Origin of the sequence: Aminivibrio sp. (assembly GCF_016756745.1) — a bacterium.
In the GTDB taxonomy this organism is placed as follows: Bacteria; Synergistota; Synergistia; order Synergistales; family Aminobacteriaceae; genus Aminivibrio.
This window is the reverse complement of sequence record NZ_JAESIH010000055.1, coordinates 1-56750: the sequence shown is the minus strand read 5'-3', so window position 1 is coordinate 56750 and position 56750 is coordinate 1. Positions and strand designations below refer to the sequence as shown.

The window sequence follows — 56750 nt, the reverse complement described above, 5'->3', positions numbered from 1 at the left end:
CGCCGCGGCGAATGCGGCCGCTTTTTTCAAAGGGGAAAATTTCGGTGGGCTGATCCGCCGCGAAGACTATATGGAATGAGAGGGAGACTGTTATGGCTCGCTTCACCATTGCAACCTTCAATGTAAACTCTGTTCGCAGTAGGATGCCCATTCTGCAGAAGTGGCTTTCGGATCATCCCGTGGATGCCCTGTGCCTCCAGGAGACCAAGGTGGCGGACGACGACTTCCCCGAGGCCGAATTCAGCGCTATGGGGCTGCGGAGCCTCTACAGGGGAGAAAAATCCTACAACGGTGTCGCTATCCTCACGAAGGCCCCCCTTGACGGATTTGCCGTCGGATTCGGCGACGGAGAGGAACCCGAGGAGGGAACCCGCCTCCTGAGGGCCCGGATCGGCGACTTCTGCATAGTGAACACCTATATCCCCCAGGGAAAAGCCATCGACCACCCTGATTACACGTACAAGCACCGTTTCCTCGACCGGATGAAGGCTCTTTTCGAGAGGGAGTATCTCGTGTCCGAGAAGATCGTCTGGGTGGGAGACATGAACGTGGCCCCCACCGATATCGACGTGACCAGCCCAGAGAAGAAACGGGACCATCCCTGCTTCGCCCCGGACATCCAGGAGCACTTCGAGGACGTGAAAAGCTGGGGCTTCACCGACCTTTTCCGCAGGTACAGGCCCGGCCCCGGAGAGTTCTCCTTCTTCGATTACAGGGTGAAGAACTCCCTTGAGAAGAATATCGGCTGGAGAATCGACCACATCCTCGTCACGCCGGCCCTGGAAAAGCTGGCCGTGGACTGCTGGATCGACAGGGAACCCAGGAGCTGGGAGAAACCCTCGGACCACACGCCCGTCGTGGCGGTGTTTGACCTGTAGGCCCGCCATGTTCCGGGACTGCATCTTTTCGGATCCCCCGGTGGAAGACCGGTACTTTCCTCCCTCCTGGAGCGCCCTGACCCTCCGCTCCGAGGGGTGCGATCTCTACGGCGTCATGTACCACCCGGCGGGAAAGGGCCCCCACCCCACCATGGTGCTCTTCCACGGCTTCCCGGGAACGGAGAAGAACGGCGACCTCGCCCAGGTATTCCGCAGGGCGGGCTTCAACACGATAGTCTTCTCCTACCGGGGAGCGTGGGGCAGCCAGGGGAGCTTCTCCTTCTCCCATGTCATCGAGGACGGGCGGAACGTCCTCCGCTTTCTCCGCGGTCAGGAGGCGCGGGAAACCTATGCCGTGGACGGGGAGCGCATCATCGCGGCAGGGCACAGCATGGGGGGCTTCGCCGCCGTCAAGGCGGCGGAGGATTGCTCCTTCGTGAAGGACATTCTCTTTCTCTCAGGCTGGAACGTAGGGCTTGACGGAAAACGGGCCTCCGCCGACCCGTCCCTCGGACAGAAACTGAGGGGGCTCCTGGAGAAGTGCGCTCCGCCCCTGGCGGGAACCGATGCCGATACCCTGTGGGGCGAGATAATGGACAAAAGGGAGGACTTCGACCTTCTCAATTCTGCGGGTGCCTTTGCAGGACGAAACTTCCTCCTCGTCGGCGCCTCGAGGGATGCCATCACTCCCCCCGATGTGCACCATACGTCTCTGCTGGACGCCCTGCGTAAAAACGGCAGAGCCTCCGTCCGTGAAGTCATGATGGACGACGACCACGGCTATTCCGCCTCCAGGGTGGCCCTGGCGGAAGCTTTGCTGGACCACCTTGAGAAGAGAGGGTACTGACAGAACGAAAAGAGGGCTCCTCAGGGAGCCCTCTTCGATATACTACTGTTTCCTCTTCAGCAGTTCCTTCACTGCCGTCCGGATGTCTGAGGGCTCCCTCCCCAGGGACGTTCCCGCCTCCTTGAGGGAGATGTTCCGGGGGGTATCGGCGGGCCAGCCCGCCTCCTTCAGAATCTCGGCACCGTTCAGGCCGTATCCTGCGGCCACCTCCTCGAGGGTGAAGCTGCCCTTCAGTTCGTCGGGGTTCGCCGGGACTTCTTTGACCGGTTCCGGAGCTTCCGCGGGGTTCGCGGCGAAATAGGCCTTCAGGTCTTCCTTCAGGATTTCATCGTTCGCCCCGTCGATTTTCTTGATGGGCACGTCCCTTGCCGTGTCGGAAGGAAGCTTCGCGATTTCCAGCACCTTTTCAGGGGAGAGCTTCACCTGTTTCGCCACCTGGTCGATGTTCATCCACCCGAAAACCCCGTCCACCGGGTCCTTCAGGGCTTCCGCGGACGTGGAGGCGAAGGTCTGCCAGTATCCCGTGAGCTTTGCAGTGCCGTAGGCGCCGAAGAAAAGGAGCACGCCCATGAGCCCTACCGCCAGGGCGGAAAGCACCTTCCGGCCGCCGAAGGAAAAGACCAGGGTCTTCTCCACGGGGCAGCTCTCTGTGCACCGGCCGCAGGCGATGCAGTCCGCATCGGTGACCTTTTCGGCCGCCATCGGGGCGATCCCCATGGGACAGGAGCGGTCGCACTTGCCGCAGGTGATGCACGTTTCCCTGTTTCGGACCACCTTCGTGAAACTCAGTTTCTGGAAAACGGCCAGAGCCGCCCCGAGAGGGCAGAGATAACGGCACCAGAATCGTTCGATGAAGAGTCCCGCCCCGATGACCAGGCCGAAGAGAACGGCGAAGGGCCATGGGGTGGCGACTATCTCGTCCCAGCCTGCCGCCAGGTGCATCCAGGCTGCCCAGGGATCATAGTCCCGCCAAGCGAGGGTGCCGAGGCTCCACGTGTAGTAGAGAATAACGGCAAGGATAACGTACTTCAGCATCTTCAGGGCGCCGTCAAGAGACGGGGGAAGCCCCTTGCGCCTGATCCCGAGCTTCCGGGCCAGCCCTGCGGACATCTCGCCGATGGTCCCCAGGGGACAGATCCACCCGCAGAACACCCGGCCAAAGAGCAGCGTCATGGCAATTACAGTGCCGAACAGGATGAGTGCGCTCGGAGCCACCCTGCGGAGCCATGTCCCGGAACTGAGATAGCTGTAGATACTCTCCAGTCCGCCCAGGGGGCAGAGGGCATCCACCGTCGGGACCCCCGCAGGCCCTCCTCCAAGAACCTGGTGCCTGTACCCCACCCAGGTGATGAACGCCAGAAAACCGAGCATGACCGCATAGCGGACCCGCTTCCACGTGAACATCGTTATCCCCTCCTCTTCATGAGTGGTGAAAGAATAGCATTGAAAATTTCGGAATACTATTGGAAAGCCATACCTCTCAGGAGTACGTAGTTCTACCGATTCTCATTCAGCCTAAATCCGCAGGTTTTCAGGCAGAGGGAGTGTCGCCGGGCATAAGGTGAATTCGCCCCGCCAGGGGCGAAGAGATTATCCCCTGGGGAAGGGCGCCGGGGGAGAGAAACCGACATGGATGTCGGTTTCAGGTGCAGTTGTCAAGGACGACAATCTGTACCCCCCGCCCAAGCGAGCACCGGTGACGCTCCCCGCTGCCTGCGGATTTAGGTTCAGGCAGGCCTGTCCTTGACGTATGTCCTTTCATTGAATAATATAACGTAGTAAAGAGATAAGGCGGTGTTCATTGAAAATTGAGAATATGCTGGTTCCGACAAAGATCGTTTCCGGCCGCAGAACCGTCGACGGCGCAGGAGTCAGCCTGGTGTGCATCTTCGGGCAGCGCGATGTGAGGGACTTCGATCCCTTCCTGCTGCCGGGTGACTTGATTCGAAAGACCCTGCCGACTACGTGAAGGGATTTTCATGGCATCCCCACAGGGGTATCGAGACGATCGCCTACCTTATCACAGCGGAGAAATGGAAGTACAATGATATTGTCAGCGCGAACATTCCCCGGATAATCGACGAGACCGTGGAAGTTCGGTTGCTGTCCGGGTATCTCGGCGTTTCCGTCCGGGGTGGCGGGCGGTGGACGGAGGAAACGCCACCTGGGGCCTCAGTTGTTCGTGTATGTCCTGGAGGGCATGCCCGTGGGCGAACGTGCGGCCTGGGGCGGCCCCCATAGTTATGAACACAGTGATGAACACGAAGGAGGAACTTGAACAAACCTTCCGGGACCTGGACAACGGAACGTTTCTCAGGAAGTGAAACGGATACCGGGAGTACACTTTCAAAAAAAGAGAGGGTGGATACCGTGATACAGGCAGGAATACTTGTTTTTCCCGACGTGGAGGAGCTGGATTTTGTCGGCCCCTTTGAGACGCTTTCGGCGGCGAACGCCGTGAAGCCGGACAGCATGGACGTGAAAATTCTCGCCTTCCAGGACGGACCCATCAAGGCAGCCAACGGTCTGCGTTTCCTGCCCGACGGAGGGGCCGATCTCTGCCCACGGCTGGACGTGCTCATCCTTCCGGGAGGGCAGGGACGGCGGATCGCCGTCAGGGACAAACGGGTGATCAACTTCGTGAAGGAGCGGTACGAGCAGGTGCGCTTCCTGGGCACGGTGTGCACCGGAGCCTTCATAGCCGCCGAGGCGGGGCTTCTAGAGGGAAGGGCTGCCACCACCCACCACGGCTATTTCGAGGAGCTCGATTCCTACCCCGGCGTCAAGGTCATGGAGAAGAAGGTGGTGAAGGACGGCCGGATTCTCACAGCCGGAGGCGTCAGTTCCGGGATCGACCTTTCCCTGTGGATTCTTGCCCTCCTCTTCGACTCTGATTTCGCCGCCGAGGCGGCGGGCTACATCGAGTACCCCTTCCGTCCCGACGGATTTTTCGAGAAATAGGAGGTCCCTCATGACGATTTCTTCTCTTGCGGGTCATCGGCCGCCCCATACTATGCTCGTCTCCATTCCCGGCCTGGTGTCGGCCTACTACACCGACCAGCCCGACCCGGAGAATCCCCTCCTGCTCGTCTCCTTCGGCACGTCGGGGCACAGGGGATCTTCCCTGAAAGGATCCTTCAACGAAGCGCACATCCTTGCCATCTCCCAGGCCATAGCGGAATACAGGGCCGGAAAGGGGATCACTGGCCCCCTCTTCGTGGGGAAAGATACCCATGCCCTCTCCGAACCGGCCTTCAGGACTGCAGTGGAGGTTTTTGCCGCCAACGGCGTCGAAACGGTGGTCCAGGAGGGAGGAGGATACACCCCCACGCCCGTGATTTCCCACGCCATCCTGGAATGGAACAGGGGCCGGACATCCGGACTCGCCGACGGCGTGGTTATCACCCCGTCCCACAACCCTCCGGAGGACGGGGGCTTCAAGTACAACCCCCCTTCGGGAGGCCCTGCCGCCCCGGAGATAACCGATGCGATCCAGGCACGGGCCAACGAAATCCTGACGACCGGCGGGAAAGGGGTCAGAAGGCTCTCCTTTTCCTCCGCACTGAAGTCGGATTCCGTCAGGGCGACGGATTTTGTGGTTCCCTATGTAAACGACCTCGGGGCCATTCTGGACCTCCAGGCCATCGCCCGGTCGGGAGTCTCCATCGGCGCCGATCCCATGGGCGGCTCCGGCGTGGCCTACTGGGACGTGATCGCTTCGAGATACGGCCTGAAGCTGGAAGTGGTCAATCCGGCGGTGGACCCAACATTTTCCTTCATGACCGTGGACTGGGACGGCAAGATCCGCATGGACTGCTCATCCCCCTATGCCATGGCAGGCCTGGTCAACCTGAAGGACAGGTACGACATCGCCTTCGGCAACGACACGGACTTCGACCGTCACGGAATCGTGGTACCCGACCGGGGGCTTCTTCCCCCGAACAGCTACCTGGCCGTGGCGGTGGAATACCTTTTCACTCACAGGCCCGGATGGAGGGAGGACGCCGCCGTGGGAAAGACCCTTGTCTCCAGTTCGCTTATCGACAAGGTTGCCCGCTCGGTGGGGCGGAAATGCATCGAGGTCCCGGTGGGATTCAAGTGGTTCGTGGAGGGGCTGCTCGAAGGCTCCATGGGATTCGCCGGCGAGGAAAGCGCCGGGGCGTCCTTCCTCAGGAAGGATGGCACGGTGTGGTCCACCGACAAGGACGGCATCATCCTCACCCTCCTGGCAGCGGAGATCCTGGCGGTCATGGGAGAGCACCCCGGCATACGGTATGACAGGATCACGGCGAGGCTCGGCGTTCCCTACTACGCGAGGATCGATGCCGCCGCCGGACCGGAACGGAAAAAGCTGCTCAAAAAGCTCACTCCCGAGGCAGTAGAGGGAGATACCCTGGCGGGCGAGCCCATTCTCGCCAAGCTGACGGCGGCACCCGGAAACGGGGCCCCCATCGGCGGCCTGAAGGTGACTTCCGAAAACGGGTGGTTTGCCGCTCGGCCCTCCGGCACCGAGGACGTGTATAAGATATATGCCGAGAGCTTCATCAGCGAGGACCATCTCAGGAGAATCCAGGAAGAGGCCCGGGAAATGGTGGACGGGGTCTTTGCCAGGGCAGGCGTCTGACGCCCGGGAGAATAACGGGGGCCGCTCATGACGGGCGGCCCCGTTATTCTCCCGGTAAGACCGGCTGTCACGCAAATCTATCAAGCCGTTCTTCCCTTCCCTCTTCCGACCGTTCGCCCCCGGAAGGGTGAAGAAACTCTCTGAAGCGCTTTTTGTTCTGTTTCGGCCGTTCTTTCGCCGGTTTTCCGACGACTCGCCCCGCCTGGGCCGGGTTAACGGAAGACACGGGAGATACCCGTGCGGTCTTCATTTTTTCCATGGAGCTCCCCCCTTTGATGTTGTATCGGTGTTTTTTGAAAAATGCATTAACTTTGGGGGGGTAAAAACGCCCCCGAGAGGGGGCGGAAAAAAGGGTGTCAGTCTTCGTCCTTTGCGCTCATTTTCTTTTTCATGACGATCATGACGATGCCGATGACGGCCATAATTCCAAGCCAAACCATGGTGATGGTATTCATCCATTTCACCTCCTTACATCCCGGAGCACGGCTGATTCGAGCTGCATGGCGCGGCAAAAGCTGAAAAGAAAAAACGTAAAACGAAGTTCTGAGAAAATGGAGAACGAATTGAAAGAAGATCGAAATTATTGAGCTGAAATTAACCTACCATAATTGCACGCTTAATTCAACCTAAAAGTAAAAAAACAGGCAATTTACTATTTCCTAAATTCAGGCCTATTTCAATATGGAATATACGTAGGCGTTTTTCTACGTTCCGCTGTTTTCCCGGATTTTCAGCGCCTCAGGAGAGTCTTCGCTCTCAGGGCCGCATCCTCCAGGGAGGTTTTCTACCAATGGAATGTGGCTTATTCCTTTCCTGCAGGGGATGCAGGGGGCCGTGCTCGATGTTGAAGCGGTGTGCAACCGCGCTGGAAATCCGAAAAAGTCCCTCACCGTGGAAGAGGAAAAGAAAAAGAGGACGCCCTGCTCTGCCAAGGCGCCCTCTTTTCATTCATGTAGGAAAATGGGGCATTTTCACGCCGTCAGGGAAATTTCCCCGTCCCGTCGGCCGTAAACACTGTTTTCTGTTCCGGAGTAGGCACGGGATGCGTCTCCTTTCGCCATTTCCGTCCGGGCGCGCATCTGGGCCGCGGAAGCTGCCGCCGCCACCTGGATGTCCTGCGGTGAAGGCGAACCGGGGGCAAGGGCCGCCCGTTTCACCTGTTCCATGATCCGGATGGTCTCCTCGGGTGTTTTGCCCTCCGGAGCCGAGATGGACACTTCTCCCCCGACAATGTACCGGGTACCGTCGGGTGCTGTGGCGTAGCTGTAGGAGACCGGCCCGGCATACTGGCCGCCCGCGGCCCTATGGGCCGCCTCATGGGCTATGACGTCCCGCTCGATGTTTTTTAGCTTCGCTGCCGTCGTCTCATCTTCTCCTGAGGCGTTCGTCTTTCCCTTTTCATCCGGAGGGGTTTTATCCCGTTTTGTCCGCCCGGCCCCTTCACCGGGGGCCGGAACTTTGCCGCCGGATTCTTCCTCCGCCGTCGTGCGGACCGTCACCGTCGCACCGGTGATATACGTCTTCCCGTCCGGTCCCACGGAGAAACGGTAGACCGTGGACGTCACATCTCCGGAGTTCCGCAAGGCCATTTCCTGGCGAAGGACCTCCTGCTCGGCACGCCGAATGCCTTCCCGTCTCGGTTGGCCGGCGACGGGGGCAGCGATCTGTATGCTGTTCACAGGAGCAACTGCGTCTATGCCCGGCATTGGTGCCTCCTTGCAAAAAGAGCAGTAAATTTAGTTTATTTATTATATCAGATTTTCACCGTCGTTCTACAGTTTTCCCCAGACCTGGTGCTTGAAGGAGTACCCCTCGTCTTCAACAAGTTTGCGGACAGCGTCACGGATCTGCTGGAACCTGAAGGTAAAACCGTACTTTCTGTCGAGCATTTCCGACCGCTCCTCCAGCACCCCGTCAAGCCCGCTCGGCCCTGCGGTTATTTTCCACTTCCTGAAACCGAACCCGAAAATTCCCTCGCCGTTTCCGGCTCCGAGGCCGCTCTTTTTTTCCACGAGAGTCTCGTTGTAAATTACTTCCTGGGTTTCCTCATTCACTCTGAACCGTGCGGTGAAAGTGAGCGTTCTCCTGGAAAAAAAGCCCTTTTTTTCCGCAATGATGGATGTGAGCGAGTGAAGCCCGTCATCGGACCGGAAATTGCCGGGAAGTCCCGTAATGACGCTCAGGATGGTTTTCATGATTTTTTCTTCAATCACGACATTTCCCCCCATTCGAAAGCTCCCTGACAATTTTATTTTACTCTAGCGGAGCGAAAAGCACACGCGGAAATAAAGGAATTTTCCGCAGACGATCACGAAAAAGCACGGTGTTCTGAATAAAATATGAATAAAAAGAATGCAATATAGTACGAAAACACAATTTTTCTCATGAAGGGGATCCGGCGATAAAGGCGCTAAACCCTGAATCCGCAGCCTTTTCAGGCGGAGGACTGGACGGGGGGAAATGAAAAGGGGCAGGGGTTCGGACGCCCTTGGGGACCAGTGGAAGGGCGCCCAAGGGCTGGTGAAAAAATGGTTGAACAGGGCTGGACCATGGAGATGTACTCCCGCGGGAGCCCCGGGGAAACCCGCTCCCCGGAAAGCCGGGGGTTCCTGCCTGCCGCTATGACGCCGGCGGCCTGGGCGCTATCGAGTTCGCTGTAAACCGGAAGGACTCCGGGGCGTTCCCCCTGCTGAAGGGAGAAACGCCCCGAACCATTACGGTTTATTTGTTCATTTTCAGAACCTGGTCCACCATTTGAACGAAGAAACCGTTCAGATCCTTTGTCACGTCCTCGCCCTTCCTGACTCTCTCTCTGATGTCATAGATGAACGCCCTCCAAAGGTCGTTGATTCCTGCCTCGTAGAACTCGCTGTACCTGAAGCTGTCCTTTTGCACGGAGTACACGGTCCCGTCGGCAAGGGCTTTCGGTGTCGCATTCGCCCCCATGAAGAAGGGGATGGAGTAGCTGTAGGCCGGAAGAGTCACGAAGATGGTGGTCAGCGTTTCGGGAAACTCGGGGTCGATGACGATGGTCGCGCCGGACTGCGCCCTCGGGAAATTCCACATGGCAGGGTGTTTTGCCGCCTTGGGCGAGTTTACCAGCTCCACGGTGATTTTTCCGTAATTTGCGACGAGGGCGTCCTCGGGGGTACCATAGTCGTTCTCCCTGTGGACGGTGAAGTAAATTCCCTTCCACGACTTTCCGTCCTTTTCCAGCGCCGGGTTTGTCTGCTCTTCGATGATTTTGTAGCAGTCGTCCGCTATCTGCAGTATTTTGCCCCTTGCGTCGACGAACAGGTAATTGGTTCCCCACTTTCCGCTGGCCAGGTATCCTTTCTCCGCGAAGGAGTGAAGGGCTTCCCTGGCTTCATCCACGTCCTTGCAGTGCTCGGCGATGTAGCGGGGAACATAGTGGTTCATGAACCCGTCGTATTTCGGCGGCGTGACGAAGGGGAGGTTCCCCTTGTAGGGGCCGACATAACACTCCCTGTTCTGCCATTGGGAGGGAACATCCGCCCCTCCGGCAAGCCCTTTTTCATTGACGAAGAATGAGATGCCCGTATCCGCGGTACCCATCTCCCCGAAGAACTTGTAGGGCTGCCTGTCAGTGCCCTGGACTCCGGTTATCCGCTTGAGGTACCCTGACTGCAGGTCGGAGGCCGTCTCCCGGGTTTTGTGGAAGATGATCTGTCCGTTTTTCGTTGCCGGAGAGGTGACGGCGAAGGTGGTACACCCGACGCCTTTGTACAGGAGGGCCAGGTCCCTGTATCTGCCGAACGTGAATGCGATGTAGAGTTCCCTGTCGATGCCGGCGGTGTCGGCGATGGCGTTCAGCTCGTCGATCCAGTACGAACAGCCGATTTTTTTCGAGAGATCGATGGAAAGCTTTGCGAAGCTCCGAAGCTGTTCGTCCTTGCCCTCTGCCCGGGAAAGGAACGCGTTGAAGGCCTTGATGATGGATTCCTTGTTCGTCTCACCCCAGCGTCTGCCCACTTCCTCAGCGCTTCCTTCAAGGACGAGAACGTCCCCTTCCGCGGCAGGCGCGAGCCCGGAAATACCCACGAGAAGCAGAATCACGATACCCCACGCAACACAGCGCTTCATTATTCTTACACCTCCCTTTGCACTGAATCTGAAAAGCTTTGCCGCTGCCCAGGGAATTCTCCGGAGCCCTATTCCACAAATCGGGGAAGATACTCCTTCTCCAGTTCCCTGAACATTTCGAATCCCACGAGGTCCTTGAAATCGGAAAACGGCGCCACAAGCTCCGTTCTTCCTTCCGCGATCCTGTCGCCCCTTATCGCGTCGAGGTAGTCAGTCATTCCCTTTACGGCGGCGAACAGGGGGCCCACGGGAATGCTGACCCTTCCCACCCCTATTTCCCTCAGCCTGTCGATGGAGACCAGGGGCGTTTTGCCTCCTGAAACGGCGTCCATGAGATTGATGCTCACCGGTGCCCTGATCTCCCGTACCGCCTGTTCAATCTGCTCCACGGAACGGGGTGCCTCCACAAAAATCAGGTCCGCCCCGGCTTCCGCATAGGCATTCGCCCGGCGTACGGCTTCATCTATTCCCGCCACGGCTATGGCGTCGGTCCGGGCGTTGAGAACGAAATCCTGATCGAGCTCGTCTTTCACGGCCCTGCAGGCTTTGATCTTCAGCACCATTTCCTCCAGGGGAATGATCTGCTTTCCCTCGAGGTGCCCGCAGCGCTTCGGGAACACCTGGTCCTCGATGTTCATCCCCGCCGCCCCTGCCCCGATAAACTCCCTCGTCACGTACATGGCGTTGATGCTGTTGCCGTACCCCGTATCGGCGTCGGCCATGACGGGCACTTTCACTGCCTCCACGATATTCTTCGTGAAGTGGACCACGTCGCTGAAGCCGATGAAAGCCATGTCCGGCAGGCCGAGGTAGGTGGCCGAAAGCCCGAAGCCGCTCACCTGGAGAGCCTTGAAGCCCGCTTTTTCGATGAGCTTCGCCGAGATGGCGTCATGGGCTCCGGGACACACAAGGGCCTTCCGTTCGAGAATCATATTTTTGAGCATGGTTGTTTTCTTCACTTCGAGACCTCCTCCCCGGAGTGGTTCTGATTGTGTCCAGGCCCGGCGCCTGTTTCCCGTGACAGGATCTTCCTGTCGATAACGAATGCCGTTCCCACCACGACAAGACCGATGAGCGAATGAACCGTCCCCGGGAAGAGAAGAAGCAGCCCCCCGACGATGAAGGCGGCGCACCGGAGGGGATTCAGCAGGCATTCCTTGTGGCTGAACATGCCGTAGGCAATGGAAATGGCCCCGATAAAACCGGTTGCTCCGTGGCTCAGGATGCTCATCCACGGAGCCCTCCCGACAAGCGCCGGGTTGAGGGCGAAGAAGTAGGGCAGGATGAAGGCCACCGCTCCGAGCCTGACGGCGAAGAATCCTGTCTTGACCCAGTTGGCCTTTGCGATTCCCGCCGCCGCCACGGCAGCGGTGCACGTGGGGGGAGTCACACCCCCGAGGATTGCCCAGTAAATGAAGAAGAGGTGGGCCGCCACCGGATCGATCCCCAGTTTGAGCAGGGGGGGCACCAGGATGGATACGGAGAGCACGTAGGTGGGGACCACCGGCAGGGATGTGCCCAGGAGAAAGGGAACCACCGTGGCGATGAGCAGGGAGAAATAGATGTTCGTGCCGCCGACCTGGAGGATGACGCCGCTGATCTTCGGCGCAATGCCCGTAATGCCTATGAGGTTCACGAGCATGCTCACCGATACGAGGATGGGCACGATCCGGGCCACGTCCTGTCCTCCTTCGGAGAGGGCCGAGATGATGAGATTTATCGTATCCTTTATCTTATGCTTCAGTATGCCTACCAGGAGGAAGACCGTCAAAGCCGATACGCACGCGTAAAAACCTGCCAGCTGAAGGGGCTGGCCGATAGCGATGAGATACAGCAGCACTCCGGTGGGGACGAGAAGCCCGGCGATTCTCTCGAGGGTGAGGATGTCCCGCCATTTGGGGATTTCCTCCGGAGGAAGCTTGTCGATTCCCATGCGAACAGTTCTGAAGTGGACGCCGCTGAAGACCCCGGTGTAGTAGAGAAGACAGGGGAGAAGGGCGTATCCGATGATGCGAAAATAGGAGATGTTAAGAAACTCGGCCATCATGAAGGCGCTGATGCTCATGATCGGCGGGGTGATTCCCCCTCCCGACGAGGCGATGGCCTCCACGGCGGCGGCGAACTCGGGCCTGTAGCCCAGCCGCTTCATTAACGGAATCGTGTAGCTTCCCGTGACCATGACGTTTGCCACCGAACTTCCCGAAATGCTCCCGAAAAGGGCGCTCGAGACTACTGCTGCCTTTGCCGGCCCTCCGGTATATTTCCCCGTTATGGCGAGGGCGATGTCGATGAACGTTCGGCCTCCTCCGGTGGCCGAAAGCAGGGAACCGAAGATGATGAACATGGAGATGAACGTGGCCGACATACCCGTGACGCTTCCGTATATTCCGAGAGGAGAGTAGTAGAGAGAGTTGATCACGAACTCAAGATTGATTCCCTTTAATTTCCACATTCCGGGGAAGGAATTTCCCGTAAAAATATAGCCCAGCAGGAGAACGACCATCAGGGGAATGGCTAGCCCAACCGATCTCCTGGCCGCTTCAAGGACGAGGAGCATGAGCGCTGCCCCCAGTACCAGGTCCAGGGTTGATGCCCCTGTGGTGCCCATGTAGATGTCCAAGGCCTTGAAGAACGCATTGAGATTTGCGGCGAGAAGAACTGTGATCAGGAAGATGTCAAAAAGGGAAATGCCCTCTTCGGGAGGCTTATCCTCTCCCCGGGAGCGGAAGGGAAAGTAGAGAAATCCGATGGAGAGGCCGAAGGCGACATGGATCGCCCTGAACTGGATGTCCAGGAGATCCGTAAGGTATATGGGGGCAAGGAGCTGAAAGACGGCGAGAAAGAAGCCGAGGGTAAAGATGACCTTTGTTTTGATCCGACCGAATGAAAAAAGGCTCACAGTGCATCCCTCCTGCGGGTGGCCGGGCCGCGCGGAGAATACGCGGCCCGGTGGGATAAGGTGCAGGCGGCGCTATTTTTTGTACTCCGGAGGAATGAACCGCTCCGGAACCTCTATTCCCTTTTCCTTCGCATAGCGGATGAGCCCCGCATGGGCCGGCACTACGTCGTCACCGGCATTTCTGAAGTAGTCCCCCACGGGGTCGAAGCCCTTTACAGGCCCGTAGGCCGCGGCAATTTCGTCAAAGCCCTCCACATAAGCCTTCACGATCTGGTAGCCCACTTCCTCGGGCATGGCGGCGGTGGCCACTGCCCCGGCGATGGGGCATTCCTCCCAGATCGGTCCAACCTCAGGGAACTCCTTGATGCTGCCCTTTTCACGCTTCAGGAATGTCATGTAGGGAATCTTTTCCTGGATCTTCCTGACGTCCTCCTCGGAATACCCGACCACCGTCAGGGGAGTGGTCAGGTTGACCTCTATCAAGGAAGCGTCTATGTTGTTGAGGCCGCTTGATTTCTGAAGCCCCACGATCCGGTTCTCCTTCAGCGCGGTAATGGCGTCCCCAAGCGCCGAGGGCACAAGCTGGATATTGTGGCCGAGTATTTTGTCGTACTGCATCACGTAGGCTGCAGAGGCCGACCCAGGAATGCCGGGGCAAAACTTCTTGCCCTTCAGGTCGCCGAAGGTCGTCACACCGGAATCCTTGCGGACGTACAGGCGGTCGGCGAAGATGTTTCTCAGGAAGAGCCAGCGGACATCCTTGAACTGCTTGCCCTCGAAGCCCTCGATTCCCTTGTAGAGCTGCAGCGAGCCAGGCAGGTCGATGGCCATGGCGAAGTCGAACACCCCGGAGCTGATCTTTCTGAGATTGTCCATTCCGGCGCCGCTCTCCACCACCGTGACCTGGATGCCGTTGTCGGCTTTGTTGATCACGTTGGCGGCGGCCACGCACCAGGCGTACACCCCCGAGGTGGACGAGGTGCTCCCCATGTTCAGGTGAACTTCTCCGTTCGCTGTGCCGGCGGCGAACAGCATCATCGCCATGAATGCCGCGACCAGCCGGATAACAATGTCTTTTCGAAATTTCATTGCAGAATCCCTCCTGTCTGTTTTTTTCTCGAAAAACACCTGAGAAAACCCTGCGCAGGGGTACTCTTTTTTCTGCCTGCGACCACGCCCCTTCCTTCCGTTCCTCCGGATTCACCGAGGAAGAATGAATGTCCCGTTCTTTTTCAGGTACTCCACCAGTCCGCCTTCTCTCAGGATGTCAAGCATCACCGGCGAGAGGGGGACGAGGGGGATTCTCTTTCCCTTCTCCGGCAGTTCGACGGAGTTCTCCCCGATATTGACGGTGACCGTGTCGTCCTGGCCGATGCAGGACGTGTCGCAGAGAAAGGCGGGGATGCCCTGGTTGACGGCATTGCGAAAGAAGATCCTGGAGTATGACTGGGCCAGGATGACGGATATTCCGGCGTACTTGATGGCGATGGGAGCCTGCTCCCGGGACGATCCGCACCCGAAATTGCGGCCTGCCGCAACGATGTCCCCCGGCCGGACTCTCCGGGAGAATCCCGGGGCTATGTCCTCGAAGACATGCTCCGCCAGGGTGGTGAAGTCGAGAGTCTTCGTGTATTTCCCCGCGATGATGTAGTCGGTGTTGATGTTGTCCCCGAACCTGTGGGCCCTTCCGGTCAGAATGTTCTCCATGGCTCTCCTCCTCACTTTTTTCCCGTGAGAAACGGCCTCGGGTCGGCAATCCGTCCCTCGAGGGCGCCGGCGGCGCACGTGGCCGGGGATGCAAGGTAGACCCCCGCCTTGTTGTTCCCCATCCTGCCCTTGAAATTGCGGTTGGCGGTGGAAAGGACGTTTTCACCGTCTCCCGGTACACCCAGATGCGTGCCCGGGCAGGGTCCGCACCCGGGGGGAAGTATTGTCGCCCCTGCTTCCACCAGCTGCAGCAGAATCCCCTCGGCCATGGCGTCGGCCAGGATCTTTCTCGAAGGAGGACAGACAAGAAGCCGGCAGTTGGGCGACACTTTTTTTCCTGCCAGTATCCGCGCCGCGATCCTGAGATCGTCAAGTCTCCCGTTGGTGCAGGTGCCGATATAGACCTGGCTGATCTCCGTCCCGGCGGCCTCCGTAACGGGAACGGCCGTGTCCACGGAATGGGGCGGGCTCACCTGGGGAGGAACCCGGGAGGCGTCGATGTCGATCATCGATGCGAACTCCGCGTCCCCGTCGTCGAAGGCGGGCAGCCCTTCACTCTTCCCGAGCGCCCGGAGATGGGCCAGGCACTTTTCATCCGCCTCCATGAGCCCTGCCTTCGCCCCGCACTCGATGGCCATGTTGCTCAGGGTCATCCGCTCCGAAAGGGACATGGCCTGAACGGTATCTCCGCAGAAGGAGAGGGCGAGGTAGTCCGCCCCGTCGGAGCCGATTCTCCCGATGAGATGGAGCATAAGATCCTTGGCGCAGGTTCCTTCGGCCATCGACCCCCGGATATGGACTTTCATCGTTCCGGGAACGCGGAGCCAGAGCTTTCCTGTCAGCATGACGCCGCTCATGTCCGTGGACCCTATGCCGAAGGCGAACACGTTGAGGGCCCCGTAGGTGCATGTGTGCGAGTCGGCCCCCACCGCGAGCCCCCCGGGAGAGACGAGTCCCTTTTCCACCACGAGCTGGTGGCAGACTCCCTCCCCGACGTCGAAGAGGGGAATTCCCTGGGCGGAGGCAAAATTTCTTAAAAGAACGTGAAGGTTGCTGATCCGCTCGTTGGGGCTCGGCGCGGCATGGTCGAGGACCACGACCATTTTAGAAGGGGCCCGGACCCGCTCCTTTCCGTATTCCTCGAAAGCCTTTATGGCGATCGGGCCCGTGGTGTCGTGGATCATGGCCAGGTCGACATCGGCTACGACGAAGTCCCCCGCCACGGCGTCACAGCCTGAGTGCGCGGAAACGATCTTCTCGGCTGCAGTCCTGCCCACCCGTTCTTCACCCCCGTTTCAGCTTTTCACGGAAAGGAGCCCCGTGAGTTCCCCGACGTTGTCCAGGTCTTCGAGGTGGAGTACCGATTCAATGATCCGCTCCACCTGCTGCTCGTCGCTGATGGCCTTTCCTGCGAGGGTGCGGAATTTCCAGAGCAGTTCGTCGGAAGAGAAGGGATTCTTCGGGTGTCCCTTGGGGAAGGTCTCCTGGAGATTGAAGACCTGCCCGTTCTTCAGGTGAACGTCGACCTTTACGGTGTAGCGGAGGTGCCTGGGCAGCTTCTCGATCTCCTCGTCGTGGACCACTTCCACCTTCTTCGCGAACTCCAGGATTTTCGGGTCCCTGATCTTTTCCTCGGTGAACTGGTCGATGAAGGCGTTCCCCTCGAGAAGGGTGACGGCGCACACGTAGGGGTGGCTGAGCTGGGCCGACACCACGCTGGTTATGGCGTCGGCGTCGACGGAGTACTTGTGGGTGATGGACGTGGTGTGGACAACGACCTTCGCGATATCGTCAGGCTTAATGTCGGGGTGGTCCTCCCGGAATTTCCGGAGCGCACCGATGGTGGTGTGCTTACTGCGGCAGGTGGAGTAGAACTTGAGACCGATTCCCATCAGTTCCCACCGGGTACCCAGTTCGCCGCTGGTCCGTTCCACATCGTACACGTCGTCGGTGAAACAGTTGTAAAAGCCGCCGAATTTGTTCTCGAAGACGTCTTCTATGCCGGTGAAGCCTTTCTGCGCCAGGAGCGCGCCGATGATCGCCCCTTCAGAGGACTTGGACGGTACGATCCGCTTGGCCATGGAGGCGAACTGGACCGCCTGCAGCCCCCCTGCCCAGTTTCCAGCGATGCCCATGGCGTGCCCCATCTGCTCCGGCGTCAGGCCGAGCATGTTGCCCACCCCGGCAGTGGAGCCGAAGGGGCAGCAGGTTCCCGTGTTGTTCCAGCCCTGGTGGGCGATTTCCATGCCCACGGGGGCGGCCACCCGGCAGGAGACCTCGTAGGCCAGCGTGGCCGCGGTGAGGAAATCTTTGCCGCTCATGGTTCCGAGCATCTCGGCGAAGGCGGTGATGCAGCCGAGCACGCCGGTGGAGACGTGGATGATGCCGTCCGTGTGGGTGTCGTCCAGCTCGAAGGAATTGATGGCGGAGCCGTTGATCATCATGGCGTTGACGACGGACGTCTTCCTGTCCGTGCCCCAGAGGGACGCCTCCTGCCGGTCGTTCATGCTCTCGAGGACATCCCGGTAGATCTTCATCCACGGAGTGGTGGAGCCGAAAAGGCCGCAGCCGTAGCAATCGAGCATCACTCTTTTCAGGTGATCGAGCACATCGGTCGGTATGTCTTCGAACCGAAGCTCCGAGGAAAACTTGGAAAGCCTTTCGTTAATGGTATCCATCATGATTTATTCCCCCTTCTCAAATGTGGAGCATCTCCGTGAAGGAGGCGATCTCCTCACGGGTATGGATTGCCATGGCCGCCGTTATGATCCGTTCCGCCCTTTCGGAAGGGATCACTCCGCCGGTGACATCCCGGAATTTTTCGAAAAGCTCCCCGTCGGACATGGGGTTTTCCGCGTCCCCCTTCGCATGGTCGATTCTCGCGGACGCCATGTTCCCTTTTTTGTCCGTGATCTCCACGATCATGGAGCGGGGGTTCGGGTAGAGTTTCTGGATCTCTTCGTCCACCTCGATCCGCACAAGGTCCGAGACTCTTCTCACTTCCGGATCGGCGATGGCCTCCTCCTCGTACTCCCGTATGCCCGCCTTCCCGCGGACCAGGATGGACGCGATGCCGTACTGGATGCTGAGCCTGGCATGGAGGGGCGAGCGATAGTCCGGAATGTCCGAGCCCTGTTTCGCGTTCCGGTGGGTGCGCACCACGATGGACCCGATCTCCTCCGGAGGGAAGGGGTGCTGCTCCAGGTCTTTCAGCGTGGCCTCGATGGCGTAGTGCACATACCTGCAGGAGCAGTAGGGCTTGAAGTAGATGCGCAGGAAATGCCAGTCCTCCCCCAGTTCCCTGTCCACGAGGGCCGTATCGGCGCTGTCGGCGAAGCAGTGAAAGAAGCCGAGCTTTCCCTCGAGAATTTCCGCAGGGCCGGTCATGCCGTCCCGGGCGAGCATGGCGGAGAGAATTCCGTTCCTGGCGGCGTTTCCAGGGTGAACATGCTTCGAAACTGTGCCGTCGATCTCGTACTGGTTGATGCCCGAGGCCAGACTTCCGGCGATTCCCATGGCCTGGACCGTCAGCTCCGGGGAGAGACCGAGGATTTTCGACGCAGCGGCCGTTGTGCCGAAGGAGGCGATGGTCCCCGTAGGGTGGAATCCCCTGAGGTAATGGCCCGGGTTGATGGCGGTCCCTACACGGAGCGACACCTCGTAGCCGGCGGCGATGGCTTCCACAAGCTGTTTCCCGGAAATCCCCTCCGCCTCCCCGAGGGCGAGGCAGGCCGGGATGATTGAGGCGCCGGGGTGACAGGTGGCGTATTTTGAACCGTCATCCAGCTCGAGGGCGTGAGCGGCCATTCCGTTGACGAAGGCAGCGGTCATGGGTGATTTTCGGAAAGAACTTCCCGCCACGACCGCCTGTCCCTGTTCCACGAGCCGTTCGGCGAATTTTCTCCCCGCCTGCCCGCTCAGGGACAGGCGGCTCCCGGCGAGGAGGGCTCCCACGGTGTCAAGGAGGCAGCGCCGTGCCTGGGAAACCACGTTCTCAGGCAGCCGGTCACAGGCAAGGGAGGCTGAGAAAGCGGCAAGCTTTTCGGTGAGGCCGGCCATGGACTGCCTCAGTCCTCCCAGGGGACTTCAATGGAGAAGAGAGGAGCGTACTGCTGGCAGCCGTACACATCCGTCTCACCGGGGCCGCCGCTGGGAGTCTTTCGCTTGATGTTCGCCTTGATCCCCATACCGGGGTCGAAGAAGATGAAGTCCAGGATATTGTCCTCGGGAAGCCCGTAGGCGTCGGCTACGGTTTTCTGCGTCACGGCTCCCGACTGTTTCACCCTCTCGTAGACCTGCCGGTCGGCGAAGATTATCTCGAGGGTGATCATGAAGCTGCCCGCGTTCTTGCTCCTGATCGTTCTGGCCAGATTGCAGATGTTCATGGTCTTCATGGCGTATGAAACCTCCCGAAATGGTCGAGTATTCGTCCGAACCCGGCATCACCGGGTTCGGACCCTATGCATATCTCCCAGAGACCCGATACGAATTCTTCCGGGTAGTAGGGGGCCAGCATGGCCGTCAGCTTTTCCCTGAGGTCCCCGTCCGTGACCGGGTTCTCCGGTTCGCCCTTCGCCACGGGGATTCCCTTCTCGAAGCTCCTGCCGTCCTTCAGTACGAGGCGCAGCCATGCGCCCCGCTCCTCGGGATACAGGGCGTTCATTCGGTCGTCCTCGCTGATCGTCACGGCGGATGCGACCCGCCTCAGTTCCCCGTCGGCAAGGAGTTCGGGCGTGTAGTCCTGGAGGGTGACGTTCCCCTTCCTGAGGGCCACGGCGAGGGAGAAGGGCATGCTGAACATGGCCTCCTCGAAGGTGGCGGGCAGGAAGATCTGCCCCACTTCCACGATGCCGAGCCGGTAGGTCTTCACGTGGATGGATTCCACGTCCCGTTCCGTGCAGCCCAGCTCTCTCCTGGCCTCCCTCACCAGGTCAATGGCCGCGTGGCAGTGCCTGCACGTGGGGTAGAGCTTGGTGTAGGTCAGCAGGATTTCCCACCGCTTCCCGAGGTCTCCTGTGAGGGCTTCTTCAGAATATTCCCCGGCGCACATGGCCTTGAACCAGCCGTGTTGCCCCTCGAAGAGGGTGCGGGGGGACCGGGCCCCCCGAAGGGCGAATTCCGCCGAAAGCACTCCTGCCATGGCTGATTTGCCGGGCTGCAGGGGCTTGATCCCCGGGTGGTCGTGGAGCATCTCCTGGAGCCCCGCGCTCTGAAGCCCTCCCATGGACATGGCGTAGGCGAACTGTTTGCCCGCCAGTCCCAGGATGGAGGCGCACCCGGCGGCGGCCCCGATGGAGCCGCAGGTCCCGGTGGAGTGGAAGCCCCGCTTCAGGTGGGAAGGGTTGATGGACCGTGCCGCCCTGAGCATGACGTCGTACCCGATGGCGATTCCCTTCAGAATGTCGTGAAAGGAAGAATTCATCTTCTCCCCCATGGCCAGTACGGCGGGAATGACCACCACGGCGGGGTGGGACGTACCCCACCGGTGCCCGTCGTCCAGCTCGATAGAGTGGGCCATGATCCCCGTGGCCAGGGCCGCCCAGGGCGCAGGAACCCTGCTTCCGTCGCAGAGAATGGTGGCTTCCTCCCTGCCGCCGGTCTCCCTGGCGTACTCTATGGCGATCGCCGCCAGTTCCCCTTCGTGAAAACCGGCGGCAGTTTCGCAGAGGAAATCCATGAGCACCCTCCGGGCCTTCTCCAGGACGTTTCCGGGTATGTCCCTGCGGCCGAGGGAGGCGTAGAAGTCCGCCAGTTCCGTGAGGAGCGTCTTCGTTCCCTGCGCTTCCATGGCCTACGTTCCTGAAACGGTTTCGAAAGTGTACCGGAAGATGCCGGGGTCCAGGGGATCCTTCAGGGTGAGAAGATGGTCCACCGTCCACTGGTAACACTTGTTCTTCGGGAAGAGGGGCTCGTCTGTTATCAGGGCCACCGATCCTCCCGAGGAGTTCATCTGGCCCGGGTAGCTCATGTAGAAGAACCGGAACTTGGCGCACTTGGCGACGGAGGTGGCCAGCTCGAGATCCTTCGAAATGACCTCGATGACGATGGCGACCTCGTGGGATTGGGTGACCTCCACAGGCTCGTTCTCCTTCATGATGGCGTTCTTTCCGTAGGGGTGGAAAAAAAGTTCGTACTGGTCGTCCCGTGCCGGTCCGATGATGTCGGAAACCTTCTTTCGTGTGTCGGAGAGTATCTGGTCGAGGTGAGCGATGGCCCGCGTGTCCCGGATGCCCACGAGATGGTATACTCGGTGTCCCGCTTCTCCGGCCCCTTCAAGCTTCACCTTGTAGCTGCCGTCGGGGGAGGGGATGAAAAGGCTTCCCGACACTTTGCAGATCCGGTCCGTCTGGGCCTCGTATTTACTGGCGTGCATGTCGAGGATGCCTCCCGGAAGGGCCTGGATGAAGGGATTGGTCCGCTCGTACATGGAGTGGGCGGCCACGCTGTGGGGGGTTGCCTGCTGGTCCGGGTGGATGGGCTCGATGGTGAAGTAGTCGTCGTACACGGTTCCGATGATGGATTCCTTGACCTTCTGGGGCCAGCAGACAAGGGAGGCGCATTCGGCGGCCTTTCCCATGTGGAGGCTCACGCCCCTGTCGAAGCCCCTGAAGATGGGGTAGGCGGCAAGCACGGCGTCGTCGCAGGCCCGCCCGGCTATGATCACGTCCGCCCCCTTTTCCAGGGCGTGCATGATCTGCTCCACTCCCATGCTGGCCGTGACGTTGGTGGTGTTGTCCAGGACCTCGTCCGTCAAGGGAAAGGACGCCCCCAGGGGTTCCGTCTCGCCTTTCCTGACACGCTCCCGGAGGGCCTCCAAGGGTATCTGGGAGTAGATGAGGGCCATGGTGAAGGGTTCCATCTTCCGTTCCTTTGCGACTGTGCGGATGATGTCCCCGTAGAGGTTGACCCCTCTGTCCGTACCGGTGGTGCTGCAGGAGCCCACGATCATGGGCACCTTCTTTTTCCTGGCCTCCACGAGGGTGATCTCGAGGTCGTGGCGCTCCCACTCGATGGGATTATGGGGCATATCCGCCCCCAAAAACGTGGGGCCGGCATCGGCAGTTCCAGCGTCGGCCCCAAAGCAGTCGATGTCTCTCTTGACGCCTTCGTAGAAGGTCCCCTTCTCGATGATGTTGTCTCCGAGGTTGCCTGTCGAAACCAGCAGAGAAACTTTCCTCATGGATATGTCTCCTTCCGTGGTTTTATTGTGTGCATCCCGGAAATATTATAAAACGGAAATCTATTTCCTTGTTCTTCGAGAGTATGATAAGCATTAAGGGAGCCTATTGTCAATGGGGAGTTGGGATGGTATAAATTAAATACCTCTACTTGCAATGATTTTTGCTTTTTTGATCGAATGCTTCCTGGTTGCTGCCGAGAATCGGCAGGAAGGCTTAAAGAGGAATCGCATTTCCGAAGTAAGAAAAATGAATTAAAGTTCCGGCAAGGAGGACGCACTCATGTTCGAAATCGACGAATACCCGGAAACTGTCATTGAAATATTCAGGATCCTCTATTTTTCGGGAAAACTCCAGACCACGGGGGAGCTTCGTTCCGCCCTCAAAAGGAGAAGCGTGGATGTGGAAGCCAGGACCATAAGGTACCACCTCACGAACCTTGAGAAAAACGGCCTTGTGCGCCGCTATGGAAACAGGGGCGTCATGCTCACGGCGGAGGGGGTGGAGGAGGCAAAAACACTCCTTGTTTTCGACAGGGTGGGAGGCCTCGCCATGGAGACGGAGCGCCTCTCCCTTGACTGCGATTATGATCCCCGGACCGGAAAGGGGAGCATCATGGTCAACACGATCCTCGTGGACCGGAGGAAGACCGCGGAAGCCATTGAAATCCTGTCGGGGGTTTCCGAAAGCAGGGTCATCCTCTCTTCCAGGCTCGCTGTGCTCCATGCCGGGGAAAGGATGTGGAACTGCGAGGTGCCCGAGGGCAAAAACGCCCTCATCGGGGTATCGGGAAGAAACTACGACATCATGCTCCAGCAGGCCCGGATTCCCACCGAGACGAGTGCCACCTTCCTGTACAGAATCGAGGGCGGCCGACCCAGGGGCATCGCCGACATCATCTCCCATTCGGGAACGACCCTCAGTCCCGGAGAGCTTCTTATACGGGGAAAATACACGTCGGTCTCCGGCGTCGTCGCGACAGGGTGCGGGCTGGTCACGGCCGCGATCAAGACCTTTCCGTCTGTTTTTTTCGATGAAGTGAAATCGATCCTTGAGAACCTCGACGAAAGTTTGTTCTCGGGCCTCGTGGAGGTTCGGGCACAGATTCCCCAATCCTACAGGGTGTCCTACAAGGACCGGAACAGGGGCTACATGCTCGTGTACGGCGGGGCGAACTTCTTTGCCCCGCTGGTGGAACAGGATATTGCGGAGCACCTTTCAATCAGCCACAGCATCTACCGAAGTGAACGGATGCTGCCCGTGAAGGAAGCTGCAGCGTCTTTTCCCGGCTGAGGACCTGCCGGCCGGGCCCGGGACCCGTGGGAGGCCCCGGACCCGGTGTCATTTTCCCGCAAGTCTGTCCAGGGCTTCTCCGGTCAGGCGGAACACCGTCCACCCGTCCAGGGGTTCGGCACCGAGAGATCGGTAAAACTCGATGGAAGTCGTGTTCCAGTCCAGGACCGCCCATTCGAAGCGGGCGCATCCCCTTTCTTTCGCCAGGCAGGCCAGATATGAGAGGATGGCCTTGCCCATCCCTCTCCCCCGCATTTCGGGCTTCACGTACACGTCTTCGAGGTAGAGTCCGAGCCTGCCTGCAAAGGTGGAGAAATTGTGGAAGTAGACGGCGTAGGCCACCGGCTCCCCCCGCCACTCTCCCAGAAGGGCCGTTGCCCCCGGCCGGATGCCGAACAGGCTTGTTTCCAGGCTCTCCTCCGTGGCCGTCACCTGGTCTTCGAGCTTTTCGTACACCGCAAGTTCCCGTATCAGGGAGAGAAGGGTCGATACGTCCTGTTTCACAGCCTGCCGGAGGGTGAAGCCATCAATTTTCGTTACTATCGTCATGTCCATCAGCCTTTCTTTTGTTATTCGTCCTCGACGGGGTCTTTGCTCAGTAGATTCCATTGTAATATACGGGGGAGTGTCAGGCAAAGGAAGATCGGGGGCCAGCCGGTGAAATGTCCGTTTTCCCTCTTTTCACCCGGTGTGGTATAAAGAAAGAGGTTGCTTACAGCCCATCTCTCATCGAAGGAGGCCTTTCCGTGATCAGCCTGACAAAGCTGCTGCTGGACCGGGAGCATTTCGGAGACAGGCTCAGGTACCACGGAGGCGCCCCGGCTCCTGCGGGTGCCGTCGTCGGCCTGGGACCGGTGGTGGTATGGAATTGCACCAGGGCATGCAACCTGGCGTGCCGCCACTGCTACGCCTCGGCGACGCCCGGCAGGTCTGGAAAGGAGCTTTCCACGGAAGAAGGCAGGGCATTTCTGGAGTCGCTGGCGGACTTCCGGGTCCCGGCCGTCCTTCTTTCCGGCGGGGAGCCCCTCATGAGGGAGGACGTCTTCCAGCTTCTGGAGTACGGCGCTTCCCTCGGGCTCCGAATTGTCCTATCCACCAATGGCACCCTTATCGACAGCGGCACGGCGCAGGGCCTCCGTTCAGCGGGCGTGAGCTACGCCGGCATCAGCCTCGACGGGCTGGAAGAGGTGAACGACGCCTTCCGGGGAACGGAGGGCGCCTTCGAAAAAACCCTCGCGGCCTTCCGGCACTGCCGGGCCGCAGGGCAGAAGGCGGGCCTCCGGCTCTCCCTTACCCGGACCACGGTGCGGGAGCTTCCCGCCATCTTCCGCCTCGTGGAAGAGGAGGGGATCTCCCGGGTCTGCCTCTACCACTTGGTGTCTGCCGGAAGGGGCAGCGAGCTGCAGGGTGAGGCCCTCTCCGCCGAAGAAACCCGGGACGCTATGGACTTCCTCATCGAAAAGACCCTTGATTTCGGCAACCGGGGAGTGGACACGGAAATCCTCACGGTGGACAACCATTGTGACGGTCTCTACGTTTTCCTGAAGATGAGGGAAAGGGACCCCGAACGGGCGGAAAGGATCTTCGGTCTGCTTGGCCGGAGCGGAGGCAACCGTTCAGGCATGGCCATCGGGGCCGTGGACTGGGAGGGCAACGTGACCATCGACCAGTTTACACGGTCCGTCGTTCTCGGAAACATCCGCGAGAAGGGATTTGCCGCTGTCTGGAGAGGGGAAGGGGACGCCTTCCTCGCCATGGTGCGGGACAGGAAGCCCCACCTCAGGGGACGGTGCGGCGCCTGCCGCCGGCTGGAGCAGTGCAACGGAAACCTCAGGGCCAGGGCCCAGGCTGCGGGAGACTTCTGGGGACCGGATCCGGCCTGTTATCTCACCGACGGGGAAATCGGACTGTAGGAGGGGCGGAATGCTCATTTCATGGAATACCACAAGCCGCTGCAATCTGTTCTGCCGCCACTGCTACCGGGAGTCCGGGCCTGAAAACGACCGGTCCGGGGAGCTGACTACAGCGGAAGGCAGGGAGCTCATCGCCTCCATCCGGAGGGCGGGGTTCCGTCTCCTCATCTTCAGCGGGGGAGAGCCCCTCCTCCGGGAGGACATCTTTGACCTTGTCGCCGCCGCCCGCCAGGTCGGGCTCATACCTGCCATGGGGACCAACGGCACCCTCCTCACCGGAGAGACGGCCGCCCGGCTGGCGGAGTGCGGCCTTCGGGGAGTGGCCGTGAGCGTGGACAGCCTGGACCGGGAATACCACGACACCTTCCGGGGAACCCCCGGGGCCTTCGACAGTGCCCGGCAGGGGATCCGGAACGCCGTGGATGCGGGGCTCCGGGTGCAGATCAACCTCACTCTCACCGACAGGAACCTGGACCAGTTCGACCGCATGGCCGATTACTACGGCGAGATGGGCGTCCACGCAGTCCATCCCTTCTTCCTCGTTCCCACCGGAAGGGCCCTCTCCATGGCCGAGGATGAGCTTACCTCGGGGGCCTACTTTTCCATGATCCGCACGGTTCTCGAAAAGCAGGTCTCCGCCTCGCTGGAAATCAAGCCCACCTGCGCCCCCCAGTTCATGCCCATGGCGAAGGAGATGGGCATTCCCCAGAGATTCACCCGGGGATGCCTGGCCGGAACGGGCTACTGCTGCGTCCTCCCGAACGGGGAGGTCCACGTCTGCCCCTACCTGCCCGTCAGGGCCGGAAGCGTAAGAGAGATGCCTTTCGAGGACATCTGGAAGGACAGCGATGTGTTCCTGAAGCTGCGGGACAGGTCGGCCTACGAGGGAAGCTGCGGGGAGTGCGAGCACTGGCAGATCTGCGGGGGGTGCAGGGCCAGGGCCTACTGTTATACAGGAAACTACCTGGCGGAGGAGCCATGGTGCTTCCGGAGATGACCCTGGACCCCGTGGGTCGGAAGCTCGTCAACCTTCTCCAGGAGGGGCTTCCCCTTGAGAAGGACCCTTACGGGATTCTTGCCGGAAAGCTGGGCGTTCCCAGGTCAGAAGTGGCAGAGAGAATACGGGATCTCACAGACTCAGGGTATATCCGGAGGGTGGGCGGCATTTTTGCCCCGGTGGCCATGGGGTATTCAAGCACCCTTGTCGGGATGAGGGTCCCGGAAGACAGGTTCTGCGACGTGGCGGCCTTCGTGAACTCCTTCGGGGGCGTGACCCACAACTATCGCAGGGAAGGATTCCTGAACATGTGGTTTACCCTGACGGTGGCCGAAGATTCGGAAAAAGAGACCTTTATTCAAGACATCAGGAACAGGTTCGTCCTCGAACACGTGTACGAGTTTCCCCGGGCGAGACATTTCAAACTTCGGGTGTTCTTCGACATGGAGCGGGAGTGAATGTTCATGGACGAACTGGACAAAAGACTCGTCATGGAGTTGCAGGGCAGCCTTCCGCAGGCGGAAAATCCTTACCTGGAGCTTGGCCGTCACCTCGGCATTTCCGAGGATGAAGTGGTGGTGCGGCTGAAGGCACTGAAGAAGTCAGGCAGGCTGAAACGAATCGCTGCAATCCTCCGTCATCAGAAATCCGGATACGCCGCCAATGCCATGGCGGTTTTCCTTGTGCCGGAAGCTTCCATGGATGCGCTTGGGAGAAAGCTTGCCGAGAGTACCCTGGTGAGCCACTGTTACGAAAGGGTCGGGAATGAATGCTGGCCTTACAACCTCTACGCCATGGTTCACGGAAAGACTGACGGCGAGGTCTTTTCCTTCATCCGCAGCTTTGCGGAAGAAAACGGCATTGACCGCTTCGAGATCCTCCCGAGCGCCGGGGAGCTTAAAAAAACGAGCATGGTCTACTTCGGCGAAATCAGCGAAGATACGGCCTCATGACCTTCGCGATCCTCCCGGCCATGATCCTGTAGCCCTCCCCGTTCGGGTGGATCCCGTCGGACATGAGGGACTCGTTCCCGAGAATGTCCCTGAGGATATCGGGGACCAGCACCGCACCGGTTGTCTTCGCCGCCTCGAAATACCGTTTTTCCACCGGCGCGAGGAGGGGAAGCCCCTCGATGCCTACAAGGAACACGAGCGTACCGCCAGACTGTATCCGCTTCACCATTTCTCGAAGCGCTGCGAAACTCTCATTCAGGTTTGCCCGGCGAAGAAAGTCGTTTCCGCCAAGGAAGAGGATCACCATGGAGGGAGAGAGAGCCTCGAGTTCCCCTATCCTTTCGAATGCTTTTGCCACGGTGTCGCCGTTGACGCCCAGATTGACAACCTCGCGCCCGATAAGGCTCGAGAGCACTGCAGGGTAGTCTCGGCCCGGGCCTCCCGATCCGAACCCTGCCGTCAGACTGTCCCCGAAGGCCACCACCGGCCCCGCCGCCCGGGGCGGATTGTTCACTATCTTCCACGAATTGACCGAAGGCTCGCTGAAAAACCAGTATCCTGCAATGCAGAGAACGGCCGGCAGGATAAATGCCGCGGGTTTGGACCGGATCACTGTTTCCGCCTCCTTTCAAGCTGCCGGAGGATAGTATAGAGAACACCGCCGGAAGGAAACAAGGGAGTATTGCCGGTTTTTCCGGCGCTGGGTGAAAGGCCTTGACAGGAAGATAACTAATATATTAGTATTACTAATATATGGAAAACGCTGAAACATTCCCTTCCCAAGGGAAGTTTTCGGCGAGTCTGCCTGAAGCTGCGGCCAGGCGGTACAAGGAGGAGTAGATATGGAAATCCTTGAGCGCCGGAACGGCGAATCATCCAGGGAATGGGTGAAGCGCGTGCTGACCGAAAACATCGTTCATCTGAACCTTCTCCCCGGCGCCCCCCTCTCGGATAAGGAGATTGCCTCGTCCCTCTCCCTGAGCAGAACCCCCGTACGGGAAGCCCTGGTGCTTCTCGAGGAAATGGGTTTCGTGGACGTCTACCCCCAGAAAGGTACCTTCGTCTCCCTTCTCAATATCGACGACATTGAGGAAGGCCGCTACATCCGCAAATGCCTCGAAGCCGATACCCTCATCCAGGCCTGCAGGTCCTTCTCCTCCGACGGAGAAATCAGGCTTGAGGCCAACCTAAAGATGCAGAAGAACGCCATCGCGAGTCTGGACCGGAAACGGTTCCTCTTCCTGGACCAGGATTTTCACCGCATCCTCTGCGAGGGGTGCGGCCGGGCAAGGGTCTGGTCCGTGATCAGCAAGAACTCCCTGCACTTTTTCCGGGTCCGCAGGCTCAAGGTCAGCAAAGGCGCGCCGGGGCAGGAATTCTATTACGGCCAGCATGAAGAGATTCTGGAGGCAATCCGGGCCCAAGACGCCGACCGTGCTCTCGACATCCTCAACCGGCACCTGAGCTGGGACGTGGAGGTCGTCCGGGAGGCGTACCCGGAGTTTTTCACCAGCGAATCCCGGTCGAAAAAAATGTATATGTTCACCACCGAGCTGGCGCCGGCTGACGCAGGTTATCGGGCCGAACATCTCATCTAGAGGAAGGGGCGGCCGGGATGTTTCCTCATCCGTCCGAAACCCTTGCCGGAAAGGAAAGGCGAGATGAAAAAGATTGCCGCACCGGTAGTCGCAAAAATGAAGGTTATCCCCGTCGCGGGACGGGACAGCATGCTCCTGAACCTCAGCGGCGCCCACGGGCCCTTCTTCACCCGGAACGTGGTGATCCTCACCGACAGCGACGGAAATACGGGAGTAGGCGAGGTGCCAGGCGGCCGGAAGATCACCTCCGGCCTTGAACAGGCCAAGCCCCTCGTAGTAGGCTCGAAGGTGGGGGATTACAGGAACACCCTTCTTGCAGTGAAAAAGCAATTTGAAGGCAGGGAGGACGATGTCCGGGGGCAGCAGACCTTCGACCTCAGGACCGGGGTGCATGTCCTCACCGGTCTCGAAGCCCCCCTCCTCGACCTGCTCGGAAAACATTTCGGAGTGCCGGTTGCTTCGCTCCTGGGCGAAGGCCAGGTCCGAGACAGGGTCCCCGTCCTGGGGTACCTGTTCTACGTGGCTGACCGAAAGAAGACCGACCTGCCCTACATTGCGGAGGACGATTCTCCTGTGGACTGGTACCGCCTGCGCCGGCAGGAAGCCATGACCCCGGAGGCCGTAGTCGCCCTCGCGAAGGCCTGCCGGGATCTCTACGGCTTCTCCGACTTCAAGCTCAAGGGGGGTGTTCTCCCCGGAGAAGAGGAGATCGAAGCGGTCCGGGCACTGAAAAAGGCCTTTCCGGACGGGCGCGTCACCATAGACCCCAACGGCGGATGGCTTCTAAGGGACGCGGTGCGGCTATGCTCCGGACTCGGCGGCGTTCTGTCCTACTGCGAGGATCCCTGCGGCGCGGAAGGAGCCTTCTCCGGCCGGGAGATCATGGCGGAATTCCGCCGTGCCACCGGCCTGCCCACCGCCACCAACATGATCGCCACAGACTGGCGGCAGATGGCCCATTCAGTGGCTCTCCAGTCTGTGGACATTCCCCTTGCCGACCCCCATTTCTGGACCATGAGCGGATCGGTCAGGGTGGGGCAGCTCTGCGACGCCTTCGGCCTCACCTGGGGATCCCACTCCAACAACCACTTCGACATCTCCCTGGCCATGTTCAGCCATACCGCCGCAGCGGTGCCGGGAAGGATCACGTCCATAGACACCCACTGGATCTGGCAGGAGGGCACCGAGCGGCTCACGAAGAATCCCCTGCGGATACGGGAGGGATTCATTGACATCCCCGATACGCCGGGACTGGGCATCGAGCCGGACATGGACGCCATCGAGTCCGCTCACAGGCTGTACCTCGACTCCTGCCTGGGAGCGAGGAATGACGCAGCAGCCATGCAGTACCTCATCCCCGGCTGGACATTTGATCCGAAACGCCCCTGCCTCGTGAGGTAGGGGCGTTTGGAGCAATACACACCGGGGACGGCGTCCCCGGATACAAAGGAGGAAGAGAAATGAAGCTGAGCAGAAACATCCTTGCGGCACTCCTGGTAATCGCGGCATTTGCCGCCCCCGTATTCGCCAATCCCTTCCAGGGGCAGAACGTCCGGGTTGTGATCGGGTCCACGTCCACGGCGGGAGACTCCTATCTCATCGCCGAAACCGTGTCCCGCCATCTCGGCAAGGCCCTCGGGGCAAACATGAAGGTGGACGCCGTGGGGGCCGCCGTTGCCCTCGATACCATGCAGAAGGCCCGGCCCGACGGGAAGACCATCATGATATTCCATGACATGACTTACCTCGGCGTCTCCTTCAAGGCCTACGACGAGATCTACAGGCTCGAGAACATGGAGATCGGTCCCCGGGTCGCCCAAAACCCCGGTGCAGCTTGGGCAGCCCGCAAGGACGCTCCCTACAACACCATGGCTGAGATTCCCGGATATCTGAAGGCCAACCCCGACGCAAAGGTTCGGATGGCCTGTGAAGCAGGCGGCGTGTCCCACATCGGGTTCATCGCCTTCTGGAAGTGGGTCGAGAACAAGTACGGCAAGGACATTGCCGACAGGATCGTCGTCATCGTGGGCGGCTCCACCTCCGACAAGATCCAACTTCTCATTGACGGCAACGCAGACGTGATCTTCGCCGACTACACCTCTCTCCTCGACTATACCAAGGTCGATGACAAGAAGATCGCCATGAAGTTCGTCGGCCTCCTTGACAACGTCGAAGGCATCGATGTCCCCTCCTATGCCGACCAGGGCATCACCCTCACCGACGGCAGCGAATTCCGTTTCTCCAAGGATTTCCTCATTTACCTCCCCAAAAATTTCCCGGCGGAGATGATCAAGGCTCTCGACGATGCCATGAAGACCGTGTCCGAAGATCCTCAGTTCAAGGGAGACATGGCGAAGATGTCCTACCGCGGGAGCTATCTCAACTCCGCGGCGGCAAAGGAATTCATCTACAAAAAAAGAGATTCCCTTCAGGGGCTGATCGACTCCGCTCCTTCCCTCGACGACCTCGTGATGTAGCGGCGCCCATAGCTGCGGCAGCCCGGGAAGGCGACGGATCTACCTTCCCGGGCATTTCCGAGGAAAAGAAATTTCGGAGGATTCCGCCATGTTCAGAGTCAGTTACAAACCTTCCTCGTCCCACTGGATTTTCCCGCCCATCATTATGGGTATTCTCGCGCTGCTCCTGGCGGTCATGATCATCCAGAGGGCAGTACAGTGTCGCCGCAAGGGCGAGCCGTTCCTCGACATGAAAACAATGCGCTTCTTCGAACCGGGCTGGGACAAGGTCAAGCTCTTCGGTTCGGTGGTGCTCTTTCCTCTTTACATCCGGGCCATGGAGATGATCGGCTTCCTGGCGGCGAGCATCATCTTCGTTTTTCTCTACAGCGTGCTGTACTACGGCGTGGAGAAACTCAGGGAAATACCGGCGGCCATTGCGTCGGGAAAGCCCTGGGCCAGCGCCGCCGTCAGGGCCACCCTTGGATCCCTGGCCATCTCGGTGATCTTCTCCACCGCAGTGTGGTACCTTTTCGGTCGGGTCTTCCAGATAACCCTGCCGTGAGGAGGAACGGATCATGATAGATTTTGGCCTAACTCACATCATCATGGCGGTCACCGGTGTAGTAGTGGGCATCGTTTTCGGCGCCCTGCCGGGGATGACGGCCACCATGGCCATCGCCGTCTTTCTGCCCCTCACCTATGCCTATGATCTCCACGTTTCCCTCTTCCTCCTCATCGGCCTTTACGTAGGGGGCATCAGCGGCGGGCTCATCCCGGCCATCTTGGTCAACATTCCGGGAACTCCGTCGTCAATCTGCACCAGTTTCGACGGCTATCCCATGGCAAAGCGTGGCGAGGGGTCCAGGGCGCTGCGCCTCGGCATCACCGCCTCCCTGATCGGCGGGCTCATCAGTTTGCTGGTCCTCTTCCTGTTCACCCCGCCCCTGGCGAGAATAGCCCTCAGATTCTCGGCAGTGGAAAAGTTTCTCATCATCCTCTTCGCTCTCTCCGTCATAGCGGCCCTCTCCAAGGGCAACATGGTCACAGGCATCTTCGCAGGTTTTCTGGGTGTCCTGGTGGCCCTTATCGGCCAGTTCGCCGATAACAACAGAATGCGCATGGTTCCGGATTTTCTTTCGGTTTACCTCCGGAGCGGTTTTCAGCTTCTCCCAGTGCTCATCGGCCTCTTCGCTTTGGTCCAGATCTTTCGGGAAGCGGAGGGAGGCATGCGGGACGAAAGAATCAACGCCGACCTCTCCAGCGAGGTCAGGAAGTTCAGTTTCAAGGACCTGAAGGGGCAGACCGTCAATCTCATCCGGTCGGCCCTCATCGGCACCTTCGTGGGCATACTGCCCGGCGTGGGGGGCAGTGCGGCGTCCCTCCTCTCCTATTCCCAGGCGAAAAATTTCTCGAAGCACCCGGAACAGTACGGCACGGGGTGCATCGACGGCCTGATCGCCAGCGAAACGGCGAACAACGGCCTTACGGGGGGAGCCCTCATCCCCCTGCTCTCCCTCGGCATCCCCGGCGACAGCACCACCGCCGTTCTCGTGGGAGCCTTCATGCTTCAGGGAGTCCAGGTGGGGCCCCTCTTCATCACCAACAACCTCGACCTGTGGCATGTCATCCTCTTTGCCCTGCTGCTCTGCAATTTCCTGATGTTCTTCATCATGTTCTACCCCATAAAACACATCGCATCCGTCATCAGGCTGCCCAAGTACAGAATTTTCCCGGTGATCATCCTCCTGTGCGTCGTGGGCGCCTATTCGGCCAACAACGGCATCATGTTCGATGTCTGGACCATGCTGCTCTTCGGCGTCCTGGGGTATTTCTTCGTGAAAATCAAGCTTCCCACAGTCCCCTTCCTTATCGGCTTCATCCTCGGGGACGACCTGGAGAAGTACTTCGTGGACTCCATCAAGGGAACGGGAGGCTCCCTCTCCGTATTCTTCACACGACCCATGGCCTGGGTCATCTGGGGACTCATCCTGGCCTCCATAGCATGGGCCGTGTATGACGCCCGCCGGGAGAAAAAACGGGCCTCCTGCGGCGGGGTCGCTTGAGGTTCGATATGCGGATCATTCGGGTCGATGAACGAGATAATGTAGCCATTCCCACGGCGGACCTTGCACCGGGAACCTCTCTGGAGTGCGGGCTTGCCGTCCGCTCCTTCATCCCCCAGGGGCACAAGATCGCCCTGGCCGACCTCCCCGAAGGGAGCGCCGTGGTGCGGTACGGCGTGGCGCTCGGGCACCTGCTGCAGCCCGTGAAGGCAGGCGATCTCATCAGCGAAACAATGCTCCGGCAGCCGGAATCCCCTGACCTGGACAGCCTGGAGTTCGGGACGGACATATTTCCGGACCTTCCCGAACCGCCCGTTTCGGTTTTCGATGGCTATCCCGTGGAAGGATCCCCTTACGGAGGCACGAGGAACATCCTCGGCATCATGACCACGGTGCAGTGTGTCGCAGGAGTTCTCAACACGGCGGTCGAACGGATGAGGAAGGAGCTTCTTCCTCTTTATCCCGCCGTGGACGACATCGTTCCCCTGAACCACCCTTATGGCTGCGGCGTCGCCATCGATGCCCCGGAAGCAAAAATTCCCATCCGGACGCTCCGGAACCTTCTCCGGAATCCCAATTTCGGCGGGGAGCTGATGGTTGTCGGCCTTGGGTGCGAAAAACTCACCGTGGAGCGGCTCCTTGAACCCGGTGAAATCAGCGGCGAAAACGTGCTCCTGCTCCAGGATCACAAGGGATTCGTCAAAATGACGGACGCCCTCCTCGAGATGGCGGAAAGAAAGTTGAAGCGCCTGAATGAACGGCGGCGGCGGCTTCTCCCTCTGTCCGCCCTGTGCGTGGGGATGCAGTGCGGCGGCAGCGATGCTTTCTCAGGCATTACCGCCAATCCGGCGGCCGGGTATGCTTCCGACCTCCTCGTCGGCGGAGGGGCCACGGTGATGTTCTCCGAAGTCACCGAAGTGCGGGATGGAGTCCGGCAGCTGGCCGCACGATGCGCCGACGCTTCCGTGGGACGGCGGCTCGCGGAGGAGATGCGCTGGTATGACGACTATCTCAGGGCGGGCGGCGTGGACAGAAGTGCCAACCCCACGCCGGGCAACAAGAAGGGCGGCCTGGCCAACATCATCGAGAAGGCCATGGGGTCCATCGCCAAGTCGGGACGGTCTCCCGTGGCGGAGGTGCTCTCACCGGGGGAGCGGCCGTCGAAAAGGGGGCTGATCTACGCCTCCACTCCGGCCAGCGACATGGTCTGCGGGACCTGCCAGCTTGCCTCCGGAATGACCCTGCAGGTCTTCATGACCGGCAGGGGAACACCCTACGGCCTGGCTGCGGCCCCGGTGATCAAAGTGTCATCCCGGACGGACCTGAAGGGCATGTGGAGCGACCTGATCGACGTGGACGCAGGCGTCATCGCGTCCGGTGAGGCTACTATCCGTGAGGTCGGCGAGCTCCTGTTCAGGGAAATTGTGGACACCGCGAGCGGGCGGAAACGGCCCTGGGCAGAAAAGTACCGCCTCCACAACGATCTCTGCCTGTTCAATCCCGCTCCGATAACCTAGAAGAATACGGCAATCATAACGACGTGAAAGGATTGATCAGGGTGAATACCGATTTCATCAGGGGAGTCATTCCCCCCATAGTAACGATAATTGACGAAAACGAGCGCATCGACGAAGAAAGAATGCGCCGCCATGTGGACTTTGTCATCGAAGGAGGTGTCCACGGCATACTGGCCTTCGGCAGCAACGGCGAGTTCTACATGGTGGAGGAGGACGAGATGAAACGGGGGCTTCAGATCATCCTCGACGAGACGAAGGGCCGTGTACCCGTCTATTTCGGCATGGGAACCATCAAGACCAGGAAATGCAGAGAGCTCGCCCGGATGGCGGCCGAATGCGGTGCTAGCGGTGTTTCCGTGCTCCAGCCCATGTTTCTGAAACCCACCGAGGAGGAGCTGTACCGCCATTTCCGTTCCATTGCGGAGGCCGTCCCCGGAACGCCGGTGCTGCTTTACAACAACCCCGGCAGGGTAGGGTATTCCCTGACCACATCGCTGGTGACGCGCCTTGCCGCCGACGTGGACAACATCGTGGGCATCAAGGACTCCAGCGGCGACATGACCCTCACGAGCGAGTTCGTCCGCCTCATGAAGACCGGAAAAAAGGACTTCAAAGTCTTCGGAGGCAAAGACACGCTGATTTACGGCGCCCTCGTCCACGGCGCCGACGGGGCCATCGCCACCACGGCGAACATGTTCCCGGAACTGGTGGTGTCCATCTATGAAAAATACAGGGCAGGGGACCTCAAGGGCTCCCTGGAGGCCCAGTTTGTCCTCAACCCCGTCCGGATCTCCATGGACCTGGCGAGTTTCCCCGTGGCCACCAAGGACATGGCGAAGCTCATGGGGCTCGACGTGGGCGATCCCTTCCTCCCGAATCTCCCCACGTCCGGCGATGTCCTGGAGCACATGAGGAAGAAGATGCAGGAGGCCGGACTGCTGGCCTAGGGCATCGAGAATACAATTCTGCGGCACCCCTTCCGGAATATGCGGAAGGGGTGTTTTTTTACCCCCCCTAAATCCGCAGGTTTTTCAGGCAGAGGGAATGTCGCCGGGCATAAGGTGAATTCGCCCCGCCAGGGGCGAAGAGATTATCCCCTGGGGAAGGGCGCCCGGGGGAGAGAAACCGACACGGATGTCGGTTTCAGGTGCAGTTGTCAAGGATGACAATCTGCATCCCCCGCCCAAGCGTTCCCCGGTGACACTCCCCGCTGAGGTGCGGATTTAGGCCCCCCCTTCCTGTTTGACATTTACTTTGACAATGGGAAAAAATTGTATAATAGCTTTAAAACAAAATTCTGCCGGGTTTCCGAAAGAGCCTGTTCCGGCTCTTTCCCGGCGGCCGTGATGGGGTGAAATCATGAAAGGTCAGACCGTCCGGGTCATAACAAGAATCGTCATTCCATATCTTATTTTTGCCTGCTTGTGGATTTTCTTTTCCGACCGGCTCCTTGAGTATATGGAACTCCCCCCGGGAGTCCTGACACGCCTGTCCATCTACAAAGGCATGGCCGTCGTGGCGGTGACGGCAGTCCTCCTCACCTCTCTTTTGCCGGCCGAGAGCAGGGCCAGGAATCTCACCATGGCAGCCCGCCGCCAGGCCCAGGAAAAGCTGGAGCAGAACGAGCGGCGCCTGCGGCACCTTTTTTCCGTGAGCCCTTCCATCATATACACCCTCAACCCCAACGACCATTCCATCACCTGGGTCAGCAAGAACGTGACCTCCCTGCTCGGTTATGCGCCGGATGAGCTCCTGCAGCCCGGCTTGTGGGAGGCCATCGTCCACCCTGAAGACATTCCGGCGGTCCGGGTGAACTCTCCGGGGAGAAGGGCACATCTGAGTGGATCCCTGTTCCCGGCGGGGAATTTCCGGCAATTCTGCCGGACGAACTTCGCTCCGGGATGGCCCGGGCGGTAGAACGGGGAGACATCCTCAGGCTCCGGGACCTTGCCGCCGAAGCGGCCCTTTATGACGAAGCGGCCGGAGAGAGGCTTCAGGCCCTTGCGGCGGCCTTCGATTACGACCATCTCGCCCGGATCCTCGGCATGGAGGAGGACGCTTCGCATGGAGAGCACGACTTTGCACCGGGCCGGGAACGAAACGATCATGGTGGTGGTGGTGGACGACACACTGGCCGACGTCGCCATCCTCGTCGAACTGCTCGGGCGGAGAGGTTCCCCCGTCGCGGCCTTCCCCAGGGGGATCATGGCCCTGGCCGATGTCCATGACGCCCTCCGGTCGGCCCGCCCCTACAAGGAGGCTTTTTCCCACGAGAAAAGCGTCGCCGCCATTCCGGAAGGAAGAGGCACCCATTTCGATCCGGCGGCGGCGGATGCCTTCAGGGAATGCGGGGCGGAATTCACAGCCCTCTGAAGGGAGAACGAGAACATGAACATCCGCCGGTTCAGGAAAACGGTCGACGCAGTTCTTGAAACCCTGCCCCCGGATCTCTTCCGGCAGCTCAACGGGGGGATCCTGGTCCGACCGGAAGGGAAGGAAGACGGAGACGCCCTCATCATGGGTGAATACATTGAGGACCCGGATCTCGGCAGCCTGGTCCTGCTCTATTACGGCAGCTTTGCCGAGGCGCTGGATGGGGCTTCGGCGGAAGAATGGGAGGAAGAGATCGAGGAAACGGTGATCCACGAACTCCGCCACCACGTGGAATCTCTCGCCGGAGTGGACTACCTGGCCCGGGAGGAAGAATTGGAGTTCCTTCAGGACGCGGACGGGGAGGGTGACGATGTCTGAATTTTTGTGTGCCAAGAGACAGGGAAAAACGAGGAAGAGTACCGGAAAAGGATAGCTTCCTCATACTTCAGGAACATCAAGACTCTCGTCCTGGAGAAGACCGGGCCCACATGAACCTGATCGACTCCTATCTCAGCTCCTTCGGCATGGAGTGCGAGATCACCACATCGGAGAAACGTGCCTGGAGCATGCTCGAAACGGCGAACGACAAGTTCTCCAAACCATTCGACCTTCTCATCATCGACTACGAAACGCCGGAGGAAAATGCCTTCAGCTTCGTGGACAAAATGAAGGTTAATCCGAGGATTGTCAAAATGCCGGCCGTCATCGTGCCGTTCCCCATGATGCGGGAAGACCTCTTCGACAGGACGGAAGAGCACGGAATCGAAATGGCCGTTGGTAAGCCGGTCATTCAATAAGTCCTCTTCAATACCATACAGGAAATCTTCAAGCTGAAGGCTGTCTCCTCTGTCGGCGGCGAATCTCAGGACAAGAAAGAACAGGTAGTTACGGAAAAAATGAAAACATCAGGCGAAACCATTCTCGTGGTGGAGGACAATAAAACAAACCGGCTCATCGCAAAATCCCTGCTCGAACAGGAAGGGTTCTCCATCATCCTTGCGGATGACGGTGAAAAGGGCGTGGCGGCCTTCCTAGAAAACTCATTGGAAATAAGCCTTGTCCTTATGGACCTTCACATGCCCGTCCTCAACGGGTATGACGCGTCACTCAGGATCAAGGAAATTGCCTCTGCAGTTCCCATCATCGCCCTTACCGCCGACGTGGTGGAAGCCGGGCAGTACGATAAAGCTGCGAAGATGGTTCACAAGGAGAAAAGCAGTTCAGGCAGCATAGCAGCATAGGAGCCACATCTCTCCATAAAACCGCCAGGGATCTCCAGGGGGTCCTTGAGGACGCCGACGTTGACAGGATCTGGGAACTTCACGGTACGTTCAGCCGTCAGATGGAGGTTCTGCTGGAGGAAATAGGGGCGGACCTCTGAAAACGCCTTCCGGCTCACGCCGAAAGGGAGGCCATGTCCGGAAATACCCGGCCCAGAATATCCCTGAGGATTTTCAGCCCCCTCACCGCTCGCAGGGAAGGATGACGGTGAACAAGGAAGTGCAGGGGCCTCGGCGGCGGCGGCGGATCAAGGCGCTGAAACAGGTACCGGTCGCCGTAATGCTCCTTCACCGAGGCGGGCACGATGGCCCACTGTTTTGGTGAAAAAAGCATTCGGGTAATGCACGCCACGGTGTCGAGCTGGATGTTCGCCGACTCCAGGGGATTCCAGATATGGTCGTGCCACAGCATGTAGCTGCTGCACCAGTTGATGTGCAGTTCCTCGAGAGGATCCAGAGTTCGGGCGTCCACCACTGTCCCGCTGCTTTTCCCCTCCCGCGGAAGGCGCATCAGGAAGTACTCCTCCCTGATCAGGGGCTGGGCGACGATATTGGGCGAACGTACCACCGAAATGGCGAACCCGGCGTCCAGCTGCCGCCTCTCCACCATGTCCTGGATCTGCCAGCTCTGGTGAGTCCCCAGGATCACCTTGACCGGGGGCGTATGGGTTATCAGCGACCTGAAGATGGGGGAAAGAAGAAAGACGTGGGCGCTGTCCACCCCGCCGATTTTGAGCGATCCGCCGGAAAGTTCCTCAACGTTCATATCCTGGGCAATATCTCTCATCTGCTCCGCAAAATGAAGATAGGCCTTGCCCGCAGGGGTCAGTTCGATGCTCCGCTCTCCCCTTCGTCTGTCGATAAGGGTGCACCCCAGCTCCGTCTCTAGGTTTTTGAGCCTGAGGCTCACCGTGGACTGGGTAATTTTCAGCTGTTCCGCCGCCCTGCTCAGGCTTCCGTTTTCTATGATGGCGAGAAAGGTTTCCGTCCCGATGGAGAGCATTTCGCTTCCTCCCCGAATATATTTATTTAGATAATATTATATAACGAAAATCTTTGTTTTACGAAGTAGTGGTATTGCGGTATAGTTCTTTTGCCGAACTGCATGCGCTCGGAAATCAAAGCGAAATGTTCTTTTTTGCGAGACCGAGGTGAGAAGATTTGTTTCTAGTGAATCCCTGCTGCGACGTGATACCGAAGGAAATAATCGAGGGGTACCGCAATATTCCCGTGGCCAACATCGGGGATGCCCGCGGGCGGTTCGGGTGCATGTCGTGGATGATCAAACCCATGAACCCGGATATGAGACTCTGCGGTCCCGCCCTGACAGTCCAGACCTACCGGGCCGACAACCTGGCAATCCATGTCGCATTGGAGATGGCCAGGCCTGGCGACGTCCTTGTAATCGATGCGGGCGGAATATACGACACCGGGCTCTGGGGCGGTCTCATGAACCAGATGGCCCGGCAGAAGAAGCTCGGGGGCGTCATCCTCGACGGTGGCGTCCGGGACTGCCAGGAGCTTGCCGCGTCGCCCCTGCCCGTTTTTGCCCGGTCGGTCTCTCCTCAGGGAGGCTTCAAGGCCTCGCCGGGGTCCGTCAATATTCCTGTGTCATGCGGAAATGTTCCGGTTCTTCCGGGTGATCTTGTGGTGGGTGACGCTGATGGCATCGTGGTCATTCCCTCGGGAAAAGCGGAGGAAATCCTGGAAAAAAGCCGAGCCGTGGTGAACAAGGAAAGGGAAATAAGAGAAAGGATAGAAAAGGGAGAAACACTCTACAACCTGCTCAAGCTGGACGGAGTTCCGGAAAGCGTCGGCATGAAACAGTAGGTTTTCCTGGAAGTTTTTCCCGTTCTTTCTCATTTCCGTCGAAACTTAAGGCAGAAATGAGAATGGTGCAAAAATTTGTATCCACAGAAGGAGGCTATTTCAGTGAAAGGGAAAAGACTGTTTGGCATCGTAATTCTGCTCTGTATACTTCTGGCTGTCTCAACCGCCTTTGCCGCTCCCAGGGTGATCAAGGTGGGGCACAGCGGAAACGCCCAGTTCCCTTATCAGTTGTACCTTGAGATGTGGGGGAAGCAGATTGCCGAGGCGACCAACAACCGCTACGTGCTGGAAGTGTATCATTCGGATTTGTACGGCAAGCAGAACCAGCTCATCGAAGGCTGCCAGCTCGGAACCAGGGACATGGTCATGGCCACGGGGTCGCTCCTGACGTCCTACAGCCCCAAGATCGGCGTCCTGAACCTCCCCTTCCTTTTCAACGACTCCGAGGAAGCCTATGAAGTGCTGCACGGACCTATCGGCGCAGAATTCGCAGAAAGTCTTGCCAAGAGGAACCTCGTGGTCATCGGCTGGTTCGAGAGCGGATTCCGCCACCTCTTCCCCCCCAGGCCCGTGAACCATCCCGACGATCTCAAGGGAATGAAGCTCCGGGTCGTCAACTCCGCCGAGATGATCGACACCATCAACGCCATGGGCGCCAGCGCCGTTCCCATGGGCTTCAACGACGTCTATTCCGCCTGGCAGCTCGGCACCATCGACGGTTGTGAGGGAACCCTCACTCACATGCTCACCCAAAAATACTACGAACTCACCAAGACGGCGGCCCTCGTGGGTTACATGTACATGCCCGGCGTGCTCATCATGTCCAACAAGCTTTGGAGTTCCATTCCGTCAGAGGATAAGGCGATTTTCATCGAAGAGGCGAAAAAGGTCAGCCGGTTCTCCTACGACAACCAGAGAAAACTCGACGACGAGGAAGTAAAACAGTGCGAAGCCCATGGCGTTGTCTTTACCCGCCCCGACAAGGAACCCTTCAGGCAGGCCGTTGCTCCCGTCTACGAGAAATACAGGGAAAAGTACGGTGAAATGCTGGACAAGATTCTGGCGGCAACCGGCAGAAAGTAGCCCTTACTCCAGATACTTCCGGCGATCCGGGATTCCCTTTACCCATCGGGAATTGAGCCGGATCGCCGGAACGTTCTGCTGATTCTTGTCCCCACGGGAGGTTTTCCGCATTATGCTCAAAACAGTAACCTATATCAACGACAGGCTGTGCAGGCTGCTCGAAGTCCTGATTACTCTCCTGATGACGGGAATGGTCGTATTCATCGTCATGCAAGTCTATTTCCGCTACGTTCTTGCACAGCCCCTCTCCTGGTCCGAAGAGCTTGCCGGATACCTGTTTTCGGGAGTGTTCTTTTTCGGTGCGGTGCTTCTGTACCGGGAGTCAAGGCATATAAACATGTCCCTTTTCGTCGACTCCATAAAGAACCCCTTTGTCAGGCAGATCATCGTCATCGTGGCCCATCTCCTGTCTTTTCTCTTCCTTGCGATCGTGGTCTGGTATTCGTATCCCATGGCCCTGCAGATCATCGACTTTGAAGTGGTATCCCCGTCTATGGAATGGCTGAAGATGGGATACGTATTCATGATAGTGCCGGTCGCCAGCTTTCTCTCCCTATTCATGCTCCTTGAAGTTATTCTCAAATCCATAGATCAGATGAAGGAGATCAAACAATGAGTTTTCTGCTGGCGGTCTTTTTCATCGGGTTTCTTCTTCTCGGCGTGCCCATCATCGTGGCCATCGGCCTGTCATGCATATTCTCGGTGGTTATCACCGGAGCCGCTGACATCGGAGTCCTGGTGCAGAACATGTTCAACGCCGGAAATTCCTTTGCCCTTATGGCGGTACCATTTTTTATCCTTGCCGGAAACATCATGAGCGAAGGGGGAGTGTCCCGCAGGCTCGTCAACCTTGCGGGGGCCTTCTTCGGAAGAATGAGCGGCGGCCTTGCCCTCGTCGCCACGGTGGCATCCACTTTTTTCGGTGCCCTTTCGGGATCGGCTCCGGCCACGACGGCCGCCATCGGCGGCGTCATGATAAAACCCATGGTGGAGAGGGGATATGACAGGAATTTCGCCGGCGCGGTCGTGGCCGCCTCGGGAACGATCGGCCTCATCATTCCTCCCAGCCTTACCATGGTGCTGTACGGAGTTTCTACGGGAGTCTCCATCGGAGCCCTCTTCCTGGGGGGCATCATCCCCGGCATCATCATCTGCATTGCCCTGATGATAGTGGAATACATCATCTCCATGAAAAGGGGATACCGCGGCGAAGAGAAAACCTCCCTGAAGACGATCCTGAAATACTGCAGGGAGGCCGTGTTTGCCATCTTCATGCCCGTTCTCATCCTAGGAGGTATTTACGCGGGCATCTTTACACCCACGGAATCAGCGGCCGTCGCGGTGGTGTACGGCCTTATCGTGGGCATTTTCATTCACCGGGAGATTTCCTTCAAGGATCTTCCCAAGCTCGTACTGAAGTCCGCCAAGTCCACGGCGCTCGTCATGTACCTCATGGTCACCGCCGAGGTGCTCAGTTTCGTTCTCGTAAGCGAGCAGATACCCCAGACCATCGCCAGTTCCATTCTCGGCTTCTCCAACAACGCCATCGTCGTCCAGCTCATCATGGTGCTGATCCTCCTCATCATTGGCACTTTCCTGAACAACACGGCGGCCATGGTGCTCATGGCCCCCATCTTCTACCCGATCATCACGAGTCTCGGGATCGACCCGCTGTTCTTCGGCATCATCATGGTCATCGCCCTCGCCATAGGCCACAACACGCCCCCCGTGGGCATGTGCCTTTTTATCGCCTGCGACATCGGCAACATCAAGCTGGAAAGCCTTGTGAAGGAAGTTATGCCGCTGGTGGCGGCCATGGTGGTTGCGCTCATCGGACTAAACTTCTTCCCTCAGGTCATTCTCTTCCTGCCGAACCTCATGCGCTGAAGCGGGGCAAAAACGGCATAAGGCACCTGGTACTATTTTTTCGGGATACAGCAGACAGCAGAAAAACGAACGAAACAAAACCAGAAAAAAGGAGTGCGCAGATCATGGGAAAAATCGTTGAGCAGTTTCACAAAATCGACACATCCACCATTTCCGATGCCCTCGATAAAAACGGCCTGACGGGCCAGTGCCTCGGCATCAAATCCTTCAACCCGGCGTGGAAAATCTCCGGCCGGGCCTTCACCCTCAGGTACGGCCCGGTTGACCTCGAGAAGGGAACAGTGGGCGACTTTATCGACGATGTGCCGGAAGGCAATGTCGTCGTGTTGGACAACCAGGGACGGATGGACTGCACTGTCTGGGGAGATATCCTAACGAGCGTGGCTAAGCGCAGGGGGATCGCGGGCACAGTAATTGACGGAGTGTGTCGCGACACCAACCGTAGTTTTGAGCTGGACTATCCTGTCTTCAGCTGTGGCCGATACATGCGGACCGGCAAGGACCGGGTTCAGGTAGACGGTGTCAACTGCCACGTCAACATCGCCAACATCAGGGTCCGCCCAGGAGACATCGTTGTGGGCGACGCCGACGGCGTCGTTGTCATTCCTCGGGAGTTCGAGGAGAAAGTCCTCGCCACCGCTCTTGAGATCGAGACTGCCGAGGAAAAAATCCGCTCCGCCACGGAGCGGGGCATGAGGCTCGACGAGGCACGGAAGCAGTTCAAGTACCACTCGCTGCAGACCAGGGGCTGATAGTTCCAAAACCATTGCTGCAAGGGCTTCCCGTTCGGGAAGCCCTTTTTTTCTCTCTTTCCGGGGGAAGCCATTCCCCCTTTTTTCTGCTATATTGTAAAAAGTGCGGGCGATCCCCGAAATGAGCAGGAAACTGCCGGTTTGTTTCCGGGAGAACAGCCTTCGCCCGGTGCCGCCAATACGGAAAAATATGTTTTTAATCTTTTAGCAGGCCGATTCCTGCCGAGAAGGAGGATATGATGATGAAACCGACCGTTCGGGAAAACTGGACCTACTCGCTTGTCTGCCCCACCAGCATGGGGGTGCGGATCACCCCCCTTTACCAGCAGCCTGTGCACGTGAGCGACCATTTCTTCCTCCAGGCCACCAGCGCAGAGAGCAACGTCCTCACCGTCAGCGCCGCCCTGGGAGAGAGGGTCAAGGTTCTCACCACCTTCGTGAAGGATAGCCCCATAGCGCTACTCATCAAGAACGACCTCCGCAAGCGGGGCATCGAGTTTGAGGGGAAGGAAGTGCCCCAGGGAGGCCCGTGGGGATACCGGCACCAGTTCAACATCGCCGACACAGGATACGGCGTCCGGGGACCCCGGGTGACCAACGATCGTGCCGGGGAAGTGGGCAGGACCCTCAACGTCAAGGATTTCGACCTTGAACGGCTCTTCGGCCGGGAAGGAGTTCGGGTGCTCCACGTCTCGGGCCTCATTGCAGCCCTCTCGCCCGAGACGGGGCAGTTCTGCATCGAGCTTGCCCGGGCCGCCAAGAGCCACGGCACTCTCATCAGCTTCGACCTGAACTACCGTGAATCTTTCTGGAAGGGCAGGGGAGAGGAGCTTCACGCCCTCTTCAACGAAATCGCCTCCCTGACGGACTATCTCATCGGCAACGAGGAAGACTTCCAGCTCGCCCTGGGCGTCCAGGGCCCCGAGGCCGGAGGGACGGATATCGCCGGCAAGATGGACAGCTTCAAGGGCATGATCGACAATGCCCGGAAAGCTTTCCCCAACGCGTCCGTCTTTGCCACCACTCTCCGCCAGGTGGTCCACGCCAACGAACACCTCTGGGGGGCCATCCTTCACTCGGACGGAGGTTGGTTCGAGGCCCCGCCCCGGCCCATCCACATCCTCGACCGCATCGGCGGCGGCGACGGTTTCGTCGGCGGACTGCTCTACGGCCTGAACAAGGGGTGGGAACCGGAGAAGGCCCTCCAGTTCGGCTGGGCCACCGGCGCCATGGCCACCACCATGGTCTACGACTTCGCCCTTCCCGCGAGCGAGGAGCAGGTCTGGAGCGTGTGGGAAGGCAACGCCCGGGTGAAACGGTAAGGGGTCCGCTCCGAGGAGCGGCTATCTCGACGATAAGGAGCTGCGACATGAAAAAAGCAGACATCGGCCTCATCGGCCTGGCGGTCATGGGTGAAAACCTTGTCATGAACATGGAATCCAAGGGGTACACCGTTTCCGTGTTCAATCGCACCACGGACAAGGTCACCCGTTTCGTGGAAGGGCGCGCGAAGGGAAAGAACATTATCGGCACCTATTCCCTCGAAGAACTGGTGGAGAGCCTCGAACGCCCCCGGAAGATCATGATGATGGTCCAGGCCGGCAAGGCAGTGGACGAAATGATCGAACAACTTCTGCCCCTCGTCGAAAAGGGCGACATCCTCATCGACGGCGGCAACAGTCACTTCTCCGACACCATCCGGCGGACAGCCTACGTGGAAAGCAAGGGGCTTCTCTACATCGGCACCGGGGTCAGCGGCGGAGAAGAGGGGGCCCTCAAGGGACCTTCCATGATGCCCGGCGGTTCGGCCGCCGCCTGGCCCCATGTCAGGGACATCTTCCAGTCCATCAGCGCCAGGGTTGAGGACGGCACACCCTGCTGCGACTGGATGGGCGACAACGGCGCAGGACACTTCGTCAAGATGGTCCACAACGGCATCGAGTACGGAGACATGCAGCTCATCTGCGAGGCCTACCACCTCATGCGGGACATGCTGGGCATGACTGCCGACGAGATGCACGAAGCCTTCAAACGGTTCAACGAGACGGAGCTTGACAGCTACCTCATCGAGATCACCAGGGACATCCTCGCCTACAAAGATGCCGACGGACAACCACTGGTGGACAAGATCCTCGACACCGCCGGGCAGAAGGGGACGGGCAAGTGGATGAGCGTTTCCGCCCTGGACGAAGGGGTGCCTCTCACCCTCATCAGCGAGGCCGTTTTCGCCCGGTGCCTCTCCGCCATGAAGGACGAGCGGGTGATCGCCGCCGGTGAATTCCCAAGGGAAAAGACCCCTTTCCAAGGTGACAGGGCCGAATTTCTCGAGAAAATCCGGAAAGCTCTCCTCGCATCCAAGATCATCTCCTACGCCCAGGGGTACACCCTCCTCAGGGCCGCTGCGGAGACCTACGGCTGGAAGCTGAACTACGGCGGCATCGCCCTTCTCTGGCGGGCGGGGTGCATCATCCGCAGCGCTTTCCTTGGCAAGATCAAGGAAGCCTTCGACCGGAACCCCGGCCTCACCAACCTCATCCTCGACCCCTATTTCAAGGATCTGATGAAAGAGCTGATTCCCTCCTGGAGGGACGTGGCGGCCACTGCCGTAAAACAGGGCATTCCAATCCCAGCCATGAGTTCCGGCCTGGCCTATTTCGACGGCTATACCAGCGAATTCCTTCCCGCGAACCTGCTCCAGGCACAACGGGACTACTTCGGTGCCCACATGTACCAGAGGCTGGACGCCGAAAGGGGCAAATTCTTCCACACTAACTGGACGGAGCGGGGAGGGGACACCGTTTCGGGAACCTACGTGCTCTGATTTTTCCATCCCCGGAGCTGCGTACGAAAAACACGACACCCTGCGGAAGGCTTCCCCCCTTCCGCAGGGTTCCCCTTTCCCGGGCTGCCATTGGAGGTGCCCCTTCTGAAAATTTTTCGAAGCTACCATCCCTACGCCTTTACGGCCATTTTCTGCTGGTCCCTGGCCTATGTCTTCACCCGCCTGGCCCTGGCCCACTTTTCGCCCCTCTCTCTCGGCTTTCTGCGCTGCCTCATCGCCTCATGCATCCTCGGCGCGGTGGGCTTCCGCACCGGAATGAAGCTCCCCCGGAGGGAAGACCTCAAGTACTTCGCAGCAGCCGGGGCAGCAGGCTTCTTTCTTTACCTGGGATTCTTCAACCAGGGCTCCCTCACCGTCACATCGGCAACAAGCAGCATTATCATATCCTCCGCACCAGTGATTACCGCCCTCCTCGCCGTCCTGTTTCAGGGCGAAAGGGTGGGAATGCTCCAATGGGCGGCTATTGCCGTGGAGTTTTGCGGCATCCTGGTCCTCTCGCTCATGAAGGGCGCCCTCACCGTAAACAGGGGGATCCTCTGGCTGCTTTTGGCAGCGCTGGTCCTCAGCGTTTACAACCTCCTTCAGAAGGGGCTGACGAAAAAATACTCCGGTCTGCAGACTGCCGCCTACAGCATCATGGGGGGAACCGCCATGCTCGCCGTCTTTGCGTCCCGGTCGTTCATCGAACTGGCCTCAGCGCCTCCTTCCCAGCTCTTCAACCTCGCCATGCTTTCCGTGTTTTCCAGTGCCATAGCCTACGTCGCCTGGTCGAAGGCTTTCGAGAAAGCCGGGAACACGTCCTCGGTGAGTAACTACATGTTCGTGACCCCGCTGCTCTCAAGTCTGCTGGGCTTCCTCATCGCGGGCGAGAGCCCGGATTCCGCCACACTGATCGGCGGGGCGGTCATCCTCTCCGGCCTCGCCCTCTTTAACCTTGGCAGGCGATATCACCACGGAGTGCCGGCGGCACGGGAAGAATAAAAAAAGAGGACGGCTTTTCCGCTGTCCCCTGCCGATACGTCATTCCTGAGGGTCTCAGAAGAACTTCCGCTTTCCTGAATTCGGACGCAGATAAGGATGCCTTACTGATAAAGGGCTCCCCTTACCCGTTGGCAGCCGCGAAGTCCTTCATGAAACCGGCCAGGGTCAGAGCTCCTTCAAGGGGCATGGCGTTGTAGAGAGATGCCCTGCATCCTCCCGCATCCCGGTACCCCTTCAGCCCGATCATATTCAGGGCCTCCGCCTCCTCGAGGAATTTCATGTCCAGTTCCTCGGAGGGCAGGCGGAAAATTACGTTCATCACGGAACGGCTCTCCTTCTCGACGGGGCAGGAATAGAAGCCGCCGCTGGAGTCGATCACCTGGTATATGGCTCCCGCCTTCCGCGACGAAAGTTCGCGCATCTTCGCGACCCCTCCCTGCGCCTTCACCCATCTCAGGACGAGCATCATGATGTAGATGGAGAATACGGGGGGAGTGTTGTAGAGTGAATTCTTCTCTGCGTGGATGCCGTAGTTCAGATAAGCGGTCAGCGACTTGGGGCACCGTTCGAGCAGCTTCTCGTGAATGATTGCCGCTGCTACTCCCGAGGTGCCCAGGTTCTTCTGCGCGCCCGCGTATATCATGCTGAATTTCTCCACGGGAAGGGGAGTGCTCATGATGTCGCTCGACATGTCCGCTATCAGGGGAACGTCGCCCGTGTCGGGGAACGTCTTCCACTGCAGCCCCCCGATGGTCTCGTTTGATGTGATGTGGACGTAGGCCGCGTCGGGGGTGTATATACTTTCGGATTTCGGCAGGGTGGTGTACTTCGTTTCGGCGCCGTCGAAGACCACCTTCACGTCACCGATCTTTTTCGCGTCGGAAAGGGCCTTTTTCGCCCACGCGCCGCTGACCACGATGTCGCATGCCTTCCCCGGCGTCAGGAAGTTCATGGGAACCATGGAGAACTGAAGAGTCGCACCGCCTCCCAGAAAGATGACCTTGTGGCTCTCCGGCAGCCCCAACAGTTCCCGGAACAGGGAAATCGTCTCGTTGTGCACGTCTTCGTACATTTTACTTCTGTGGCTGCACTCGAGAAGGGACAAGCCGTTTCCCCTGTAGTCCACCAGCGTATCCCTGACTTCCTCCAGCACCGGCAGGGGCAGAACCGCCGGGCCGGCCGAAAAATTGAATTTTCTCATCCTTTCAGGTCTCCCTTTTATCAAATGGCGAACACTTTTAACCTGTTTCGTTAAAACAAGGCCGCTTCCGGCCAATCATCAATTCCGCGGAATTTTTGAAGCCGGAAGGTCTTAAAAAAACTCCCTCATTTCACCCTTTCCAGGATCACCTCCGCAGTCGTGCGGGCCAGGGCGAGTTTTCTGCTTCTCGAGAGCGGCGTTCATAGCCTCGAAAAAGTCTCCCAGGGGCGCATAGTTCTCCACCAGGAACAGCGCGTCCCCCCTCCGGAACCCACAGGGCGGTTCCCTCCCAGAAGGCATCCCCGCCCGGCTTTCTCCCTTCCTGTACTCGTCACGCGGACTGAAAGACTCCTGTGATAAAAGTTTATATAAGATTGCCGCCTTTTATACAAGCCGCATTTTCTTTTCGGAGAAAGAGGAGCGGAAATACCCGGCCCGCCTAAATCCGCTAATTTTTCAGGCAGAGGGAGTGCCGCCGGGCATACGGTGAATTCGCCCTCCCCCCAGGGGCGAAGAGATCTCGCTCCGCGCTCCTTGCGGAGATATCCCCTGGGGAAAGGCGCCTGAGGTGAGAGAAACCGACACGGATGTCGGTTTCACAAGCAGGCAACCGGCGAACGCAGGGAGCCGCGGGACTCGCTTGGGCAGTTGTCAAAGGCGACAATCTGCACCCCCCCGCCCAAGCGAGTTCCGGTGACACTCCCCGCTGAGGTGCGGATTTAGGGGCCCGGGAGCCGTATTGCCACAAAGGAATAAACCTGATATCATAACGGACATGAGAAAAAAGGCCATCACTTTACTAGAGTTTAATGCTTTTGTGTGTTGTTGCGCGGAGGGTTGTTTCACATAATCCGCCGCCACATGTTTCGTGCCGCGGTGGAACAAAGCTGCGGCGTTCGACCATCGCCCCGTCACAGGGGAAAAGTATTTTTGCGAGGGACCGCAGGAAAGAGGCGGTCCCTCGCTTCATATAAGGAGGCGTTCCAATTGGGGTGTTTTCAAAAGTAGCTCGGGACTATAGGGCAGTGCGACAAAACGATCCGGCCATACCGAAGGGGCTGCGAGGGGTAGCGGAGATTCTGTTCTGCACTCCCGGTTTTCTTTCCGTCGCGGCGCACAGAGGTATTCACTTTCTTCACACGCGATGTCGGATTCCGGTGCTTCCCCGCTTTCTCTCCCTCGTCGTTCGTTGGTGGACGGGCATTGAAATCCATCCGGGAGCCGTGCTCGAAGCCGGTGTTTTTATCGATCACGGTTCGGGAGTCGTTATAGGCGAGAGCGCCGTTGTGGGAGAAAACTCCGTGATCTACCAAGGAGTCACCCTTGGCGCCACAGGGAATGAAACCACATGGAAGCGTCATCCCACCATCGGCGCACACGTCGTCATCGGGAGCGGCGCCAAGATTCTCGGGCCTATCTCCATCGGTGATCACTCGAAGGTGGGTGCCGGGAGCATTGTGCTCGATTCTATTCCGCCGAACTCGACAGTCGTCGGAAGAAAAGCCGAGATAGTTCGCGTTAATGGAGAAAAAGTGAAAAGAGACATTGGTCAGGATGCTATTTCATATGAACAAATTCTTTTCAGGATGCAAAGATTGGAAAAGCAACTGGAACAGCTCGGCGGACAACTGAAAAACAAAGACGCCGAAACCAAGGAGGAGGAATACGACTATGCGATATAAAGTAGACGAAATCGCAATTGCGACGCTCATCGGCAACACGCCGTTTTTCAGACTGGAAGACACGGGGGGCGCTCGAATACTGATCAAACTGGAGGGGAACAATCCAGGAGGGTCGGTGAAAGACAGGACTGCATGGGGGATGCTCCACAAAGCGGAAGCCGACGGACTGCTCAATGAGAATTCCGTTATTGTCGAGCCCACAAGCGGTAATACGGGTATAGCGCTCGCCATGCTGGGAGGGGCACTCGGACTCCGTGTCGTATTGACGATGCCGGAATCCATGTCGGTGGAAAGAAGAAAGTTGCTCTCCGCGTACGGCGCGGAACTAGTCCTCACCCCAGCTTCGGAGGGGATGAAAGGAGCGGTGGACGAAGCGCACAGAATCGTCGAGTCGACTGTTGGCGCATTTCTTCCCGACCAGTTTTCCAATCCGGGAAACCCTTGGGCGCACCAAGTCACCACGGCGGCGGAGATTCTGCGGGGACTTCCCCTCGGGCTGACGCCGGCGGCGTTCGTCGCCGGCGTGGGAACGGGCGGCACCATCACAGGCGTGGGAAGGACATTCAAACAGCTCCACCCCAGCACGAAAATCGTAGCGGTCGAGCCTGCGGAGAGCCCGCTTCTCTCGAAAGGAGAAGCGGGAAAACACAAGATACAGGGTATCGGAGCTAACTTTGTTCCGGAAATCCTTGATCGCTCAGTTCTTGACGAAGTCGTAACCGTCTCAGGGGACGAGGCTGTGGAGACGGCGCGCCGTCTCTCGAAAAAACACGGACTCTCGTCCGGAATTTCAACCGGCGCAAATATCGCCGCAGCCTTGAAAATCGCCCGAACGCTTCCAGCCGACGACGTCGTGGTCACATTGCAGGTGGACCGGGGTGATCGCTATCTGAGCATCTTCTCGGCCCACTGATCTCGGAGTACCGGGCGGGGGCCGCGCTTCAGGTCGGGGGCGCAGAGCTGATCATGATCGGACACGGAGACTGAGCGGCGTGGAGCGGATCTTTCTCGGGAGTGCGGCGGCCAAAGTTGTCGCACGGGCATCATGCGGTGCGTACGTCCATCGTCCGAAGGAGGCCCCCAAAGGATAGTCGGACGGAAGGAATGTGTGTTATCCGTAAATTTTCGGATGACATGTGTTTTTCCCTGAATAGAATTCTGGCTGAAAAAGGTGTTGCCTTTGTGTAGCCAAAGCGCCTTTTTCAGCCTTAAGGCCCGCTATAGATATTCCCCAGGAAGGGTATGTTTGCAGACGTGTTCCTCCCTGTCTGGGGAGAACAAGCTTCAAAAGATGATTTTTTGTTCAAATCCAAAATTCAGGAGGGATAACTGTGAAAAGATATTTCGTTGTATGTGCGTCGCTTCTTATCGTTTTTTTCTTTGTGCAGGTTTCCCCTCTTCGAGCGGAACCTCTGTCCGGAGGAGAACCGTCCTTTTCCGTTAATGTCCCCTATACGGGCGTGGTGATCGGAGAGAAGGGAAAGGCAGAGGTGGAAATCACCCTTCGGAACGCCACCGAGGGAGAAAACGTGGTTGCTCTTTCAATTGAAGGGTTTTCTGAAACCAACGGTGTGAGGGCCCGCCTGGTGAGCGATAAATGGAGCGGTTACGGCGTCACCAGGGTACGCCTGGGGCGCGGAGAATCTTTCAACGAGGCGAAGGCTGTAATCGTCCTTACCCCGGCGAAAGACGCCAAGCCGGGCATGTACGAGGGAGCCCTTGTGGTAACCCCGGAAGCGGGAGGGGAAGCAGTTCGGGTCCCTCTCGTGGTGAAGTACGAGGCCGAGGAGGTTCTTCCCGTGGAAAAACTCCTGGAGACTTCCTGTACCTACCCGGTGGTTGAGAACGCTGCAGGGTCGTCTTTTACCTACGAGATCAAAATAGAGAACAAGGGAAAAGAAAGCCTTGTGACGGATTTTAGCCTCTCCGTTCCGGCCGGATGGTCGGGGTCGATCTCTCCACGGTGGGAGTCGGGCAGGAAAATCCAGTCTTTCCGCATGGAGGGAAACAAGACCGAGACGCTTATGGTGACTGTAACTCCTCCTTCCTCGGTTAAGAAGGGGGAGTATCCCGTCACATTTACCGCCGGGACAGGAGAAGAGGAATCCGTGGTTGAACTGAAGGCAGTCGTCACCGGAACTTACGATCTATCAATTTTGCCGGATAACCAGCGATTGAACTTCGACACTCTGGCGGGCAGCGAAAAGACGGTGACACTGTTTGTATGGAACGATGGGTCGGCGCCGATAAATAATGTGAAGTTTTTTGCGAACAAGCCTGATGACTGGGATGTCTCCTTCGAACCGGAAAGCCTTTCATCGGTAGCCCCCCTTGCTTCTACGGGCAAGCCTGAGCAGGTGAAGATGAAGGTGAAGGCGCCGGAACGGACCATTCCCGGGGATTATCTGGTGGCACTCACGGCATCGGGCGACGAGTCGGATGAAAAGATAACCCTCCGGGCAACGGTCAAGGTGTCCACAGTGTGGGGATGGTCGGGAATTCTTGTTATAGCTGTCGTTTTGGTGCTGCTGTTCGGTACCTTCTGGAAACTGAAAAGGAGGTAAGCCATGGAAAAGGCGGTTGAAACGAGGGAGCTTACAAAAAAGTATGGGGCTTTCACAGCAGTGGACCGCCTTAACCTCGACATTCGCAGCGGAGAGGTGTTCGGTCTGCTGGGCCCCAACGGGGCAGGGAAGACCACGACGATCCTCATGCTGCTGGGGATGACCGAGCCCACTTCCGGGACGGTTCGTGTGCTTGGTTTCGATCCTGCGCGAGAGCCTCTGAAGCTTAAGTCGCGGACGGGCTACCTTGCGGAGAACGTCGGGTTTTATGAAGACCTGACGGCACGGGAGAATTTAACGTACCTGGCAAACCTGAACGGCCTGAAAGGGAGCCATGCCGACAGGGCCATCGATGAAGCCCTGGAGAAGGTCGAAATGGTCAACAGTGCCGATGCTCTTGTGGGGACTTTTTCGAAGGGAATGAGGCAAAGGCTTGGGCTGGCGTCTGTGCTGCTGAAGAAACCGCAGCTTGTGATACTTGACGAACCGACGTCAGGCATTGACCCGGAAGGAGTGGAGAAAATCCTTTCCCTGATCAGGAAGATGGCCGACGAATCAGGAATAACAATCATGCTGAGTTCGCATATGCTGCACAGCGTGCAGAAGGTATGCGACCGTGTGGGTATTATGTTCAAGAGTTCCATGATCGCCTGCGGTACCATCGAGGAAATAGGGAAGTCTATTATCGGAGAGCGGCAGGGAACCATAAAAATAGTTTCCAACGGCTCCGGTGCCGTGGACGAAGAAAAGCTCGGCACTATAAAGGGGCTTAAAGATTTTCGCAGATCCGGAGATCTTGTAACGGCTAATTTTGATGAGTCAAGGCGTTCAGAGATCATCAGGGAAATAGTTGAAAAAGGCTGCCTTCCGGTGGAGGTTCGGGGAACGGAGTACAGCCTTGAAGAGATTTACCTGCGATATTTTCGGGAGGTGTAGGCAATGGCAGGCATGACGACAATTTTCCGCAAGGAGCTGGCCGATCATCTGGGGAGCCGGCGCATCGCCGTCATCAGCACGATCATCATCCTGGCGAGCCTGTCAGCGGTGCTGTCCGCAGTAGAGAGCCCGACACTTCTGCAGCAGGACAGCGCGGCTCTTTTCCTCTCCCTGTTGACGGAGCGGAGCGGCAACCTGCCGTCCTTCCTCTTTTTTGTAACGTTCCTGGTACCCATTCTGGGAATTCTTTTGGGATTTGACGCAATCAATGCGGAGCGGCAGCGGGGGACTCTGAGCTTACTGATTTCCCAGCCGGTTTACCGGGACGCGTTGATCAACGGAAAGTTCCTTGCCGCCCTTGCGGCTATGGCTCTTATGATGGGGGGGATTCTCGCTCTCATCGGCGGAATTTCCATGGCGAAGTTGGGCATTGCGCTGAATGGAGCGGAGATCCTAAGGGCTCTTGTGTTTTTCGGGGCGGCCATGCTTTACGCCTCTTTCTGGCTCAGCGTGGCGATCCTGTTCTCGGTGCTTTTCGACAAGACTTCTACATCGGCCCTTGCGGCCATCGCTCTCTGGATTTTTCTTGCGTTTTTTGTGCAGCTCGTGGCGGGGGTGGTGGCGGATCACATAGTTCCCGTCGGGAGAGAATCACCTGCTGAAGAGGTGCTCCGTCACGAACACCTGAGGATGAACCTGATGCGTCTTTCCCCTGCCTACCTGCTCCAGGAGGTTTCGCTGGTAGTGCTGAACCCGTCGGTGCGAATCCTTGGCCCGATAGATGTCAGCAGGCTGCAGGGAGTGATTCCCTCGGCTCTTGATATCGGCCAGAGCCTGATGGTGATCTGGCCCCAGCTGACCGCACTTGCGGCGCTGTCCATAGTCTGTTTCGGGGTATCGTATATCGCATTTATGAGGCGAGAGATACGGTCATGAAAACAAAATAACGGGTACCAAAAAGGTGTCCGGAAATTACCGGGCACCTTGGTTTTGTCAATGCAAATCATCCGGCCTAAAACCGCACCCCAGCGGAGAGCGTCACCGGTGCTCGCTTACGCGGGGTGCGGATTGTCATCCGTGACAACTGCCCAGGCGCGTCCCGCGGCTCCCTGCGTTCGCCGGCTGCCTGCCTGTGAAACTGACATCCCTGTCGGTTTCTCTCCCCTCATGCACCCTCCCCAAGGGGGTATCTCCGCAAAGAGCGCGGAGCGAGATCTCTTCGCCCCTGGGGAGAGCGAATTCGCCTTATGCCCGGCGACACTTCTTCTGTCTGAAAAACATGTGGATTTAGGTCCGACCGCCGGATCCGCTTTACCCTGCCGCACCCCCCAATGCAAATCTGACCACCAGGTGGTCAGATTTTGGCTGTCGTTCCCTCAAAAAGTGATCAGTTTTAGAATACCAAAACCAGAGTTTATCCACAAAACGGGAAAAAGAGCTTCAACCGCCTGAAAAGGAGAAAAAACCGTGGGGACGGGGAAACGAAAAGAGTTCACTTCCCCGTCCGGGGACATGCCTCTTCTCTTGGGGAACGAACCTGTGGATTTAGGGATGGTGCCTATTCTTGGAAGAATCACTTTCCAGGGGCTATGCTGGAAATCTTTCTGCATTATCCCAGTAAGGATGTTTTTCATAGGCCATGCGAAAAGAAATAATTGAAACCGTCTGGGTTCCAGGGCATCTATACTATACTGTCCTCCTTTGAAAATAAAAACACAGGTCTGCAGAACGATTTCCTGCAAATTTTTTGCCGGAAAGGCTGTCTTCAATATGACATCATGCCTTCTGATAGAAAAATAGAAAAAATCTGTTTATGCAAGAGTGATCTCATTAGAGCGTAAGGTCATTATGGGGTTTCGGATGAAACCTTAATAAACGGAAAAAATATTTGCAGAAATAAATAGTTTATGATATATTTCTTTCAGTATTTGGGAAGAGAGTTTTTCCCGTACGCCTTTTTGGATATAGAAGGGCTGTCTTTTTTCGGCATAACCTGTTTCGATCCCGTTCAATTATTTCTTTTCCGGATTTTCATTTTTCCCCCAGGAGGTATATCTATGAAGCGCCTTGGTTTTGTCGGTTTTGGAGAAGCTGCATTCCACATGGCAAAGGGGCTAGGAGGGGAGGGGGTTTCAGGTATTGTCGCCTACGATGCGGCACTGGATGCCGATCTCCCTTACAACCTGGATTCCCGGCCATTCATAACGAGGTTGCCGGGGAAATCACTATAAACCAAGTAATGATCGCACTTTGACAATCGTCGACTTGACCACCGCATCGTTACGTGTTACAATAAACATAACGAGGTG

General features: G+C 58.4%; 58 protein-coding genes (1 of these 58 running past the window's edge). 37 read left to right on the top strand and 21 right to left on the bottom strand.

Annotation, left to right across the window (positions count from 1 at the left end):
• The 3 genes in view from JMJ95_RS08940 to JMJ95_RS08930 are tightly spaced (at most 13 nt apart) and all read left to right on the top strand, a layout consistent with a single transcriptional unit that may run on beyond the window.
• Positions 1–79, top strand: the 3' portion of a protein-coding gene (locus tag JMJ95_RS08940) for a 2-hydroxyacid dehydrogenase (RefSeq protein ID WP_290684637.1). Its footprint begins 911 nt before the window's first position; the window shows 79 of its 990 coding nt (coding positions 912–990); its start codon lies off the left edge, out of view; it ends in the stop codon at positions 77–79.
• A 13-nt stretch (positions 80–92) separates the two neighbouring features.
• Positions 93–878, top strand: a complete 786-nt coding sequence (gene xth / locus JMJ95_RS08935; RefSeq protein ID WP_290684635.1) for an exodeoxyribonuclease III — start codon at positions 93–95, stop codon at positions 876–878.
• 7 nt (positions 879–885) lie between these two features.
• Positions 886–1725 (top strand): alpha/beta fold hydrolase, encoded by an 840-nt coding sequence (locus tag JMJ95_RS08930; protein ID WP_290684633.1) that lies wholly within the window; start codon positions 886–888, stop codon positions 1723–1725.
• Positions 1726–1767: 42 nt separating this feature from the next.
• Here JMJ95_RS08930 and JMJ95_RS08925 read toward each other — a convergent pair whose 3' ends face one another.
• Positions 1768–3129: a 4Fe-4S binding protein gene (locus tag JMJ95_RS08925; protein ID WP_290684631.1), complete on the bottom strand. Its 1362-nt coding sequence runs from the start codon at positions 3127–3129 to the stop codon at positions 1768–1770.
• Positions 3130–3526: 397 nt separating this feature from the next.
• Between JMJ95_RS08925 and JMJ95_RS08920 the strand changes: the two genes are divergently transcribed.
• The 3 genes from JMJ95_RS08920 (at position 3527) to pgm (ending at position 6349) form a co-directional block, all read left to right on the top strand.
• Complete coding sequence (locus tag JMJ95_RS08920; RefSeq protein WP_290684630.1) at positions 3527–3694, top strand: hypothetical protein; 168 nt, start codon at positions 3527–3529, stop codon at positions 3692–3694.
• 401 nt (positions 3695–4095) lie between these two features.
• Positions 4096–4686, top strand: coding sequence for a DJ-1/PfpI family protein (locus JMJ95_RS08915; RefSeq protein WP_290684628.1), 591 nt, complete (start codon positions 4096–4098; stop codon positions 4684–4686).
• A gap of 10 nt (positions 4687–4696) precedes the next feature.
• A complete protein-coding gene (gene pgm, locus JMJ95_RS08910; RefSeq protein ID WP_290684626.1) occupies positions 4697–6349 on the top strand; it encodes a phosphoglucomutase (alpha-D-glucose-1,6-bisphosphate-dependent) in 1653 nt (550 codons plus the stop codon).
• A 67-nt stretch (positions 6350–6416) separates the two neighbouring features.
• On the opposite strand, the gene JMJ95_RS08905 is transcribed toward pgm, so the two are convergent.
• The 15 genes from JMJ95_RS08905 to JMJ95_RS08835 form a co-directional block, all read right to left on the bottom strand.
• The gene (locus tag JMJ95_RS08905; protein ID WP_290684624.1) at positions 6417–6608 is read right to left on the bottom strand and encodes a hypothetical protein; all 192 of its coding nucleotides are present in this window, start codon (positions 6606–6608) and stop codon (positions 6417–6419) included.
• A gap of 97 nt (positions 6609–6705) precedes the next feature.
• A complete protein-coding gene (locus JMJ95_RS08900) occupies positions 6706–6804 on the bottom strand; it encodes an LPXTG cell wall anchor domain-containing protein (RefSeq protein WP_290684622.1) in 99 nt (32 codons plus the stop codon).
• Between the two features lie 516 nt (positions 6805–7320).
• Positions 7321–8055, bottom strand: coding sequence for a putative metalloprotease CJM1_0395 family protein (locus JMJ95_RS08895; RefSeq protein ID WP_290684620.1), 735 nt, complete (start codon positions 8053–8055; stop codon positions 7321–7323).
• 66 nt (positions 8056–8121) lie between these two features.
• Positions 8122–8562 (bottom strand): ribonucleoside-triphosphate reductase, encoded by a 441-nt coding sequence (locus JMJ95_RS08890; RefSeq protein ID WP_290684619.1) that lies wholly within the window; start codon positions 8560–8562, stop codon positions 8122–8124.
• A gap of 508 nt (positions 8563–9070) precedes the next feature.
• Positions 9071–10453: a hypothetical protein gene (locus tag JMJ95_RS08885; RefSeq protein ID WP_290684617.1), complete on the bottom strand. Its 1383-nt coding sequence runs from the start codon at positions 10451–10453 to the stop codon at positions 9071–9073.
• Between the two features lie 68 nt (positions 10454–10521).
• On the bottom strand, positions 10522–11412 hold the full coding sequence (locus JMJ95_RS08880) for an isocitrate lyase/PEP mutase family protein (protein ID WP_290684615.1): 891 nt from the start codon (positions 11410–11412) through the stop codon (positions 10522–10524).
• Positions 11409–13352, bottom strand: a complete 1944-nt coding sequence (locus JMJ95_RS08875; RefSeq protein ID WP_290684614.1) for a TRAP transporter fused permease subunit — start codon at positions 13350–13352, stop codon at positions 11409–11411. Before JMJ95_RS08875 ends, JMJ95_RS08880 begins: the two co-directional genes overlap by 4 nt.
• A 72-nt stretch (positions 13353–13424) precedes the next feature.
• The gene (locus JMJ95_RS08870; RefSeq protein ID WP_290684612.1) at positions 13425–14441 is read right to left on the bottom strand and encodes a TAXI family TRAP transporter solute-binding subunit; all 1017 of its coding nucleotides are present in this window, start codon (positions 14439–14441) and stop codon (positions 13425–13427) included.
• Positions 14442–14552: 111 nt separating this feature from the next.
• Positions 14553–15059, bottom strand: a complete 507-nt coding sequence (locus JMJ95_RS08865; RefSeq protein WP_290684610.1) for a 3-isopropylmalate dehydratase — start codon at positions 15057–15059, stop codon at positions 14553–14555.
• An 11-nt stretch (positions 15060–15070) separates the two neighbouring features.
• Complete coding sequence (locus JMJ95_RS08860) at positions 15071–16336, bottom strand: 3-isopropylmalate dehydratase large subunit (protein WP_290684609.1); 1266 nt, start codon at positions 16334–16336, stop codon at positions 15071–15073.
• 18 nt (positions 16337–16354) lie between these two features.
• Entirely contained in the window at positions 16355–17740 is a 1386-nt protein-coding gene (locus JMJ95_RS08855; protein WP_290684608.1) for an MmgE/PrpD family protein, read from the bottom strand.
• A gap of 16 nt (positions 17741–17756) precedes the next feature.
• Positions 17757–19118, bottom strand: coding sequence for an MmgE/PrpD family protein (locus JMJ95_RS08850; RefSeq protein WP_290684606.1), 1362 nt, complete (start codon positions 19116–19118; stop codon positions 17757–17759).
• An 8-nt stretch (positions 19119–19126) separates the two neighbouring features.
• The gene (locus tag JMJ95_RS08845) at positions 19127–19453 is read right to left on the bottom strand and encodes a DUF4387 domain-containing protein (protein ID WP_290684604.1); all 327 of its coding nucleotides are present in this window, start codon (positions 19451–19453) and stop codon (positions 19127–19129) included.
• On the bottom strand, positions 19450–20847 hold the full coding sequence (locus JMJ95_RS08840) for an MmgE/PrpD family protein (RefSeq protein ID WP_290684603.1): 1398 nt from the start codon (positions 20845–20847) through the stop codon (positions 19450–19452). Before JMJ95_RS08840 ends, JMJ95_RS08845 begins: the two co-directional genes overlap by 4 nt.
• A 3-nt stretch (positions 20848–20850) precedes the next feature.
• On the bottom strand, positions 20851–22239 hold the full coding sequence (locus JMJ95_RS08835; protein WP_290684602.1) for an acyclic terpene utilization AtuA family protein: 1389 nt from the start codon (positions 22237–22239) through the stop codon (positions 20851–20853).
• A gap of 280 nt (positions 22240–22519) precedes the next feature.
• On the opposite strand from JMJ95_RS08835, the gene JMJ95_RS08830 reads away from it, so the two are divergent.
• On the top strand, positions 22520–23530 hold the full coding sequence (locus JMJ95_RS08830; protein WP_290684600.1) for an NrpR regulatory domain-containing protein: 1011 nt from the start codon (positions 22520–22522) through the stop codon (positions 23528–23530).
• Positions 23531–23578: 48 nt separating this feature from the next.
• Here the strand turns inward: JMJ95_RS08830 and JMJ95_RS08825 are convergent, their stop codons facing one another.
• Positions 23579–24079 carry a GNAT family N-acetyltransferase gene (locus JMJ95_RS08825; protein WP_290684598.1) on the bottom strand — a complete coding sequence of 167 codons (501 nt, stop codon included), beginning with the start codon at positions 24077–24079 and terminating at the stop codon, positions 23579–23581.
• A 197-nt stretch (positions 24080–24276) separates the two neighbouring features.
• On the opposite strand from JMJ95_RS08825, the gene JMJ95_RS08820 reads away from it, so the two are divergent.
• The 4 genes from JMJ95_RS08820 to JMJ95_RS08805 are packed head-to-tail and all read left to right on the top strand — an operon-like array spanning position 24277 to position 27393.
• The gene (locus JMJ95_RS08820) at positions 24277–25443 is read left to right on the top strand and encodes a radical SAM protein (RefSeq protein WP_290684596.1); all 1167 of its coding nucleotides are present in this window, start codon (positions 24277–24279) and stop codon (positions 25441–25443) included.
• A 10-nt stretch (positions 25444–25453) separates the two neighbouring features.
• Positions 25454–26440, top strand: a complete 987-nt coding sequence (locus tag JMJ95_RS08815; protein WP_290684594.1) for a radical SAM protein — start codon at positions 25454–25456, stop codon at positions 26438–26440.
• Positions 26422–26898, top strand: a complete 477-nt coding sequence (locus JMJ95_RS08810) for a hypothetical protein (protein WP_290684592.1) — start codon at positions 26422–26424, stop codon at positions 26896–26898. The genes JMJ95_RS08815 and JMJ95_RS08810 overlap by 19 nt, the downstream gene beginning before the upstream one ends.
• 6 nt (positions 26899–26904) lie before the next feature.
• Positions 26905–27393: an AsnC family transcriptional regulator gene (locus tag JMJ95_RS08805; RefSeq protein ID WP_290684590.1), complete on the top strand. Its 489-nt coding sequence runs from the start codon at positions 26905–26907 to the stop codon at positions 27391–27393.
• Here the strand turns inward: JMJ95_RS08805 and JMJ95_RS08800 are convergent.
• Positions 27371–28006 (bottom strand): GDSL-type esterase/lipase family protein, encoded by a 636-nt coding sequence (locus JMJ95_RS08800; RefSeq protein WP_290684588.1) that lies wholly within the window; start codon positions 28004–28006, stop codon positions 27371–27373. The two genes, JMJ95_RS08805 and JMJ95_RS08800, sit on opposite strands and share 23 nt — an antisense overlap.
• A 229-nt stretch (positions 28007–28235) precedes the next feature.
• Here JMJ95_RS08800 and JMJ95_RS08795 point away from each other — a divergent pair, with 229 nt between their 5' ends.
• The 12 genes from JMJ95_RS08795 to JMJ95_RS08740 all read left to right on the top strand — a co-directional run bounded on the left by JMJ95_RS08795 (position 28236) and on the right by JMJ95_RS08740 (position 38644).
• Positions 28236–28991 carry a GntR family transcriptional regulator gene (locus JMJ95_RS08795; RefSeq protein WP_290684586.1) on the top strand — a complete coding sequence of 252 codons (756 nt, stop codon included), beginning with the start codon at positions 28236–28238 and terminating at the stop codon, positions 28989–28991.
• Between the two features lie 63 nt (positions 28992–29054).
• Positions 29055–30392 carry an enolase C-terminal domain-like protein gene (locus JMJ95_RS08790; RefSeq protein WP_290684584.1) on the top strand — a complete coding sequence of 446 codons (1338 nt, stop codon included), beginning with the start codon at positions 29055–29057 and terminating at the stop codon, positions 30390–30392.
• 59 nt (positions 30393–30451) lie between these two features.
• Positions 30452–31468 carry a tripartite tricarboxylate transporter substrate binding protein gene (locus JMJ95_RS08785; RefSeq protein WP_290684582.1) on the top strand — a complete coding sequence of 339 codons (1017 nt, stop codon included), beginning with the start codon at positions 30452–30454 and terminating at the stop codon, positions 31466–31468.
• A gap of 88 nt (positions 31469–31556) precedes the next feature.
• A complete protein-coding gene (locus JMJ95_RS08780) occupies positions 31557–32012 on the top strand; it encodes a tripartite tricarboxylate transporter TctB family protein (protein ID WP_290684580.1) in 456 nt (151 codons plus the stop codon).
• Positions 32013–32025: 13 nt separating this feature from the next.
• Positions 32026–33513: a tripartite tricarboxylate transporter permease gene (locus JMJ95_RS08775; protein ID WP_290684579.1), complete on the top strand. Its 1488-nt coding sequence runs from the start codon at positions 32026–32028 to the stop codon at positions 33511–33513.
• Between the two features lie 8 nt (positions 33514–33521).
• The gene (garD, locus tag JMJ95_RS08770; protein WP_290684577.1) at positions 33522–35030 is read left to right on the top strand and encodes a galactarate dehydratase; all 1509 of its coding nucleotides are present in this window, start codon (positions 33522–33524) and stop codon (positions 35028–35030) included.
• 41 nt (positions 35031–35071) lie between these two features.
• Positions 35072–35977, top strand: coding sequence for a dihydrodipicolinate synthase family protein (locus JMJ95_RS08765; protein ID WP_290684575.1), 906 nt, complete (start codon positions 35072–35074; stop codon positions 35975–35977).
• 412 nt (positions 35978–36389) lie between these two features.
• Entirely contained in the window at positions 36390–36947 is a 558-nt protein-coding gene (locus JMJ95_RS08760; RefSeq protein ID WP_290684573.1) for a PAS domain-containing protein, read from the top strand.
• Between the two features lie 147 nt (positions 36948–37094).
• The gene (locus tag JMJ95_RS08755) at positions 37095–37403 is read left to right on the top strand and encodes a hypothetical protein (RefSeq protein ID WP_290684571.1); all 309 of its coding nucleotides are present in this window, start codon (positions 37095–37097) and stop codon (positions 37401–37403) included.
• 15 nt (positions 37404–37418) lie between these two features.
• A complete protein-coding gene (locus tag JMJ95_RS08750; RefSeq protein WP_290684570.1) occupies positions 37419–37781 on the top strand; it encodes a metallopeptidase family protein in 363 nt (120 codons plus the stop codon).
• Positions 37782–37891: 110 nt separating this feature from the next.
• Positions 37892–38200 (top strand): hypothetical protein, encoded by a 309-nt coding sequence (locus JMJ95_RS08745; protein ID WP_290684569.1) that lies wholly within the window; start codon positions 37892–37894, stop codon positions 38198–38200.
• Positions 38201–38299: 99 nt separating this feature from the next.
• Positions 38300–38644, top strand: a complete 345-nt coding sequence (locus tag JMJ95_RS08740) for a response regulator (protein ID WP_290684568.1) — start codon at positions 38300–38302, stop codon at positions 38642–38644.
• A 154-nt stretch (positions 38645–38798) separates the two neighbouring features.
• Here the strand turns inward: JMJ95_RS08740 and JMJ95_RS08735 are convergent, their stop codons facing one another.
• Entirely contained in the window at positions 38799–39686 is an 888-nt protein-coding gene (locus tag JMJ95_RS08735) for a LysR family transcriptional regulator (RefSeq protein WP_290684566.1), read from the bottom strand.
• A 167-nt stretch (positions 39687–39853) separates the two neighbouring features.
• On the opposite strand from JMJ95_RS08735, the gene JMJ95_RS08730 reads away from it, so the two are divergent.
• The 8 genes from JMJ95_RS08730 to JMJ95_RS08695 all read left to right on the top strand — a co-directional run bounded on the left by JMJ95_RS08730 (position 39854) and on the right by JMJ95_RS08695 (position 48058).
• Complete coding sequence (locus JMJ95_RS08730; RefSeq protein WP_290684564.1) at positions 39854–40513, top strand: RraA family protein; 660 nt, start codon at positions 39854–39856, stop codon at positions 40511–40513.
• A gap of 102 nt (positions 40514–40615) precedes the next feature.
• Positions 40616–41596, top strand: a complete 981-nt coding sequence (locus JMJ95_RS08725; protein ID WP_290684561.1) for a TRAP transporter substrate-binding protein — start codon at positions 40616–40618, stop codon at positions 41594–41596.
• Positions 41597–41708: 112 nt separating this feature from the next.
• A complete protein-coding gene (locus JMJ95_RS08720; RefSeq protein WP_290684559.1) occupies positions 41709–42212 on the top strand; it encodes a TRAP transporter small permease in 504 nt (167 codons plus the stop codon).
• Positions 42209–43483 (top strand): TRAP transporter large permease, encoded by a 1275-nt coding sequence (locus JMJ95_RS08715; protein WP_290684557.1) that lies wholly within the window; start codon positions 42209–42211, stop codon positions 43481–43483. The genes JMJ95_RS08720 and JMJ95_RS08715 overlap by 4 nt, the downstream gene beginning before the upstream one ends.
• Positions 43484–43587: 104 nt before the next feature.
• The gene (locus JMJ95_RS08710) at positions 43588–44235 is read left to right on the top strand and encodes an RraA family protein (RefSeq protein ID WP_290684555.1); all 648 of its coding nucleotides are present in this window, start codon (positions 43588–43590) and stop codon (positions 44233–44235) included.
• Positions 44236–44471: 236 nt separating this feature from the next.
• On the top strand, positions 44472–45557 hold the full coding sequence (locus JMJ95_RS08705) for a sugar kinase (RefSeq protein ID WP_290684553.1): 1086 nt from the start codon (positions 44472–44474) through the stop codon (positions 45555–45557).
• 47 nt (positions 45558–45604) lie between these two features.
• Complete coding sequence (gene gnd, locus JMJ95_RS08700) at positions 45605–47056, top strand: decarboxylating NADP(+)-dependent phosphogluconate dehydrogenase (protein ID WP_290684551.1); 1452 nt, start codon at positions 45605–45607, stop codon at positions 47054–47056.
• A gap of 96 nt (positions 47057–47152) precedes the next feature.
• The gene (locus JMJ95_RS08695) at positions 47153–48058 is read left to right on the top strand and encodes an EamA family transporter (protein ID WP_290684550.1); all 906 of its coding nucleotides are present in this window, start codon (positions 47153–47155) and stop codon (positions 48056–48058) included.
• Between the two features lie 121 nt (positions 48059–48179).
• Here the strand turns inward: JMJ95_RS08695 and serC are convergent, their stop codons facing one another.
• Positions 48180–49259, bottom strand: a complete 1080-nt coding sequence (serC, locus tag JMJ95_RS08690; protein ID WP_290684549.1) for a 3-phosphoserine/phosphohydroxythreonine transaminase — start codon at positions 49257–49259, stop codon at positions 48180–48182.
• 992 nt (positions 49260–50251) lie between these two features.
• Here serC and epsC point away from each other — a divergent pair.
• The 5 genes from epsC to JMJ95_RS08665 all read left to right on the top strand — a co-directional run bounded on the left by epsC (position 50252) and on the right by JMJ95_RS08665 (position 55377).
• Complete coding sequence (gene epsC / locus JMJ95_RS08685) at positions 50252–50941, top strand: serine O-acetyltransferase EpsC (RefSeq protein ID WP_367153784.1); 690 nt, start codon at positions 50252–50254, stop codon at positions 50939–50941.
• Positions 50931–51854: a cysteine synthase A gene (gene cysK / locus JMJ95_RS08680; RefSeq protein WP_290684547.1), complete on the top strand. Its 924-nt coding sequence runs from the start codon at positions 50931–50933 to the stop codon at positions 51852–51854. The genes epsC and cysK overlap by 11 nt, the downstream gene beginning before the upstream one ends.
• A gap of 418 nt (positions 51855–52272) precedes the next feature.
• Entirely contained in the window at positions 52273–53505 is a 1233-nt protein-coding gene (locus JMJ95_RS08675; RefSeq protein WP_290684545.1) for an NEW3 domain-containing protein, read from the top strand.
• Positions 53506–53508: 3 nt separating this feature from the next.
• Positions 53509–54441, top strand: a complete 933-nt coding sequence (locus JMJ95_RS08670; protein ID WP_290684543.1) for an ABC transporter ATP-binding protein — start codon at positions 53509–53511, stop codon at positions 54439–54441.
• A 3-nt stretch (positions 54442–54444) separates the two neighbouring features.
• The gene (locus JMJ95_RS08665; RefSeq protein ID WP_290684541.1) at positions 54445–55377 is read left to right on the top strand and encodes an ABC transporter permease subunit; all 933 of its coding nucleotides are present in this window, start codon (positions 54445–54447) and stop codon (positions 55375–55377) included.
• A gap of 440 nt (positions 55378–55817) precedes the next feature.
• Here the strand turns inward: JMJ95_RS08665 and JMJ95_RS08660 are convergent, their stop codons facing one another.
• Positions 55818–56210, bottom strand: coding sequence for a hypothetical protein (locus JMJ95_RS08660; protein WP_290684540.1), 393 nt, complete (start codon positions 56208–56210; stop codon positions 55818–55820).
• 288 nt (positions 56211–56498) lie between these two features.
• Between JMJ95_RS08660 and JMJ95_RS08655 the strand changes: the two genes are divergently transcribed.
• Positions 56499–56672: a hypothetical protein gene (locus tag JMJ95_RS08655; RefSeq protein WP_290684539.1), complete on the top strand. Its 174-nt coding sequence runs from the start codon at positions 56499–56501 to the stop codon at positions 56670–56672.
• Positions 56673–56750 lie beyond the last annotated feature (78 nt).

Excerpts from the sequence above, each read along its gene's own strand:
- xth (WP_290684635.1), top strand. The coding sequence starts at position 93 with ATGGCTCGCTTCACCATTGCAACCTTCAATGTAAACTCTGTTCGCAGT.
- JMJ95_RS08930 (WP_290684633.1), top strand. The coding sequence starts at position 886 with ATGTTCCGGGACTGCATCTTTTCGGATCCCCCGGTGGAAGACCGGTAC.
- JMJ95_RS08925 (WP_290684631.1), bottom strand. The coding sequence starts at position 3,129 with ATGTTCACGTGGAAGCGGGTCCGCTATGCGGTCATGCTCGGTTTTCTG.
- pgm (WP_290684626.1), top strand. The coding sequence starts at position 4,697 with ATGACGATTTCTTCTCTTGCGGGTCATCGGCCGCCCCATACTATGCTC.
- JMJ95_RS08905 (WP_290684624.1), bottom strand. The coding sequence starts at position 6,608 with ATGGAAAAAATGAAGACCGCACGGGTATCTCCCGTGTCTTCCGTTAAC.
- JMJ95_RS08900 (WP_290684622.1), bottom strand. The coding sequence starts at position 6,804 with ATGAATACCATCACCATGGTTTGGCTTGGAATTATGGCCGTCATCGGC.
- JMJ95_RS08895 (WP_290684620.1), bottom strand. The coding sequence starts at position 8,055 with ATGCCGGGCATAGACGCAGTTGCTCCTGTGAACAGCATACAGATCGCT.
- JMJ95_RS08885 (WP_290684617.1), bottom strand. The coding sequence starts at position 10,453 with ATGAAGCGCTGTGTTGCGTGGGGTATCGTGATTCTGCTTCTCGTGGGT.
- JMJ95_RS08870 (WP_290684612.1), bottom strand. The coding sequence starts at position 14,441 with ATGAAATTTCGAAAAGACATTGTTATCCGGCTGGTCGCGGCATTCATG.
- JMJ95_RS08865 (WP_290684610.1), bottom strand. The coding sequence starts at position 15,059 with ATGGAGAACATTCTGACCGGAAGGGCCCACAGGTTCGGGGACAACATC.
- JMJ95_RS08855 (WP_290684608.1), bottom strand. The coding sequence starts at position 17,740 with ATGATGGATACCATTAACGAAAGGCTTTCCAAGTTTTCCTCGGAGCTT.
- JMJ95_RS08850 (WP_290684606.1), bottom strand. The coding sequence starts at position 19,118 with ATGGCCGGCCTCACCGAAAAGCTTGCCGCTTTCTCAGCCTCCCTTGCC.
- JMJ95_RS08845 (WP_290684604.1), bottom strand. The coding sequence starts at position 19,453 with ATGAAGACCATGAACATCTGCAATCTGGCCAGAACGATCAGGAGCAAG.
- JMJ95_RS08840 (WP_290684603.1), bottom strand. The coding sequence starts at position 20,847 with ATGGAAGCGCAGGGAACGAAGACGCTCCTCACGGAACTGGCGGACTTC.
- JMJ95_RS08835 (WP_290684602.1), bottom strand. The coding sequence starts at position 22,239 with ATGAGGAAAGTTTCTCTGCTGGTTTCGACAGGCAACCTCGGAGACAAC.
- JMJ95_RS08830 (WP_290684600.1), top strand. The coding sequence starts at position 22,520 with ATGTTCGAAATCGACGAATACCCGGAAACTGTCATTGAAATATTCAGG.
- JMJ95_RS08825 (WP_290684598.1), bottom strand. The coding sequence starts at position 24,079 with ATGACGATAGTAACGAAAATTGATGGCTTCACCCTCCGGCAGGCTGTG.
- JMJ95_RS08815 (WP_290684594.1), top strand. The coding sequence starts at position 25,454 with ATGCTCATTTCATGGAATACCACAAGCCGCTGCAATCTGTTCTGCCGC.
- JMJ95_RS08810 (WP_290684592.1), top strand. The coding sequence starts at position 26,422 with ATGGTGCTTCCGGAGATGACCCTGGACCCCGTGGGTCGGAAGCTCGTC.
- JMJ95_RS08805 (WP_290684590.1), top strand. The coding sequence starts at position 26,905 with ATGGACGAACTGGACAAAAGACTCGTCATGGAGTTGCAGGGCAGCCTT.
- JMJ95_RS08795 (WP_290684586.1), top strand. The coding sequence starts at position 28,236 with ATGGAAATCCTTGAGCGCCGGAACGGCGAATCATCCAGGGAATGGGTG.
- JMJ95_RS08790 (WP_290684584.1), top strand. The coding sequence starts at position 29,055 with ATGAAAAAGATTGCCGCACCGGTAGTCGCAAAAATGAAGGTTATCCCC.
- JMJ95_RS08785 (WP_290684582.1), top strand. The coding sequence starts at position 30,452 with ATGAAGCTGAGCAGAAACATCCTTGCGGCACTCCTGGTAATCGCGGCA.
- JMJ95_RS08780 (WP_290684580.1), top strand. The coding sequence starts at position 31,557 with ATGTTCAGAGTCAGTTACAAACCTTCCTCGTCCCACTGGATTTTCCCG.
- JMJ95_RS08775 (WP_290684579.1), top strand. The coding sequence starts at position 32,026 with ATGATAGATTTTGGCCTAACTCACATCATCATGGCGGTCACCGGTGTA.
- garD (WP_290684577.1), top strand. The coding sequence starts at position 33,522 with ATGCGGATCATTCGGGTCGATGAACGAGATAATGTAGCCATTCCCACG.
- JMJ95_RS08760 (WP_290684573.1), top strand. The coding sequence starts at position 36,390 with ATGAAAGGTCAGACCGTCCGGGTCATAACAAGAATCGTCATTCCATAT.
- JMJ95_RS08755 (WP_290684571.1), top strand. The coding sequence starts at position 37,095 with ATGGAGAGCACGACTTTGCACCGGGCCGGGAACGAAACGATCATGGTG.
- JMJ95_RS08750 (WP_290684570.1), top strand. The coding sequence starts at position 37,419 with ATGAACATCCGCCGGTTCAGGAAAACGGTCGACGCAGTTCTTGAAACC.
- JMJ95_RS08745 (WP_290684569.1), top strand. The coding sequence starts at position 37,892 with ATGAACCTGATCGACTCCTATCTCAGCTCCTTCGGCATGGAGTGCGAG.
- JMJ95_RS08740 (WP_290684568.1), top strand. The coding sequence starts at position 38,300 with ATGAAAACATCAGGCGAAACCATTCTCGTGGTGGAGGACAATAAAACA.
- JMJ95_RS08735 (WP_290684566.1), bottom strand. The coding sequence starts at position 39,686 with ATGCTCTCCATCGGGACGGAAACCTTTCTCGCCATCATAGAAAACGGA.
- JMJ95_RS08720 (WP_290684559.1), top strand. The coding sequence starts at position 41,709 with ATGCTCAAAACAGTAACCTATATCAACGACAGGCTGTGCAGGCTGCTC.
- JMJ95_RS08715 (WP_290684557.1), top strand. The coding sequence starts at position 42,209 with ATGAGTTTTCTGCTGGCGGTCTTTTTCATCGGGTTTCTTCTTCTCGGC.
- JMJ95_RS08710 (WP_290684555.1), top strand. The coding sequence starts at position 43,588 with ATGGGAAAAATCGTTGAGCAGTTTCACAAAATCGACACATCCACCATT.
- JMJ95_RS08705 (WP_290684553.1), top strand. The coding sequence starts at position 44,472 with ATGATGATGAAACCGACCGTTCGGGAAAACTGGACCTACTCGCTTGTC.
- gnd (WP_290684551.1), top strand. The coding sequence starts at position 45,605 with ATGAAAAAAGCAGACATCGGCCTCATCGGCCTGGCGGTCATGGGTGAA.
- serC (WP_290684549.1), bottom strand. The coding sequence starts at position 49,259 with ATGAGAAAATTCAATTTTTCGGCCGGCCCGGCGGTTCTGCCCCTGCCG.
- cysK (WP_290684547.1), top strand. The coding sequence starts at position 50,931 with ATGCGATATAAAGTAGACGAAATCGCAATTGCGACGCTCATCGGCAAC.
- JMJ95_RS08670 (WP_290684543.1), top strand. The coding sequence starts at position 53,509 with ATGGAAAAGGCGGTTGAAACGAGGGAGCTTACAAAAAAGTATGGGGCT.
- JMJ95_RS08665 (WP_290684541.1), top strand. The coding sequence starts at position 54,445 with ATGGCAGGCATGACGACAATTTTCCGCAAGGAGCTGGCCGATCATCTG.
- JMJ95_RS08655 (WP_290684539.1), top strand. The coding sequence starts at position 56,499 with ATGAAGCGCCTTGGTTTTGTCGGTTTTGGAGAAGCTGCATTCCACATG.